Raw genomic sequence first — 57,671 nt, 5'->3', positions numbered from 1 at the left:
TAGTCAAGGCAACAGGATCATCACCCTTAACAACGCGAAGTGTGTTACGAACTTTAACCAACAAGATGATGAGAAGCAAGAAGAATCCTCCTAGCACCAACATCCACACTGGCGACGGACCTTCGTCTGCCACAGGTTGGCCAGGGCCTGGAGTTTCCGTAGTCGTAGCAACCGCTACCGGTGGATTCTCAACATAAGTGAGGATGTTGACGATCTCCTCGTCGGATAGATAGGCGAACGAGTTCATCGCTGCTCCGCCATATTCCTCGTAAATGGCAATGGCATCTGCATCGCCAGAGGCTCTCAGAGCTGCATTATCGCGGATCCACAGCTTTAGCCAATCTAACGAGCGACGCTCGGTTACACCGGATAATGCAGGACCCACAAGCTTGCTGTCTAGCTTGTGACAGGATGCACAATTCGTTTTGAACAATTTCTCGCCCGCTGCGGCATCTCCTTCGAGTGCTTGGGCATTCGCAACGAATCCCATAGCGAAAACGCTAATGATCAAAGGGATAAGGCGAATGTGAAATCGGTATAAATTTTTCATAAGGGACCTCAAATGATACGATTCCGTACTTCGAGGGGCAAATTTAACACATAGAAGCCCTCGGAAATGCGGTTACCGCCTACAAAGTCTAATTTATAACCGTTCTAAATAAATGTTAAAGCCGCATATCTTCAACATCTATTCGTTCCGTATCTTTGTGGAAATTTACATTCAATGAAAGCCATTCGCCTCACAATCTGCATACTGTCCCTTTTACTCCCCACTTTGACAAGTGCGCAAAACACAACTAGCGTAAAAATGAATGCAGATCCGGCATTTCACCGAACTTTTTCCAATTACTTGAACGCCAATAAGAACAGAAAAATCGAAGGTTATCGGGTTCAAGTGTACAATGGAAACCGAAATGAGTCGAACCAATGGAGATCAAGATTTATTTCAAAATTTCCAGACCTAGAGAGCATGGTGATTTTTGAAACGCCCGACTACAAACTTCAAGTTGGCAACTACAAAACCATTTATGACGCAGAGGCCGCACTACTTATCATTCGAGAAGAATTCCCAGGTGCTTTTATAGTGGAGACATCCATTCAACCTCCAACCTTGTCCCGACCTATTAAAGAGGAGGCCACACTAGAAGTGGAACCTCAGTTAGAAGTCCAAGAAGAACCTGAATCTACAGGAAAAATAGAATAGCAAAAACCCCGAGGATCAGCTCGGGGTTTTTCATTTTCAAGGGCACGCCTATGAACGAATAGCGTGCTCTATTTCAGCCTTTATTTGATGTTTGGGAAGAACGCCCGACTTCCGCCAAACGGACTTTCCATTCACGTAGAGTACCATGGTAGGAACTCCTCTTACATCGAGCTTTTGAGCGAGCTCAGGATTTCGGTCTACATCAATCTTAATGACTTTCACCTGATCTCCCCACTCACCGGCCAGCTCTTGAAGTATAGGACCGAGCATTTTACACGGCTGACACCACGTTGCGTGAAAATCAACCAGCACATTACCCGTTCCAATTATTTCTCCAAATGTGCTCATTTCGATTCTTGTTTTGTCGCGAATTCCACGACCCAAGCACCTCTGAAATCTCCCACCTCATAACCTACCGCCTCATCATCTGGATATTCATCCAATATAAGAGCGTGTAAATCCGCTGTGAGACTCTCTCCTGGCATACCGTGACAATTGGTGCACAACGGCATTACCATAATGGGCTGATAGTAACGAATGGCTTCGCTGTCGGTTTTTACAACCGGAGTCAGATCTTCCCCACTCTCGCTTTTCTCCTCAAAGATGGAAAGCACATCTCGATCCAACTCATCCGGTTCATTATTCGGATTTCTATGTCGGAAAGAGGTCCTTCGGATCTTTACATCATGTGCAGCTTCCAGGCTATCCACAATGGGAGATGCGTTCACGTGACAGAAACTCACTGCCCCCTCAAAGCCGCTTTTCTCGATTTGAGCCACCAGTGTAGAAGCCAGTGCAGACTGACTTTTACCGGCGATCTCGCTTCCCCTTTCTATGATTTGCTCAGTGGTTAACTCGGCCGGATCAGTCGAATCATCACAAGCAACAAGAAAGGTGAAGGCTACTAATATGGACAGTCGAAAGCTCTTCATAAAATAGGATTACATCTCTGCAACGAAAGTATCTATAGCAGCGTCAATTGCCGTCAAACACCTGTCGAAAACAGGTTTAAAGTCTTCCGGATGCCCCACAAACAATTCACATGCAATCCACACGTTGTCGTTCTGGGTATACGCCTTAGCAACTTTAGCTTGCCTATTCACCTCATCAACCGCAAAAGCCACTTGAACGGCTTCGCTTTGAGATTCAATTGGCCAGATGTTGAAAAGAACGACACGGAAAAACTCGTTGTCATCTTCATTCACTTCAACGAAATAGTTTCGGTCGTTGTAGGTGAATTGAACGTCTCCATCGGAATCTATCCAGCCTTCAATTCCTTGATCTTCTAAGTATCCCAAGTACATTTCTTGAAGTCGCGATTCGCTCCAGTTCTGAGCATTCGCATCATAACTCGAAATGCCTAAGACAACGGCAATTAGCGTGGATAACAGTCGTAATGATTTCATAGTAGGTAGTGGTTAATTGAAAAGTAGTTTCACATTAAAGCTACTACTTTCCTCTTACTCAGCCGTATTCTGACTGGAAGATTTATCCTTTCGATAGAAGGAATCAAAAAGAAAAACCCCCATCAAACTACCATACAATGTACTGTTGGTTGGATCTGAAGTTATGGCACACGACCCCGACTCACAGCCGATCTGGCTATAGTACAGATATCCTCCAATTGCTCCAACTCCAATACCGACAACCCAGAGGAGCCAGCGTCTTTGAAATAACGCGTTCATTGTTATTGTACTGTTGGATGTCCCTTAGCCTTCCAAGAGGTTATGCCACCACTCAAGTCAACTACATTCTGAAAGCCGAGCTCTTCCATCACACGAGATGCATTGCCACTTCTCCCTCCAGAGCGACAGTAAACATAAACGGTTTCACTCTTGTCTAATTCACTAATGCGATCCTTAAAATCAGAATCGTAGAAGTTGATCAAATTGGCTCCCTCAATGTGGCCCTCTGCAAATTCTGCTGGAGTGCGCACATCGAGTAAGTAACCCGGCGTTTCTTCCATTCGCTTCTCAAACTCTTCTGCGCCTACAGAAACAATCGACGGTTGCTGAGCGACCTCTTCAGTGGTTTCATTGGAAGGAGAAGTTGAACTTGACGATGTCGTTTGTCCGCAAGCAGTCAATCCCACTACTAGTGCAGACATCATCCAAATAGACTTATTCATATGAGTATTTTATTAATAAACCCAAGAAGACAGAAAGCTGCCTAGCTCGGGTTTGAAAGTTACGGTTCTTAACCTAGTTTTCTTTGCAAGTTGGTCCAGCCGCCACCGTTGTGTGCGCGTTCAAAACCATTTTGCTTTAGGATGCCCAGCGCTTGAGCACTTCGCATTCCACTTCTACAGCATACAATCACCGGTTTCTTTTTATCCAGTTTATGCAAGCTGCGTTGGAACTGATCCAAAGGAATGTTCTTTGAACCTTTGATGTGACCCGACTTAAATTCAGCCGGTGTTCTCACATCTACAATTACTCCGCCTTCCGACAACCATTGTCCGTAGTCTGGAGTAGAGTTTTTAAACAATTTCCCGAATAATCCCATGCTTACATTTTGTGGATTGCAACCTGTGACCAGCCGCCACCGTTGTAAATATTGTCAACACCATTCGCCTTCAAAAACTCTACAGCTTGACCAGAACGACCGCCTGACAAACAGCAAACCACCAAAGGTTTACTCATGCTTTTGAATTCATCTAGACGATGAGGAACTTCATTCAATGGAATGTTAATAGATCCAGTAACATTTCCTCCTGCAAATTCACCCGGAGTTCTAACGTCTACAATCGTTGCGTTTGGATCGTTGATGATCTCATTCATAGTATTCACGTTTATGTGTGGTTATCAATTTGAGAGTACAAAGATAGAGGCAGCCTTACGTGCGAAAGGTGATATACGTTACAAAGTGCACCTTTTCCAAAGTTCGGCATTTCTTCCACAAAAAAAGGGACACCTATTGGCGTCCCTTCTGTATGTGCTATCCTTGGCAACTTACCAAATCACAGCATGCGCTGAATCTGACAAGTGCATAGGAGTTCCGTTTCCACATCCATAAGCTTCCCAGAATTCTGGCATATTGCTCATTGGACCAATCACGCGAAACTCACCTGGAGAGTGATAATCGTTATTCAAACGGAAGCGCAAAGCTTCTTCGGTGTAATGAACTTGCCAAACTTGAGCCCAGCCCAAGAATACGCGTTGATCATCCGTGAAGCCGCCAATTGGCGCTGGTTCTTCCTTGCCTTCCATGTGCTTCAAGTAAGCGTGATATGCAAGCGTCAAACCACCCAAGTCGGCAATGTTCTCACCTAGGGTTTGTTCGCCATTCACAAACTCACCTGGCAATGCTTCGTAAGAACTGTAGAGATTAACCACAGAAGACGTCAATTCTTCAAAACGAGCGCGATCTTCAGGCGTCCACCAATCCACGAGGTTTCCGTCTTTGTCGTACTTGCTCCCTTGATCGTCAAAGCCATGAGTGAATTCATGACCAATCACTCCGCCAATTGCGCCGTAGTTCAATGCGGCATCTGCTTCTGGCATATAGAACGGTGGCTGAAGAATACCCGCAGGGAATACCACTTCATTGTTACTTGGGTTGTAGTACGCGTTTACAATGTGCGCTCCCATGTGCCACTCAGATTTATCTACGGGCTTACCCAATTTTGCAAGGTTCTCCGCAGTGAGGTATTCGCTCATTCGAATAGAATTCCCTACATAATCATCGGCACGAATATCCAAGTCGCTGTAGTCTTTCCACGTATCTGGATACCCAATCTTATAGGTGAAGGCCTCTAGCTTCTCGATGGCTTTACCTTTAGTTTCGGCACTCATCCAAGTAGAGTTCTCAATGCGAACGCGGAAAGCAGAACGCAGGTCTTCTACCATCGCCTCGATCTTCGCTTTGTGTTCAGCCGGGAAGTATTCATCCACATAAAGATGACCGATTTGCTCGCTCAAACCACTCATTCCTCCCTGAACTCTTCTCCAACGCGGTTGCATTTCAGTAACGCCAGAAAGCACGGTTGAGAAAAAGTCAAAGTTCGCCTGAACGGCCTCGTGATGCAATTGATTCGCAAAACCGTCAATCACTTTCCAAATGGAGTAGTGACTCAATGTGCTTGGGTTCCAGTTGGCGATATCTTCACCCACAAACTCAATGTAGTCTGGAGAAGTAACAATGAGCTCTTCTGTAGAAATGCCTTGAGCGGCTAAGTAATTGGCAAATGACAGATTCGGCGTCATTTCATCCAATTCTGCTACGGTCATTTTGTTATAGGTGTTCGCTGGATCACGACGTGCTACACGGTCCATCATGTGTTCAGCCAACCTTTTCTCGAATGCATACACCTCAGCTGCAATGTCTTCTGAATTGTCCATTCCGTACATCTTGAGCATTCGCGCAATGTGCGCTACGTATTTCTCTTGGATGTATTGAGAGGTTGAATCTTCGCGAACGTAATAGGCTTGATCTGGCAATCCTAGACCTGATTGATAAACGTGCAAAGCGTTCATACTTGCATTTTTATCATCTGGCCCAACATATACACCAAAAGGCATAGACACACCTTTTGATTCATTGCGAACAGCAGCATCCAACCATTCCTGAACGGATTGGACACCTGCAAAATCATTTACCAATGCTTCAATAGGCGTGAATGCAGCTTTCTCGATTCGAAGTGAATCCATACCTGAACGGTACAAGTCACCCACGAGCTGAGCGTCTGAACCCTTTGCCGCTGTCTCTGTAGAACTGAGAAGTCCATCAAACAATTCGCGAACGCGAATTTGATTGTTCTTAGAAAGTGCGCTGAACTTACCCCAAGAAGATTCCGCTTCTGGAATAGGATTCTTATCTAACCAGCCTTGGGCTGAAAAGTGAAAGAAATCGTCACATGGAGCATAGCTGCTATCCAACGACGAAAGCTCAAACCCCACATTAGGGTCCACCTCAACCACTTCGGGTTTTTGGTTACAAGCTACAGCTGAAGCACAAAGGCCAGCTAGTACAAGTTTATTCATTTTCATATTCTAGTTGTTAATCAAAGATTTAACCAAGCAGCTTTCAACGCCAACTGCTCTGGGGTAGCACTATCCGACTTCTCAAGGATGTGTCGTTCTGACTCCGTAGCGAAGGTAGTGATGCTGGTGAGTTCAATTTCATCTTCATCGCCATTTGCATCCGTGCGGATAACTTCAATCACTACTTCACTGCCAACACAGGCGGTTTCATGCCATTCATCTAGCACGTTTTGAAGCTCTCCGCCCTTGATTTTTTCACCATTCCATCGAATGAGTTGGTCGCCCTTCTTCAATCCAAACCCTCGTGTGAATTCACTCTCAGAATCTATGTCGGTGATGTAGTAATACTTGCCTCTACTGCTCAAGTATGTCGCGCCCCATGATGGCATTTCCACCACGTACTTCAACTTCTCTTCATCATAGGCATAGCCCATCTCAGGGAAGAGCTCTTCAAAAGGAAGTGGAGCCGTACCTGAGATGTATTCATACAAGAATTCCTCTGTTCCTTCTGGTGCATTAGCGGTGAGGATATCGAAGAACTGGTCATCTACAAAGAAGGTATCAGGACCATACATGTCCTTCAGTTTAATCATCAGATCAACCAATCCCTCTTCGCCATCGGTCTGTTTGCGAATCTGCATGTCCAACGCCATTCCAATCAATGCACCTTTCTGGTAAACATCCAAGTACTGATCTGCGAAAAGATCGAGTGCGTGCTTACTTCGAACAGTCATTGGAATGTGTTCATTGAAATTATCGGCACCGTGCATCTTTTCTACCATTTCCGACATAAAATGCTCTTCGGTGATCACACCCCCACGCACTTGACTAATCAAGCTGTTGTATTCGGTCAACCCTTCGTAGAACCAAAGGTGCTTACTCATTTGTGGGTTGATGAAGTCATAATCGTGAATCTGCTCACTGTGGATGTTAAGCGGTGTTACAATATGAAAGAATTCATGAGCCACAATACCGCGCAAGAATTGCATCTTGGGATTGGGACCGGTTTGGAACATCGCATACGTTCTGTCGTCTACATCTGGCATGGTTACCGTGGTGCTCGTGAAGTGCTCCAAGGCACCTACTCCACCAGCACTAAAGGTTTCCTCGCGAGTGAGTCCCCACACCAAGACCACATAGCGATCTGTGGGGAGAGAACCACCTAAGTAGTTCGAAGCGGCATCAAATACAGGCTTCAATCCCTCAAGAAGCACATCGGCATCTAGCGTCCCTTCTGGAGAATACACTCCAATGGTCACTTCGGCACCCGCCACCATCGTTCCAGCAACATTGTCAGCGGCATAGAGGATGGGCCTATCGTGTAGTTCAAAGTAGTCTCGTGCAAAGAAGACATCGCGCTTTGGTGAAACGGACTCAATGTCTAATGCGGTTGTAGCCACCAGACTTTCATCGTGAACCACTTCATAATGGTATTGAACCGCGTCAAAGCCCTCCATAAAGCCAACAAAGCCGAAGTTGTTCATCAGCACCCCGTCTTCTGCAATAGCCGTTCCTCCCGGAAGGAAGATGTCTGCTTTTCGGTCGCCATCGGTTTCAACCGCTTCATACGTGATCTTGTAGAGCGCCTTTCCGTTTGATATAGACCAGCGGTTTTCGTCGAGGCGCTTGGTTTTAAGCTCATTCCCTCTGCTGTCAAAGGCTTTCAAACCTCGAACAAACTGACCAAAATCGGAAATATCATACGTACCAGGGACGATTTTCGGCATCGCGTAGATCACCTCATCGGTGTTCATAATGGGTGGAACCACAGTCACATCTATCTTCGAATCCAATCGGCCTATAATATTGACCTCCACTTGGTATCTATCTGCTCTCTGTACTGGGGCAAAGTCTTGCGCCATCGTAGCGAAGGAGCTGCTCACTCCAATTGCTACCAACCCAATCTTCAATAGGATCTTATTCATTTTCATTGTATTCATTTATTGCTGAGTTGAAGTCTTTCTCGTTGTAAGGGCGCCCCTTCACCATCCATTCTGGAGCCGGTGCACCTTTTAAATAATGGTCAAAGAATTGAGCCATTCGAACACTCAAATCCTTTCTGTTGTGACGCTGCATGAGGTTGTGTTCTTCCCCATTGTATACCAGCATCCAAACAGGTTTCTGTAATCTTCGCAATGCCATGAAGTATTCAATTCCTTGGTACCAAGGTACTGCACCATCGTTATCATTGTGCATAATGAGAAGAGGAGTTTCTACTTGATGCGCGTAGAACACCGGAGAATTCTCCAAGTAGAGATCGGTGCGCTCCCATAGGGTTCCCCCAATTCTACTCTGTGTTCTTTCATACTGGAACTCTCTACTCATACCCGATCCCCAGCGAATTCCGCCATAAGCCGAGGTCATGTTACTCACAGGAGCACCTGCCATGGCACATTTAAACATATCGGTTCTGGTGACGAGATGAGCCACTTGATACCCCCCCCAACTCTGACCTTGAATGGCCATGTTGGAAGCATCTGCCCACGGGTACTGTGCAATCATCTGAGCGCCTGAAAGGATGCAATCTTCGGCACTCTTTCCCGGTCTTCCCTCTTCGTAAACCACATCTGGAATGAAGATCACGTATTCATTGCTCAGGAAGTATGGGAAATTAATCACACTGGCACTTGGCGCTGGCAAGTAGTGTCGGTGCAATAAATCAGAATAAGTCTCATAGAAATACACCAGCACAGGATACTTCTTGGTAGGGTCAAAATCTTGTGGCTTGTACAACAGCCCCTGCAACTCTATCCCTGTTGGCGTGGTCCATTCAACCAACTCAGAAGTTCCCCATCGCACGTCCGACTGTTGAGGATTGGTCTCCGTTACCACCTCCGCATCCGCCAAATCATCCCCACGAACCACATAGAGTTCTGGGTAATCTACAAAGGTCTGTTTGCGGTAGACATACACCTCAGCGGAATCGGCCTTCATCAAGTCAGACAGCATGAAGTCACCCCCTACTAAGGTCTCCATTTTGCGATTCTCCAAAGAGAATTCCACGTAGGCATTCGACTTGTCTGATTCATTAAAAGATTCTAAAATCCAATCTCCACGAGTTGAAAGAAATCGCTGATCTCTATCCAATTGAATGTAGCGATAACGCGTATTGGCGTTTCTACCTTTTCCTCCTGTCATATTCGTTGCGCTGCCACCGGGGATCACACTCCAAATATCGTAGGCATCATAAATATAGAAGTTCTCATCTCCTTCGCTCCATCCGGCATATCCGTAACTGCCAGGCTCATTCGGGGTATCGTGTTCTTCATCGTACACTGGAGTAGAAATATTGGCCGATAGAATGAGATCCTGACCGTCTTCCACTCTATACCCCTTCCATTGCAAAGAAGCTCCATCCCACCAATAGACATATTTACCCGCTGGTGATAGGGAAGGCCAACTGCGAACTCCAGTAACTATTCGCTTCTTTTCTCCTGTGTTCAAATCGACGATGTAAAAATCCATAGGCGTTGGATAATTCCAGCTCATGGAAGCTCGTTCCGAATGTGGCACCATGTAACCAACGGTGTAATCCAATTCGCTTTCAAGATCTACACGGACGTGTTCCACTGTTTCATCTTCCAACTGAACCCACTTCTTCTCAGCAAGGATGAATCTACCTTCGTACGATCGGTGTTTGTCGTCTCTTGAATTGATCTTCTGCATAGGTTGAATATCCTCATCGGTCCATGACCAGATATCCAGACTAACCTTTTCACTCTCTAGAACTGTTGTGTCCTCTTCTGGAATGAATGGAACAGGTCGAGTTGCCATATAGAGACTTCTGCCATCTTCCGAAAAATTCAATGAGTTGAACTCCGACAACATCCAACCTTCTGGAAGTTGATCGGATTCTGCCTCTAATACCACCGAAGCCCAAGCTGAACCTTCCGACAATTTTAAGTCGTAGTAATGAATATCTGCATTCTCAGAATCATGGGTTACCAAGTAGGCTACGTGGACTCCCAGTTCATCCATCGACAACTTCTTCACGCCTTCAAAAGCGGTATCAATGGCCGTATAAGGTTGGTCGTTAAACCAACGGAGCACTGTGGCTGGCTGTGTGGAATCTCCAGCAGATTGTATAATAACAGCATTCGCCACTTTACTAGCCCACTTCAATTCTGAAGCGCGTTCAATGGTATCACGCACATTGGTTTCGAGGTTCCAAATTACCAATCGCTTGGCATCTTCATCGGTATATCCACTTCCTACTTTCTCTTCTCCATCCCAGAAATAATCTGTGGTAGTGGTTGTGCTATCGGCATCTTCCTCTTCCTCCACCTCTTTTTCGTCTTCCAAGAAGATGGAGATGTAGGCTCCCTGATTTTGATGAACATCAAAAGAAGAAACATTGAAGATTGTGTCCGTTTTACCCGAGCGAACATTTACTCGAACCAAATGATCTTCTGGCATTTCATCCTTGGGAGTGTCTTTTAGTTTAAGCCGACGAACTTCTGCATATGCCGGGGAAACCGTAAAGAAGAGCCATTTGCCATCTGCCGTAAAACTCGGACCCGAAGCGCGTTCATAGCGCGTACTTCGACCGTTTCGGGTTTTAATAAGATCAACATGACTATCCCCTTCTTGCGGACTGGTTTGAACGGCCATGTATTTGCCATCATTCGCAAGGGTATAGGTTGATATTCGATTCCATCCGTCGTAATCCGAATGATCTAAAGCCCTCAACTGCGCCCAAGAGTAAAAAGATGAAATAGCGAATAGTGTAAAGAGGAGTTTTCGCATGCTATAAATTTAAGGTCACAATTTCGTCATTCATATCGAAGTGCGGTAATCGGATTTAATCGGGAAGCCTTCCAAGCTTGAAAAACCACCGCTATTAGGGCAATACCACCTGCAACAATAGACACAACTAGGAAGCTAAACCAATCTAGTTCCACATGGTATGCAAACTTCGACAACCAATTTTGTAGGATGAGATAGGTAAGTGGCGCTGTAATCAAAACCCCGATAAAGGCCATCCGAACAAAATCGAGCGTAACCACTTTAAACAGCTCTCTATTAGACGCACCGATAATCTTTCGAATACTCAACTCCTTGGTTTTCTGCTCGGCTGTAAAGGCAGATAGAGCAAATAACCCGAGCAAGGCAATGGACACGGCAACAATGCTAAAAATGGCCATCAAGTCGCGCAGGGTGTTCTGTGAACGATAAGCCGATTGCAGCGCTTCACTCAAATAGTAGGCATCAAGAGGTTGTCCGGGATGATACTTATCCCAAGCCATCAACAAATCGAGATGGGCTTCTTCCTCCATTCCTGGAACCACACGTATACAGAAATATCGAGTAAAGAATACTTCGGAAGGCCCGGTTTTGACATCCAAAGCAAAGGGTTGGATTTGTTCTGAAAGAGAGACAAAGTGAAAGTCTTTCATTACACCCACAATCCGTTCATTGAAACCCGGTGTACTGAACTCTCTGCCCAAGGCCTCTTCTGGCGATCCCCACCCCATTTGACGAACCAGAGTTTCATTGACCACCACTCCCGTTGTGTCATCTCCAGGCTCTGTTAGGTTTCTCCCTGCCACAATTTGGAGTCCAATGGTCTCCACGAAATGCTCATCCACCACCAACGAGGCAAAGTACATATAGTCGTTGGCTTCCAACCGGGCGTGATGGTACTCGTGCATGTTGTGCTTCAAGCCCATCACGTCGTTCATCCTCGACATATTTACGATGGCATCCGAAGCAATCAATTCCTTTCGCATGGCCCGGTAAGTCATAGCGGCGTCCCACTTCACAGGAACGACCAACAAGTGCTCTTCATCGAACCCCATATCCTGACTCTGGAGATAGTCGAATTGACGATTCACCACTACCGTTCCTATAATTAACCCCAGGGCCACACAGAATTGAATCATGACCAAACCCTTTCGAACCGCCACTCCCAATCCCGCTTTTGATCGCTTTCTGAAAATGACGGATGGAGGAAGCTGACTCAACATCCACGCGGGATACAAGCCGGCTGCAATCCCCACTACTACGGCTAAGATGAAAATCGTCAACGTGTTCTCCCACTGGAATAAGGCCGTAGACATCAACATCTTCCCTGTCAGTAAATTAAAGAGGGGTAACATCAACTCTACCAAAACCAGGGAGGCAAATATGGAAATCACACTAGTTAATACCGATTCTCCCAAAAAGCGAAAGACGAGCTCTTTTCTACTGGCTCCTAATATTTTGCTCACTCCAACTTCCCTCCCACTTCGAGTGGCTCTAGAGGTTGCCAGGTTGGTGTAATTGATGCATGCGAGGATAAGAATGAACACTCCAATCAAACTGAAAAGGCGGACATTATCTACATTCCCATTCGCTACAATTTCATACTGCAGATGGGAATTGAGATGGATATCCTCCAAGGGCATCAAATTGGCGGTCATTCGAGTTCGCATGATGTCGGGATAGTGCGCATCTACAAACTCAGGCAAGAGCGATTCTAAGTCTTCCGGCTGAACTCCTTCCCTTAATAAGATATATGTCCAGCAGGGATTCCACACCCAATTTCTATTGGTCAAATCGACATTAAACATCCGATTGAGAACGCGCATAGAAATGAGTGCATCGATTGGAATATGCGTAGAGCTGGGTACATTCGCAATCACCCCTCGCACTTCCAATTGGATATTGCTTTCGGCCATGATCTCTCTTCCTACCACATCAGTAGTTCCGAAGTATTTGAGAGCCAATCTCTCTGTTAGCACCACCCCATTGGTGTCATACAAAGCGGTTGGGTTCCCCTTTAGAAATTCAAAAGTGAATACGTCAAATACTTCGGGATCGGTAAAATAAACATGTGCTTCATTGTATCGAACACTATCGTTTCCCAGTGTGATGAAAGGAGACTGCATGTTGAAGAAGCGAACACCATGTTCAACCAACTCGGGATAATCCTGCTCTAAGGTTTTGGCTGCTGGAAAGCACATGGAAGCGGAACGCTCACCCGGACCCTCCGCGCTGAGCTCAGTCCACATTCTATAAATCCGGTTGCTCTTCTCGTGGTGCACATCGTAACTCAACTCATCTTTGATGTACAATCCGATGAGAAGGAAGGAAGCCATGCCTATCACAAGGACAAAGATGTTCAATACCGTATAGGCCCTATCGCGCGTCAGATTTCGCCAAGCCATTTTTAGATAATGAACCCACATATCACTCGTACTTTAAAGACTTCACAGGATTGGTACGTGCGGCTTTAAGAGAGTGAAGGCTAACAACCACATAAGAGAAAATCACGGCAATTAAACCGATCACCACAAAGACGAACCACTGCACAGGAGTGACATAAGCGAAATTGCTTACCCAAGATTGGAACACAGCGTAGCTGATCGGTATACTGATCAATACAGCAAGGGCAACCATGGCCGCCACATCTCGAAACAAGAGATTGACAATCTGACGAACGGAAGCTCCCAACACTTTTCGAATTCCAATTTCCTTGTAGCGCTGTTGTATGGTGTAAGATGCCAAACCGAGTAGTCCTAAGGTCGAAATCAGAATAGTGACTAAGGTGAGCATGGAAATGAGGGTAGATTGGCGTTGATCTTCCCGATAAAGCATGTCCAAGTCTTCATCCAAAAAACTAAACTCGAATGGTCTGGAGATGGAATGTTGATTCCAAACTTTTTCGATAGAAGCAATAGCGGATTTCATATTCTCAGAATCCACTCGAAGGTGAAGAGTCCCCCTTTGCTCTTCGTCCAAAAACATCACTAGGGGATTGACTGGCGAGTGCAAACTGGAAGTATTAAAATCGTTCACTACGCCGATAATTCTCGCCGTGTAATACGCTCTGCCATTCTCTTGCAAACCCCACTCTAATTGCTCCCCTATGGGATCATCCCAGCCAAAGTATTCCACCAAGGATTCATTCACCACCACTTGGAATACGGAATCCTCATCCATTACGGCCGTGTAAGACGAACCTTGAAGAAACTCCAACTCCATGGTATGGAAGTAGCCTTCTCCTACGTGCATGATATCCATGGCCTCTCGTGTGGCCTGAACTTTTTGTGGATTGAGGGCATGCATTAACACTCTACCTATGATATCTCCCGGAACGTTTCTAGCCGAGGAAACGGAAAGCACATGAGGTTGTTCGCGCAGTTCTTCAATCATTTCTGGCACCACTTCTCGGAGGGCGGTATCTTGAACGGGAACCAAAACGATATCCTCTGAATTAAACCCCAAGTATCGATCGCTCATGTAACTCATTTGTCGTGTCATGAATACAGCCAGCACGACCACACTGATGCTAAATGTAAATTGGAGTCCTACTAAAAATCTTCGCATCTGAACACTGGATTTCCCCGCTTTAAATGCCGACTTCAACGATTCCGCTACTTCAATTCGGCTGAGATAGAGCGCGGGATAAATCCCCGACAGTATTCCCACCACCAAAGCGGTGATGACGCCCCACCAGAGAAACTTGGGTTGATCGATTACATTGATGGAAATATTCTTCTGCATCAATACGATCAAGACCTCACTTTGCAGAAGAAGTTCAACTAAGATGACGGCGAGAAATAGACCTACAAACGTGAGCGTGACGGATTCAATGAGGAGTTGCCAAATCAAATCTCGACGAGTACTACCAAGCACCTTTCGAACACCGATTTCCTTGGCGCGTTTTGAAGCTCTAGCGGTGGCCAAGTTCATGTAGTTAATCATGGCAAGAGCTAGAATGAGCAGTCCTACCCCTCCAAAAACAAAGAGGTAGCTCAACTTTCCCTTGGGCAAGTCGAACTCTGCTTTAGAACCGTAATGAACCTCTTCCAAAGGCTCTACTATAATGTCATAATCGCTGTTGATCACCGAAGCTACGTCCACCATATACTTTTGGTGAACCTCACGAAACGCCCTGTTAATTTCCGAAGGACCTACCCCTTCCTTCAATCTAATATAAGTGAAGGTTGAAGCAGCCCAGAGAGTCCTGACTAGATCTTCCTGCGAAAGTTGTTCGGTAAACGCCGGGAGTAGTGCTTTGAATTGGATATGCTCGTTCTGTGGAAGATCTTCAATCACCCCTGTTACCACAAATCGATTGCTATTGGTGCGAAGGACCTCTCCAACGGGATTTACATCTCCAAAAATGGAAGTGGCTAGCGACTGAGTGAGCACAAGTGAGTTCTCCCCCCTCAGTGCGTCGGATGCATCTCCATAAATAAAGGTGGAAGGAAAAAAATCAAAGTACGTAGAGTCTGCATAGAATACGGCATCCTCGTAAAAAGCATCTTGCCCGTGTTTGAGAAGCACGTTCTTCCCAGCGTTCCCTACACGAACGTAAGCTTCAATAGCATCGGATTCGCCTTGCATAAGTGGAGCCAATCCCAGCCCCGTAGGTGCATAGTGATGATTCTCGGTCTCAAAATAGAAGTAACTGGTAAGTCTGTAGATTCGATCACTTTCGGGATGACGCGTATCGTAGGTGAGTTCGTTTCTAAGAAAGAGGACAACCAACAATGTAACGGCCAACCCCACTGCAAGTCCGAGGACATTCAACAGGGTATACGATCGGTGCTGCATGACCGAGCGAATAAAAAACCGCCATGAGGTATTAAACATGCATCAGTTTATTTTCTGAAACGACCTCCCCATCTAGAAGCCTGACAATTCGCTTGGAATAACTAGCATCATGAGAGGAGTGGGTAACCATCACGATTGTTGTTCCTCGTTCGTTCAACTCGCTAAGCAACTCCATCACTTCGTTACCATGGACAGTATCCAAGTTACCCGTTGGCTCATCAGCCAAAATCACTTTAGGATCTGCAATAACAGCACGTGCAACGGCAACTCGCTGTTGTTGTCCACCAGAAAGTTCACCTGGGAAGTGTTGCGCTCTGTGCATCATTCCCATACGCTCGAGAATTTCAGCTACCCGCTTCTTCCTTTCAACCTTGGGACGCTTTAAATACACCAGAGGTAGTTCCACATTTTCGGCAACCGTGAGTTCGTCAATCAAGTTGAAACTTTGAAAAACAAAACCAATGTTCATCTTCCGGAGGGCTACGCGTTCCGATTCTTTTAGATCAAACACCAATTTGTCATCAAAGGAATAATGACCATTTGTTGGGGTGTCGAGCATGCCCAAAATATTCAGTAAGGTAGATTTACCACAACCGGAGGGTCCCATAATAGAGACAAACTCACCTCGTTCAATGGTGAGTGAAACTTTGTGTAAAGCCACTGTTTCTACGGCTTTAGAACGGTAAATCTTGGAGAGGTTCGAAATCTCAATCATAGGCTAAGAGCTGTTCTTCGAAAATAACAATTTGACAACGGCAACTGCCAAAGCCCTGTTCCTAGTTTGTTTCGTCTGGAAAGGTGATCGTTTTCAACGAGATCCCTGTTAATCACCTCTCCAAACGATAAACAAAAAAACTCCGGCACTGTGGAGTGAAGAGCGTCTGTAATTTTCATTGCCTGTGGGTTTTCGAAGCACGTTTAACACTCAATACCCTTTGACTACTTTGAAGGTGGACGCAACCACAAGTACCGAAGTTCTCTATATCGTGACCTATTCCAAAACTACCCGTTGAAACCAACGTCAAAACCCTAATGTTCTGCTACTTGAACTGACTGTTATACTTGGCTTGAAGAACGCTGACTTGTCAGTCTCAAGGGTTGTTTGGAAACTAAGTTTGCTCATTAGTGATCACGACTCCTAAACTCATTTCGCTCGAGTCGTAATAACGATTAGCTCACCTCTTAAAGGAGCGAAACCACTATTGGAAATGATCCGATCATACGTGGTATCTACTCGATTCGAACTTGGAGAACCTTCAGCAAGTTCTGCTAAAGATTCCGCCATAAACTGTCCGACATTTAGAAGGTGACGCGCTATTTTCACTTTCGAGAGAATTTTTCATTTTTGCCAAAGAGGCGATCTCATTGGCGGTTTTGTTTTGTTGTTGCCAGAGTATAGTCAACGCCCGTGCCGCAATGCCAAACTACGCGTGCCACAATCACAAACGCCTCTAAAACAATTGTTTACCTTTTTTACCTCATCCTCCCCAACGCAGAAAGTGTTCGAATGCGAACACTTGAGCGTTCGTTTCCGTACATTCGTAAAAAGCTCCAACCATGAATAAGACCCACGCGCATATCCTCATCGTAGATGATGATCCCGATGTATTGACAACCGCCCGCCTCTTTTTGAAGCATCACTATACCACGGTAGACACTTTAGATCATCCACGAGAACTGAATGGCGTGCTCTCCAAACACGATGTAGACATCATTCTTCTGGACATGAACTTCACGAAGGGAGATAACGACGGGAGAGAGGGGCTATATTGGTTAAATCACATTCGAGAGATTGCAGAAGATACATCCGTGGTACTCATGACCGCCTATGGCGATGTAGAATTGGCTGTGAACGCCATTAAGAAAGGAGCAACCGACTTTGTGCTTAAGCCATGGAAAAACGAGAAACTTCTGGCCACCTTAAATACCGCTCTGCAATTGAGACGATCGGTGAAAAAGGTGAACAAGCTGGAAGACACGCGCAAGAGCATGGAGCTAGATCGCGACTTGGCACTGGGTGAATTCATCGGCGAGAGTCCAGCCATGAAAGAGCTGATGAAGTCCATTCAAAAAGTGGGCAACACCGATGCAAATGTGCTCATTTTGGGCGAAAACGGAACGGGTAAAACACTGGTTGCCAGAGCACTTCATCGCGCTTCCACACGAGCTTTTGATTCGTTCATTCACGTAGACCTCGGTGCATTAAACGAGAATCTATTTGAATCTGAACTCTTTGGACACAAGAAAGGTGCGTTTACCGACGCCCACCAAGATAGAGCCGGACGATTTGAGTTAGCAGATACAGGTACACTGTTCTTGGATGAAATTGGAAACCTGCCCATTCACCTACAGGCCAAACTGCTCACCGTGCTTCAGAATAGAAGGTTAACCCGACTAGGTGATACCAAAGAACAGAGCTTTGATGTGCGACTGGTCTGTGCTACCAACATGCCGATCCACGAAATGGTCCACAAAGGCGATTTCCGTCAGGATTTATTGTACCGAATAAACACGGTTGAGCTTATCATCCCTCCACTTAGAGAAAGAGTGGAAGACATTCCTATTCTCATCCATCACTTCCTCACTCGATTTGGGAAGAAGTACAACAAACCCGAAATCACCCTTTCAAAAGAAGCTGAACATCAGCTAATGGATTACCATTGGCCAGGAAATATTCGAGAACTGGAACACGCTGTTGAGCGGATGGTCATCCTTTCCGATTCTTCTCACATCACCCTTGAAGACGTATCCTTCCGTCAGCAACACGCCGAAGACGAAGCCCTTCAAACTCTTAATCTCGATGAAATGGAGCGCCATTTGATAGACAAGGCCATACGGAAGCACAAAGGCAACATCAGCAAAGCTGCATCCGACCTTGGATTAACTCGTGCTGCACTTTACCGTCGAATTGAAAAACATGGAATTTAACCGCTTCAACCTATACTTAATCTTCCGTCTCCTTCTCTTATTGGCCAGCTTAGTTTTACTCGCTTGGCTAATTGATGAGGGGGATCTGTGGTTCACTTCAGTGAGCATCCTACTCCTCCTTCTCATCCAGGGGTATGAACTCATACACTTTGTCAATCGCACCAATCGAGAGCTCACCAAGTTTCTATACGCCGTTAAATACGAAGATTACAGCGTGAGTTTCAGCGACCCAAAACTGGGAAAGAGCTTCTCCAACTTGAACGAGACCTTCAACGAAATCATCGAAAAATTCAAGAGCGCACGGATTGAGAAGGAAAGCCAGTTTCAACTCTTCAAACTCATTCTAGAAAAGATCAATGTAGGGATCATCACTGTCAATCATCAAGGTGAAATTGGCATCATTAACGATGCGGCCTCTACCCTACTCGACATCCCGCAATTACACCAGTGGGAACGCCTAAAAGCAAGATATCCCGATTTCTGCGCAACGGTTGATGAACTCAGTTTTGGAGGAAGGAAGTTAGTTCAGATCGATACTTTAAGCGGACTAAAAGAACTCTCTATTGATGTAAACCCCGTTCGACTGACGGGTTCTTCTCATTACATCATCGCCTTCCAAGACATCAAGGATGAAATCGAACAAAAAGAAATTGAAGCCTGGCACAAACTCATCCGAATTCTCACGCATGAAATCATGAATTCCATCACTCCTATCACTTCTCTTACGGAGACGATGAGGAGCCTTTTGAAAAACGAGGAAGGAGAAGCCAAACACGCCACCGAACTAGATGATGAAACGGTTCAAGACATCATCCTTGCCTTGAACACCATTCACCGCCGCTCTGTAGGTATGCTCGAGTTTGTGAACGATTACCGAAAGCTTACCAAAATTCCAGCTCCAACTTTTGAAATCGTAAAAGTTTGCGAGATGTTCGAAGACATCAACAACTTGATGAAATCTGAGTTGACCAAGAGAAAGATTGAATTTGAACTTCTCTGCAGCAATAAGAACTTAGTGATTCGTTGCGACCGAAAGCTGATTGAACAGGTAGTGATTAACCTAATGACAAACAGTTTTGCAGCCCTGAGTGAAGTCAGCCATCCGAAGATTACCGTTTCTGCTGAAGTCAATGAAAAGCGGATTACCATTTTTGTAAAGGACAATGGAAGCGGAATAGAAAAGGACAAACTCGAACGCATTTTCATACCTTTCTATTCCACAAAAAGAGATGGCACTGGAATTGGATTGAGCTTGAGCAAGAACATTATGAAAATTCACAACGGAAGCATTACCGTTTCCAGTGTGCCTCATGAAGCTACTCGATTTGCTCTGGCCTTCCCGAACCACGCCTCGCACATTGGAATTCGATAAATGAAAGCTTCCTACCTACTTGTTCTACCTCTGTTCATCGTTGGTGCTTGCAAAAAGGACCGTGTGGAAGAGAAGCCCATTGTCACACCCGTAGAAGAAGAAATCTACTTTCCTGAAAATTTTACGGGTGGATGGGAATCTCAAGATCCTGATGAGCTAGAATGGAATACGGCGGAGATTAGTCCCCTCTATTCATATCTGGACAGTATTGGAAGCAGGGCCTTTATCGTTCTGTACAATGGTCGAATTGTACTCGAACACTACCACGGTAAACAATTGAATGGTCAACCGTTTACCTCTAGCTCCAATTGGTACTGGGCTTCTGCCGGCAAATCGCTCACCTCATTTGCGGTGGGCATGGCTGTAGAAGATGGCTATATCGATTTATATGCTCCTACCTCTACTTATTTGGGAACCGGATGGACCAACACCAGTAGTGATCGCGAAACGGCCATTACCATTCGCCATCACCTTGAAATGACCACGGGTTTGGATGATGGCGGAAATGTAAACTGCACAGACCCCGCTTGCCTCACCTACCTCGCCGCCCCCGGAACGCGATGGGCCTATCACAATGCTCCATACACACTCTTACATCGAATCATTGAGATCGCTACTCCAGTTACTTTTGAAGAATATCTACAAGATGAAATATTTGCCAAAATAGGCATTGGGGGAAATTGGTTTTGGTTGGATGACAACCACGTGTTCTTTTCAAGTGCGCGTTCTATGGCCCGATTTGGCTTGCTCAATTTATCCGGGGGAATCTGGAATGGCGATACGCTATTGAGCAGATCATACTTTGAAACCATGACCCAGCCAACGCAGACGCTGAATCCCTCTTACGGATATCTCTATTGGCTAAACGGTCAATCGAGCTACATGCTTCCAAGCACGCAAACTCAATTCTCGGGAAGCTTGTGTCCTAATGCTCCGTCCGACATGTATGCTGCCCTGGGCAAAAACGGACAAATACTCAACATGGTCCCGTCTCAGAAACTAGTTGTAGTAAGAATGGGAGAATCTACCGACAACGCCTTTGTTTCCGCCGCTCTACAAAATGAAATATGGAAACGACTGAATCGGGTTATTCAGCCTTGATGGAAATGTCGTAGGTAAGTTCCGAAGCGGCCTTCAACATGTGACTCACACCGCAGTATTTATCTTGGCTCATATCTACCGCCTTTTGCACTTTCGCAGGATCCAAATCACTTCCCACGAATTGATAGTCAACGTGAATCTTGTGGTAGTACTTCGGATGAGTTTCGGTCTGTTCTCCCGTAACAGCAATCTTAAAGGACGTGTATTCTTGTCGCATTTTCTCGAGAAGACTCACCACATCCATTCCCGTACAGCCAGCAAGCGCAACGAGCAGTAAGGGTTTTGGCGATGGACCTTTTCCAACTCCTCCAAACTCCTCCTTAGCATCCACGATAACGTGGTAGTTTTCCACGTTGGCATCGAAAGACATTCCGGTGGTATGATCGGCTACAACTTGTACGGTACTCATGAGAAAGTGACTTTGATAAATGAAAACATCCGCTCGATGGCGGATGTTTAATTTCGTCAAAAAGAGTGGTGTAAACAAGCCTTACGCCATATTCGTATATACGGCTTGAACATCATCGTCTTCCTCAATTCTCTCAATGAGTTTATCCACGTCTTCCTGCTGCTCAGGAGTGAGTGTTTTTGTATCCATAGGAATTCTTTCAAAACCTGATGAAAGAACTTCAATCCCCTTTTCGTCCAACCCCTTCGCTATGTTACCGTATTCGGCAAAAGGGCCGTAAAGCATCACGATATCGAGATCTTTTTCTTCATCGTGATCGGCAAAAATCTCCTCAACGCCGTAGTCGATCATTTCCAATTCGAACTCTTCAACATCAATGCCTTCTGCTGCAATCTTGAAGTGGCACTTGCGCTCAAACATAAAGTCAACAGAACCTGAAGTACCCAAGCTACCGTTGCATTTGTTGAAGTAAGAACGAACATTGGCAACCGTACGCGTATTGTTATCAGTAGCCGTCTCAACAAGAACAGCAATTCCGTGGGGTGCATACCCTTCGTATACCACCTCTTTGTAATCTGCTTGATCTTTAGACGAAGCCTTTTTGATAGCGCGTTCCACGTTATCCTTCGGCATGTTCGCGTCTTTGGCGTTCTGGATGAGAGCCTTTAGTCTATAATTCGCATCTGGACTATCACCACCTTCTTTTACGGCCATGATAATATCCTTAGTGATACGAGTAAACGTCTTGGACATCGATGCCCAACGCTTCATTTTTCTTGCCTTGCGATATTCAAACGCGCGTCCCATAGTCTTTATAGATTTTGACAAAGATAATGTGAGTTGTTCATCTGACGAAACACCAACTCACACTTCCATGATCAGTTAGGTAGTTGAATGATATAACGAGTAATTTCTTCTTCAGACTCCTCCACATCAATACAGTTGTATACACGCAAAGCATGCAAGGCGGAATCTAACCCCTCCATAGGAAGCAGAATATTTCTGGATTCTTCTGAAAGTTCTCCCGGTCGGAATTTGACTTCGTATTCATTTTCCAAACTTCTTGCAATTGTGGAAGGATGAGTAAGACTTGGATAAAGTCCAAGCTGGTTCATTACCATTGCCGACTCACCCGGTACGGATGTTGGTTCACAATCCACCATGGGAATGAGGGTATACACTTTCTCCGCAGTAGAAGATTCCGACACCTCAACACTGAATTGTTCTTTCCAATCCTCCATCAGAATTGACATGACTTCTTGTAGAGGACCTTTAGCCTTTATATTCACTCGAATAAGAGATGCCCCTTCCAGCTCAACTACCGCATCGGGATTGTCGCGCTGAATCAAATTGCGAAGGACTTTCTCCAAGGATACATTTTCAATATAAAGGGAATCTGTGCCATAGTACGCTTTCGATGAATTCCTCCACATACTGCCCGTTTCCCAAGAGACATAGGTCGTTTCACTTTCGTGTACCACGGGTTTATTTCCAATGTATGGAGCGAGCAACATCAAGCCAATGAGTCCATTCCACCCTGCATGAAACAACACTCCAGAGAAAAAGCCATAGTGTAGTCGCACAAAGCCAATTGCTACCCCTATCACTACTTGAGGCATGGTAAACAAAATCGCTCCCAACTCCAACTGGTGATTCATGATGTGCGATAAGCCGAAAATCACCGAAGATCCATAAAACCACCACTGGAAGTGAATGTCCATACTGTGGCGAATGGAGTTGATAAATGTGAGAGTTAATATCAAAACGATAATTCCCAAGACTAACGCTAAGGACAAACTGATATCCAAGAACAACACAACAGCAGCAACAGTCGTGAAAATCGGAATCGTCCACACCTTCAAGTTCATCCACAATCGATAGACCGTCTCTTCCCACAGTGGAGCAAGAACGGCCAATAGCAAAAAGGCGTAGCCCGCTGGAATCGACGTCAATTCTTCAATCATGGAACTGTTAGAAGAATCATAGATGTTCTCACGAACGAAATCTGAATCCAAGAAAACCATTAACGGAATCAAAAACAGGAGATGCGCGGCTACCACGCCAAAAATGATTTTGGCAGGCTGACTTCTTCTCGGTTCGCGGTAAAGAATTTTTACTCTATTCAAGTGTCTTGTGTTTTGGTACGACTAAGGTGATAAAGAAAAATCAATTGAAGGTAGACTATCCAGATCTCATCGAGAAATTTCGTCACCATCTGTACAGATGGCCTTGCAAACGCTTTACTTCAAAACCAATCGTCCTGAAGAACGGTGGAATGGCACGTTAATAAATTCAAGCGAACCACCAATGCTTGGCTCGTATGTGTACCAAATCAAGTATGTAATGCTGATCGAGAGGAGAAAGGGTTCTGTGAATGGCTATGTGATGATTGCCCTTTGAGTTTCCTCAGCGAACTTCCCACGTATTCTTGCCAGCCAGAAGCGAATCTAGATCACCTTCTCCTTTAATGGATCGTGCATGCTCGATTTGCCCTACCAGCAAATCCTCGTATCGCGGTCGATCTACAGAATACAACACCCCAAATGGACGTGGGAAACCCGCAGTTGGATCATCGAACATTCGCGTGAGCATATAGGCCTTAAACGGATCGTGCTCATCGTGAATCCACAAGTCGCTCTGGTTGATTCCATCCTTCAGGTCTACCACTCTAGGAGTATGTCCATCGAGTACAATTCCCTTTTCACCATTGGCAAATATGAGCGGCTGGCCGTGTTCAACGTATAGGGTGTGGAAAGGCTTTCCATCTTTGCCCGTAAACATCTCAAATGCACCGTCGTTGAAGACATTGCAGTTCTGATAAATCTCTAAGAAGCTTGAGCCTTTATGCTGATTGGATCGCAACAACATTTCACGTTGATGCTTTACATCTCTATCTGCTGTTCTAGCTACAAAAGTCGCATCTGCGCCCATTGCTAAGGCTAGTGGATTAAAGGGGTGATCAATAGCGCCCATAGGGCTAGATTTGGTCACTTGACCTTCGTGAGATGTTGGTGAATACTGACCTTTGGTGAGTCCGTAAATCTCGTTATTGAACAGGAGAACGTTCACATCTGGATTTCTGCGGAAAAGGTGAATCAAGTGATTTCCACCAATGGATAATCCATCACCATCTCCGGTCACAATCCACACACTCAATTCCGGTCGAGCTGATTTCAAACCAGTAGCTATGCTTGTTGCTCTACCATGAATACTGTGCATTCCATACGTGTTCATATAGTACGGAAAACGAGAAGAGCACCCAATACCACTGATAAACACAATATCTTCTCTTGGGATATTCAATTCAGGCATGATGGTTTGGACTTGCTTCAAAATTGCATAGTCACCACATCCTGGACACCAACGAACATCTTGATCCGTTGCGAAGTCTTTTGCAGTTAGTGTCTCGCTCATGCTTTCTCGTTTTTAACGATTGAACGAATGGTATTCATCAGGGCTTCATGCACCTCATCTGCTTTGAGAGGTTGCCCTTGAATCTTATTGTAAGGAATCGCATCTACGAGATACTTCTCACGTAGAATCTTTACCAATTGACCGTTATTGAGTTCCGGAACCACCACTTTCTTAAAACGGCTAATTACATGGCCTAGCTCGGGGTGTAATGGATATAGGTGTCGAAGGTGGAGATGACTCACTGCAAATCCGTCTCGGTTCAAATCTCGTGCTGCCACTTTTACAGCACCGTAGGTAGATCCCCAACCGATCACCAGCACATCTCCTTCGGCTTCGCCTTCTTCCATCTCTAATGGTGGATAGCTTTCGGCTAGTTTTTCAATTCGCTCCGCTCTGATTTTCACCATAGCTTCATGGTTCCGAGCATCGTAGGAAACATTCCCTGTATCGATCTCTTTCTCCAATCCGCCAATTCGATGCTCGCCATCCTTTTGACCCGGAATGGCCCATGAACGGACTCCGCGCTCATTGCGCTTGTACGGCAAATAAGGCTGTTCGCTCAAGTTGGCTTTCACCGGGTGAATCGCGGAGAGTTCTCCTGAGGTAGGGAACATCCATGGCTCGGATCCATTGGCAATGTATCCATCACTCAATAGCATCACAGGGGTCATGTATTCGATGGCGTATTTGGCCGCCTCGAAAGCCGCGTCAAAAGCATCACTTGGACTCTTAGCTGCAAAAACAGGAAGAGGTGCTTCACCATTTCTCCCATACATCGCTTGGAATAAGTCGGCTTGTTCCGTTTTGGTAGGAAGTCCCGTAGAAGGTCCTCCTCGTTGAACGTTTACAATAACTAAAGGAAGTTCAAGCATAACCGCCAATCCGATAGCCTCGCCTTTGAGGGCAATGCCGGGGCCAGATGATGCCGTTACTCCCATCGCACCACCAAAGCTCGCTCCAATGGCAGCAGTAATAGCAGCGATTTCATCTTCTGCTTGGAAGGTCTTTACTCCAAAGTTTTTGTGCTTAGCCAACTCGTGAAGAATATCACTGGCAGGCGTAATAGGGTAGGAACCGTAAAATAGATCCAACCCTGATTTTTGAGAAGCGGCCACCAATCCCAATGCGGTGGCTTGGTTTCCCGAAATATTTCTATAAACCCCTGGCTTTTGAGGAGCGGGTTTCACAACATAGCGCGGCAAACTCGCCTCAGTGGTTTCACCATAGTGGTACCCCGCTTTGAGAACGGCAATATTAGCTTGCGCGATTTCAGGTCGCTTGGCAAATTTTTCCGTCAGGAATTGCGTAGTTCTTTCGAGTGATCTACCGTAAATCCAATACAAGAAACCGAGGACAAACATGTTCTTAGAGCGATCGCGCTCCTTGGTCCCCAAACTGCTCTCTTTAAGGGATTCTCTTGTCAGTTTGGTAACGTCCAACTCCAAGATTCGGTGAGAATCACGAAGATCATCGAGAGGAGTTGCACTTTCATCATACCCCGCCAATTTCAAGTTTCTCTTATCGAAGCCCGAAGAATTGGCGATGATCAAACCATTGGGACGCAAATCCTCTATGTTCTTCTTGAGCGCCGCAGCATTCATAACAACCAACACATCCACATGCCCGCCTGGAGTGTGGATTTCGATACTACCAAAATTCAGTCGGAATCCCGAGACTCCCGCTACCGTTCCGATGGGAGCACGAATTTCTGCCGGAAAATCCGGAAACGTACTCAAATCGTTGCCATACAATGCCGCGGTATGTGAAAACTCAGATCCGGTTAACTGAATACCATCACCGGAGTCACCTGAAAATAGTATGGTGACCTTGGATAGTTCTTGTGGAGTCATTATTTAGGTTTGGCGCTCTCTGATTTAGTTTAGAGCTTGTTCTACTCTAGTGATTTCTGGGACATGTTTTTTGATGGTCATTTCAACCCCCGATTTAAGAGTCATCTGATTCACCGAACATCCCATGCAGGCACCGTGCAATTGAACGCGAACAACGGCTTCATCCGTCAATTCAACAAAAGATATATCTCCGCCATCGGATTTTAGAAAGGGACGAATCTCTTCTAAAGCCACTAAAATCTTCTCAACGGTTTCTTGTTTTGTACTCATGATGTCTTCTCTTTTTTAGGAGAACAACCTGCCATAGTAGTAATGCGCGTCGCTTCGGTTGGAGGAAGATTGTCATTTCTATCTACCACTTCTTCTACCACGCGTCTTGCCATTTCAACAAAGGCCTGTGCAACTGGAGTAGTCTCTTGCAAAACGGCTGGTCTACCTACATCAGCCGCTTCACGAACACTTTGCACCAGTGGAATTTCTCCGAGGAAAGGTACATTAAGTTCCGCAGTTAGACGCTTCGCACCTGCCTCACCAAAAATGTAGTATTTGTTGTCTGGCAACTCATCGGGGGTGAAGTAGGACATGTTCTCAACAATGCCCAGTACAGGCACATTGATGGCATCCATCTTAAACATAGCCACCCCTTTACGCGCGTCGGCTAGCGCAATTTGCTGCGGCGTACTTACCACCACTGCTCCCGTAACTGGAACGGCTTGAACCAAACTCAAGTGGATATCGCCCGTTCCCGGAGGAAGGTCGATCAACATAAAGTCGAGGTCGCCCCAGTGCGCATCGCGAATGAGCTGAGTGAGTGCTTTGGTAGCCATAGGACCTCTCCAAACTACTGCCTGATCCACGCCTGCAAAAAAGCCAATAGACAGCATTTTTACACCGTAATTCTCAACAGGATCCATCATTTGCTTACCATCTACTTCAATGTTACCCGGTTTTTCGTTGGTCACATCAAACATGATCGGCATAGAAGGTCCGTGGATATCCGCATCCACCAAACCCACTTTGAAACCCATTTTAGCGAGGGCTACAGCGAGGTTGGCCGTTACAGTGCTCTTGCCCACTCCCCCTTTACCAGAGGCAACGGCAATGATGTTCTTTACACCGGGAATCGCTTCCCCGCGAATTTGCTGTTGAGCAGAAGCCAATTGCTTTGCTTCTTCTGGAACAATCACATTCACCTTCACTTTCACCTTTGGATATGCGTGATCGTGAATTGCCTTTAGAATGCTCACTTCCAATTTTTTCTTCGCTTGAAGCGTTGGATTCATGCTGATGACATCCAACTCAATTTCGTCACCGAAGATTTGAATATTTCTTACGTGGCCAGCTTCAATTAGATTTTCCTTTCCAACTGTTGCTTGAACCTCTTGTAATGCGCTGTATATCTGTGATTTCTCGTACTTCATTCTATCGATTCGTCGATTGGTCAACAAAGGTACAAAGCAAATGAACATCACATGTCACAATATAGATGTAACCAATGTCTCATAAGTTTTGCATCTTAACGTTTCGTTGGTGTAAGCAAACGTATCTCTTTCCTTACCTTAGCCCCTGTCTATGGCAAACTCAGAAGATAAATTTTACAAACGCCGTCTCCGTACGTCGTATATCTCCGTAGTAGTGAGTATCGCTTTGGTGCTCTTCATGCTCGGCACTTTTGCAACGATGTTATTGCAAGCTGAAGACATGGCGCGTCAAATTCGCGAGAACTTCACTTTTACCGTTCTCTTAAAGAACACCTCATCAGAAGGAGATGTTCGCCAGTTCCAGAAAGAGCTTGAACTATCGGACAAAGTTGTGGGAACTGATTTCATCACGAAAGACCAAGCCGCTGAAGAATTGGAAGCGGAATTGGGAGAGGAATTTGTTGAATACTTGGGATACAACCCACTGAGTGACGTCATTGAAGTTCACATGACTTCAGAATTCGTCAGTTCGGGAGATGTAGAAGCTTTTGAAGCAGAATTGCGCGAAAGTGGATTGGTAAGTGATGTTTCGTACGATCCGAACTTGCTGAATCTCGTCAACGACAATATCAAACGCATCGGCTCTTACTTGTTGGGCGGTGCCATTCTCTTGATTTTTATCTCCATCGCCATGATTAACTCGAGCATTCGTCTCTCGATTTACTCGAAGCGATTCACCATCAAAACCATGCAGTTGGTAGGTGCAACGAAGCCATTTATCCAACGTCCTTTCATGGCACAAAGTGTCAAACTCGGACTCATTGGAGGGCTCATTGCATCTGCATTGCTCATGTTAATTCTCGAATTCGGAAAGTCGAATTTCTCTACTTGGGGAATGGAAGCCACTCCGAAAATGATGGCCATCACTGTTGGCGGAATGATACTCTTTGGAGCTTTCTTAGCTTGGAGCTGTACCTTCTTTGCCGTGAAGCGCTATCTCAATTTGAAAACAGACGACTTATATCGCTGATTATGAAAACAGAAAAGTACTTATTCAGTAAGGTGAACTACATCCTCATGGTAGCGGGCCTATTACTTATCGGAATTGGATACCTACTGATGATGGGTGGTGGATCAGAAGATCCCAACGTATTCAACCCAGAAATTTTCAATAGCACGCGAATCAAACTAGCTCCTTCTCTTTTAGTATTGGGCTTTGCCGTTGAAATCGTTGCCATCATGTGGAGGTCGAAGTCAAATACGTCTCAAGGAGAACTTGAATGAATCTGATTGAAGCGATTGTTCTTGGTATTGTACAAGGACTCACCGAATTTCTCCCCGTTAGCTCTAGTGGTCACCTTGAAATTGTAAAGGTGCTTTTTAATGGCAAGACGGTCCCAGAAGAAAGCATGTTTATGACGGTTGTACTCCATGCGGCTACCGCATTGGCTACCGTGGTTATTTATCGCAAAGACATCGTCGACATCTTCAAAGGACTTCTAAAGTTCAAGTGGAACGACGAAACCAAATTCGCTTCATTTATTGTTATCTCTATGATTCCAGCTGCTCTGGTTGGAATCCTTTTAGAAGATCAAATTGAAAGTCTGTTCAGTAAGCAGCTCACGCTGGTTGGAGCCATGCTCATCGTAACGAGCTTGCTGCTGGTCTTGGCCGATCGTGCCAAAAAGACGCATAAAAAAGTGAGTGCTTTTGAAGCAGCCGTTATTGGCGTTTCACAGGCTATTGCCATCCTTCCAGGTATTTCTAGATCAGGCGCAACCATCTCAACTTCTGTCCTATTGGGAATTGATAGAGATAAAGCCGCTCGTTTCTCTTTCCTAATGGTGATTCCATTGATCCTAGGAAAGATGATACTCGATTTGAAGGATATCTTCAGTGGTGAAGTTGCTACTCAACCTCAAACCGCACCTCTTCTAGCAGGATTTATTGCTGCTTTTGTAGTAGGCCTCTTCGCTTGTAGGTTGATGATCCGCTTAGTGAAAAAAGCAAAGCTGACTTCTTTCGCTATCTATTGCTTTATCGTTGGTCTAATTGCCGTTGGATCTACGTTCTATAACGCCATGTAATGGAAGATTGGTCGATTGACGCCCTAAGAGAAGGGAAAGTACTGGCGGTGAATAAACCGCTAGACTGGACTTCTTTTGACGTTGTAAACAAGATCAAATTTGCCATTCGGAAGACCCACAAGATGAAGAAATTCAAAGTGGGTCATGCGGGTACTTTGGACCCCAAAGCCACGGGGTTATTAATTGTATGTATTGGCAGAGCTACCAAGACCATTCCCGAGTTAATGGGATCCAGCAAGCGATACACTGCTACGATTAAACTTGGAGCCACTACTCCCAGCTACGACACCGAAACCGAAGAAGACAAGCAGTTCCCAATCGAACACATAACTCGGGAAGCGATTGAGGCGATTCTCCCTCAGTTTACAGGTGATATCATGCAGGTTCCTCCGGTGTTTTCAGCTCTGAAAAAAGACGGGAAACGCTTGTATGAGATGGCTCGAAAAGGTCAGGAGGTGGAAATCTCCGCTCGCCCCGTTACCATCCATTCCATCGAAGTGGTTCGCTTTGAAAAGGACGAATTGGTGATAGATGTCCACTGTGGCAAAGGAACCTACATTCGTTCATTGGCAAACGATATTGGCGCAGCCCTACAGTCGGGCGGATACCTTACGGGACTTATTCGAACCGCCATTGGTGAACGCACTTTAGAAGGTGCATTCGAAGTTGAACCCATTTGCGCATCCATTCGAGCAGCAGGCCCTCCACTCCCAGAAGAGTAGACTTTTAACCACACTCTCCTCTCTTTCAAGCATCTACCGTTTTGTCAAATCTCTTCGGTTGAGGTTGTGGAATTTCGTATCTTTGCCGTCTTTCTTTTTGTATCACTTTCAAAGCCCGTAAGCTTATGAAAATGAAGTTATCCAACTTCAATTATGAACTCCCTAAGGAGCTCATCGCCCAAGAGCCAGCAACCCATCGCGACGATTCTCGCTTGATGGTACTTCACAAGGACTCTGGGAAAATCGAACACAAGCAATTCAACGAAATCATCGACTACTTTGACGATGGTGACGCTATGGTGTTGAACAACACCCGTGTTTTCCCTGCTCGACTCTGGGGTAACAAAGAAAAAACAGGAGCACGCATTGAAGTTTTCCTTCTTCGTGAATTGAATTCTGAAAGTCGTCTTTGGGATGTGTTGGTTGACCCTGCACGTAAGATCCGTATTGGCAATAAGCTTTACTTTGGTGAAGATGACAGCTTGGTTGCTGAAGTAATTGACAACACAACCAGCCGCGGTAGAACGCTGCGCTTCCTCTACGATGGCAGTTATGAAGAATTCCGCAACAAGCTAACGGAACTAGGTGAAACTCCTCTTCCAAAATATATTGATCGCGAGCCTAAACCAGAGGATGCCGATCGCTTCCAAACCATCTATGCAAGTGTAGAAGGCGCTGTTTCTGCTCCTGTAGCCGGACTTCACTTCTCTAAGCAATTGATGAAGCGTTTGGAGATTAAGGGCATTGAATTCCCTGAACTCACACTTCACGTTGGTCTTGGAACTTTCCGTCCTGTTGAGGTAGAAGACCTCAGCAAGCACAAAATGGACAGCGAGCAATTCTGGATTTACGATCACACGGTTGAAAAAGTAAACAAGGCGATTGACGCCAAGAAACGCATCTGTGCTGTAGGTACTACAGTGATGCGCGCCATGGAATCAAGCGTTACAACTGAAGGCAAATTGAAGGAATACGAAGGTTGGACCAACCGTTTCATCTTCCCTCCTTATGACTTCCAAGTATCGAACTGCTTGATCACCAACTTCCACCCACCTCAGAGCACTTTGCTCATGATGACTTCTGCGTTTGCAGGTCACGAATTGACCATGCATGCCTACAACGAGGCCATTAAAGAAGGGTACAAGTTCTTGTGCTATGGCGACGCGCTTTTGGTGATCTAATTCATCACAAGTCCACACATAAAAACCCCCGGCAAACGTCGGGGGTTTCTTTTTGTGCTCTATTCAACAATAAGCCGACGAACAATGCTCTCACCTTCTACATTGAGCCGAAGTATATAAACACCACTTGGCAGTTGGCGAACCTCCATTCCATCTGCAAAACCTTCTCGCACCTCTCTACCCGTCATGTCGAACAGCGAGAAATGGACAAACTTTTCAAACTTCACTACCGTGGAGGCTGGATTTGGATATATGCGAAAATCCTCTGCCCGCATCTCTCCCATTCCTATGCTGTTGGCAACTTTTGCAGATCTGCCCGCTTGCAGAAGGTCATCTGTTGAACTATCCTGAAGAAGGGCGTAAGCATAGAGTGCATTTCCGTTCCATGCATTTCTTCGGGCTAAACTCCACTCATAAACCGTAGAATCTCCCACTGTTGCCGCTGCATACATCTGATCGTGAACGGCAAACTCTCTAAAAACATCGTAATGAGTTCCTTCGCCGTTCGGTGCATTGTAATAAACCGTGTCTTCTGCCACTCCAACGGTCAGTTGAAATTGAGAACTTCCTTGAGCGACAACTTTCACCACCAATCGAATATGCACGCTATCCACAGTGAGTCGATGAGTCAATCGAACATCAAATTCAGACATGGCATTCTTATAGGGATCAAACAAGTCTGAACTCGTAAAGCTCTTGTTGGTAACATCTCCATTAATCACAATTCGTGGAGTCGCCCCATAAACACCGTAAAAATTAGTACGAAGGTCGTTCTCAGATGGGTTGTGTTGACTAAAGATGCAATTCGAATACGGAGAACTCGGGTGATATGCGATATGCATCACCTCAGGGTTGGCGTCTAGGTTGGTGTAAAGCCCTGGATTTCTACTGGCGCAAATGCTGCACCTCGAATTTGTAAAATGTTCTACCACGATGGCCTTAGGGACTTGAGCGGTAGCGTGTAAAGTGAAGAACGATGCGAGGGTAAGTAAGATTGCTTTCATATGTTTTTGGCTTATTCCCTTCAGTCGTTCTACTACCCTCCTCCTTACAGATTACACAGAAATTTGTTACTTTCATTCCACGTTAACAAGCATAAATCCTCTCTCATGAAAAGCGCATTCTTCAGCTTCTTAGCCTTAGTCACCATTCTCGTCGCTTGTCGGAAAACAGAAGACGTAACAGAGGATTATCGTGACAACTTCACTGGAAGTTATACCGGTGACTACTATTATCACATCACCTACCCGCAATGGGTCGATTCAACGACCGGTTGGACAACCTTCAGTCAAACCACATATGACGAAGGAGTGATACATGTATCTAAAGGAGAGTGCGACAGTTGCATGCTTCTAGAGCTTGAACTCAAACTCGACCCAAGCGAGAACTGGTCAAAAGAGTTCACGCTTCATTCAGACAGCACCATTTTCACGGCTAGCGGAGGCGGCAGCACTCTTCAGTACACAGACATCAAACTATTTGGAGATTCGCTGTACATGTATGATTTCGCAAAGTGTGGTATGGCATGCGACTCATGGAGAGTTTTGACATCAACAAAGTGAACCGATTGCAAAAGGGCTTTGTACCTTTGTCGCGATGAGCAAGCAAGATATCCGCGCACTTTCACGAGAAGAACTCAAGCAATGGTTCACCGATAATGGCCACCCTGCATTCCGAGCCAATCAGGTCTACGACTGGCTTTGGAATAAGTCGCACGTGAGTTTTGACGAAATGTCGAACTTGTCGAAAGCCCTCCGCGAAGTGCTGGATGAAAACTTTGTGATTAACAATGTAGAGGTGGATCAAATGCAACGATCTACCGACGGCACGATCAAGAATGCCGTTAAACTACATGATGGTTTGGTGGTAGAGAGTGTTCTCATCCCAACCGAAAAGCGAATCACCGCGTGCGTTTCCTCTCAAGTTGGATGCAGTTTAGACTGTGATTTCTGTGCCACGGCAGGTTTAAAGCGAATGCGCAACTTGAATCCAGATGAGATTTACGATCAAGTGGTGGCCATCAAGAAACAAGGGGAAGAATACTTTAATCGACCACTTACCAATATTGTAATGATGGGAATGGGGGAACCCCTCCTGAATTACAAAAATGTATTGGAAGCCTTGGATAAAGTCACCTCACCAGAGGGCCTTGGAATGGCAGCTCGACGTATTACTCTCAGCACCGTAGGTATACCAAAGCTGATTGAGCGATTAGCCGATGATGGAGTTCGTTTCAATCTAGCTGTTTCCCTTCATTCAGCAGTTCAATCCACCCGGGAGCGCATCATGCCCTTGGCTTCCAAAAATCACTTGGACGATTTGCTAGCCTCGCTTCAACATTGGTATAAAGTGACAGGCAGAAAGGTGACTTTTGAATTTGTGGTTTGGACCGGTGTAAATGACAGTGATGAGGAAATTGCCGCCTTGGTGAACTTTGTGAAGAAAGTTCCTTGTAAGGTGAATATCATCCAATACAACCCTATTGACAACGGCGATTACAACCAAGCTCCCCAAGATCGTGTTGATGCTTACCTAAAGGCACTCGCTGCAGTAGACGTGATTGCAAAAGTTCGTCAGAGTAGAGGTCAAGACATCGATGCAGCTTGTGGTCAACTTGCAAATAAGACCGAACTCGAAGCCTAAGGTCTTCGAATTTCTTTACGCTGTAAAAGTCGATTGGAATAGTGCGGGGTGAACTCTACTGAAGCGTTTCCTGTAGTATCTTCGTTGTATCATCAACAGAAATTCTGCTAAAGACATTCAGAATGAAGCGCATCCTCCTTTCAGCTGTAGTACTGGCCAGCGTATTGGCAAGCTGCACGTCCAATGAATCTTCGGAAGCTTCGGAGAACTCTGTTTCTATTGTTGGCACTTGGGTTGGAACGTCGGTAGACTTTGTTGAATCTTCTAATGGTAATCACCGTCAACAGGTGATTGATAGCAAGAACCTACACCAAAACTCTGTGTTGATCTTAAATGAAGACCGAACGTTGGCGGTAACGAATGCCCGCAGAAGCTACACGGCAGACGGAAACTATGTGTTCGATGGAAATCAACTCTCCGTTATTCTCAACATGGACACTACTGTGTACATCGTTTCGGAACTCACTGATTCTGAAATGATCGCAGTGCAACCTTATCGAAACACTATATCGAATGAGGTGGTAGAAGGAGACCTCTTCTTGCACTATTCCAAATCCGAATAAGCGGCACAGAAATCAACCTCGTTTCTTAAAAGACCAACGAAACTGAAAATTGGAAACCACTGTACCATCAGAAGTGGTCCCCACGGTTTTCAATTCAACCACTTGTGCCTCTTCCCCTTCAGCTGCGCGTTGGATGGCCTCTCGAACCTTTTCCCCATCCACGCAAGTGAAAGTAACATCAGAAATCGCTTTGGTGGGGAAGTCGGCCTTGAAATCAATCACAATCCACGCGATAGAAGCATGGTGAGCCTCTAGGTGAAACATGGCAAGAAGGGCCGTTGACATTTCAGCCCCCATGCTTTGAACCGCGAAATACATACTTCTGAATGGATTCCGGTTTCGCTTCAAATTGGGAACCAGAATCGTGCACTTCTCGCCGTCCATTTCCACAAACCTGACTCCTGCCCTTGCTGCTGCGGGAACCATCTTCCGTGTAAAGAGTCGGAAAACCCACTTGTTTCGAAGACGTCTTAAAAGCTTATCTTGCTTGCTGTTCATTTCCATCGCGAGAAGATAAGAAATGAATGATGTACTCGTTACACATTTTGCTACCTGACTCTAATTCGGAAAACTACACCGCATATGATTTCCCCTTCGAGAATCATTCGGCTCCTTCCATTCCTCTTTCTTTTTACAGCATGTGGCCCTTCCTATCCTGATGGGCTTGTAGAGGAATTGCATGAAGAAGGCATGCCGAGCAACGCTTTCAGCTACTACAGTCCAAGTATCGTAAGCGCATTCACATCCATGGACTCCTCCGGAACAGCAGCTTCCATAGCCTATGGAATTTATGATGTAAAGCAATTCTCTCCAGTTCGAGGTATTCGAGACACGGCCGTTTGCATTTCAGCCATTGCACTGCAAGAACGAGTGGATGCACTAGAAGGATATGAAACTATTCTCCCTCCACTTTATGAGGGCGAAGGCTCTGTCCGAGTATTGGGAAAAAGCATTGACAACAAGCTCAAACTCATACTCATTGTCCGCCAGAGCGATGCAGAAACCATTGAACTCACAGAAATTCGCGGAGACAACTTGCGCTCCAACATCACCCGTGCTATGATGCTCGGAATGATGAACGGAAACCTCAACATCCCCTTTCTAAAATGACCGTACTCGAAACTGCATCTCTAACCAAGAGATACGGCCGAATTACGGCCGTAAACGAACTCAACCTTTCCATTCCATCCGGTGAAGTCTTCGGACTTCTCGGCCCAAACGGTAGTGGAAAAACGACCACATTGGGAATGGTACTTGGCGTGATTCGTCCAACACTGGGCAACTTCACCTGGTTTGATGGGATCAGCGGGAGTTCTGCCCGTAAAAAAGTAGGCGCAATTCTGGAACAACCCATCTTTTATCCTCATTTGTCAGGTGCGCAAAACTTAAAAATTGCGGCAAAGATCAAGGAAAAAGGACTGGATCGAATTGACGAAGTCCTGCAATTTGTAGGTTTAGGCGAAAGAGGTCGAGATCCATTTAAGAACTATAGTTTAGGGATGAAGCAACGCTTGGCCATTGCATCTGCTTTAGTAGCGGATCCCGATGTATTGATCTTGGATGAACCCACCAATGGATTGGACCCAGAAGGGATACACGATATACGCCGACTGATCACAGAGATTGCGGCGAGTGGCAAGACCATCATACTAGCCTCTCACTTGCTAGACGAAGTTCAAAAGGTATGCAGCGAATATGCTGTTCTACAAAGCGGTAAGTGTATCCACAAGGGAAATGTTGCTGCTGATCTCGCTGGAAACGGCGGATGGGAATTGGCTTCAGAGGATCTAGATGCCCTACAAGCCGCCCTTTCAGAAACCTCTTTTGTGAAGGGCATTAAACCGACCGATAACGCCTTTCTCGTTCAAATTGACCCATCTATTTCAGGCAGTGAGATCAACAAAAGCATGATGGACAAAGGGTTAATCCTCTCCCAATTGGCCGAAAGAAGAAATACATTGGAGGAGAAGTTCCTCGAACTCTTGAAATCACAATCATGATGCGATTATTCTCTATAGAATGGCTCAAACTGAGCAAGTCTCGCTATTTCAAGTGGATGATGGGACTTTGGTTGATCGCCTTTATAGCCGTTCCGTTTGGCTTTAACGAGGCCATCTCCTGGATTGCTGAACAAGGAGCAGAACTGTACACCAATTTGGGGTTTGATGCGAGCATGCTACCCATCTTTAGCTTCACCGATTTATGGCACAATTTGACGTATGTCTACAAACTCATGACGCTCTTGCTCTCCATCATAGTCATTGTGAACGTGGGACAAGAATGGGAGGAGAAAACCATTCGTCAAAACATCATAGATGGGATGAGTAGAACGGAATACTTCATTTCCAAGGAAATTCTGTTGCTCACATTAACGCTATTGAGCACTGCACTCCTCATTGCTATGGGATTGACAGTGGGATACATGTTGTCGAGCGACACCTCTTGGTCCAGTGTAACTGGACATATGGATTTCGTGTATGGTTATGCATTACACGTTTTTCTCCAGCTCAATTTGGCGATGCTCTTCATCAACGTGTTTCGGAAAGTGGGTCTGACTATCTTATTATTCCTTGTCTATCTCTACGTTTTGGTTCCAACATTTTGGGGAATCAACCTTTGGAATGAATCAGAGGTGCACACATATTTACCTGTCACCATTTCGTGGGATGTTGTCCCTGTACCGTTTGGGAAATACATCTTCCAACTCACTCCAGATCACGTTGACCCGCAGACCTTGGCTCTCGGTGCTGTTTGGGCAGTCATCTTGCTCTTTGTGAACAATCTGTTGACTACCAAGAGAGATTTGCGATAAGCGCCTGAAAGCTTGAGACTCCGTGCGGAATGCGTTATTTTCGCGGGCACAAATTGAGCTCATGGAAAACCATCGCGATATAGATGCCAAATGGCAACAGTATTGGGCCGCTAACAACACGTATGCGGCAGAAGAGAATTCGGATAAACCGAAGTTCTACGTACTTGACATGTTCCCGTATCCATCTGGAGCAGGGTTACACGTTGGCCACCCACTGGGATACATCGCCAGTGACATCTATGCGCGTTTCAAACGTCACAAGGGATTCAATGTGTTGCATCCTATGGGATACGATTCCTTTGGACTCCCGGCAGAGCAATACGCCATTCAAACAGGTCAGCATCCTGCCATTACTACTGAAAACAACATTCAGCGTTATCGCAAGCAGCTTGACCGCATTGGTTTTTCATTCGACTGGAACCGTGAAGTACGAACCAGCAATCCGAAATTCTACAAGTGGACACAGTGGATCTTCATCCAACTGTTCCATTCATGGTACGATGTGGACGCCGATAAAGCACGCGATATCGCGGAATTAGTTTCTGCATTTGAAAGCAAGGGTACAGCGGGAATCAACGCTCATTGCTCTGAACCTCTTTCGTTTACTGCGGAAGAATGGAAAGCAATGGACGAAGTTCAGCAGAGCGAAACCCTACTCAACTATCGTTTGGCATACCGTTCAGAATCTATGGTAAACTGGTGTCCAGAGCTCGGCACTGTGCTTGCTAACGACGAAGTAAAAGACGGTGTTTCAGAGCGTGGTGGATTCCCTGTTGTTCAAAAGAAAATGATGCAGTGGAGCATGCGTATCTCGGCTTACGCTGAACGCCTTCTCCAAGGACTAGACACCATTGATTGGAGCGAAGCCTTGAAAGAAACACAGCGCAACTGGATTGGAAAATCCAAAGGAGCGAGTGTTCACTTTGCCATTGATGGCCACGATGAAACCATCGAAGTATTTACCACACGTCCCGACACCATTTTTGGCGTGACTTTTATGGTGATGGCACCAGAGCACGAGTTGGTAGATGTAATTACAACCGATGCTCAAAAAGCAGAGGTTGAAGCGTATAAAGAAAAAGCGGCTCGTCGTTCTGAACGCGACCGTATGATGGATACCAAAAGCGTGACCGGCGCCTTTACAGGTGCGTTTGTTGTTCACCCGTTCTCTGGCGAAAAAGTGCCTGTATGGATTGGGGATTACGTCCTAGCGGGTTACGGTACAGGTGCGGTTATGGCCGTTCCAGGACACGACTCCCGCGACCACGCCTTCGCACGTGAATTCGGACTTCCAATTGTTCAGGTTGTAGAAGGCGGTGATGTGCAAGAAGCAGCGGTAGACGCTAAGGAAGGTGCGTTGATGAACAGCGACTTCCTGAATGGACTTCAAGTAAAAGAAGCCATTGCCAAAGCCATTGCTGAAATTGAAGGCAAAGGCATTGGCAAAGGCCAAACGAATTACCGTTTACGCGATGCCATTTTTGGTAGACAGCGCTATTGGGGGGAACCCATTCCGGTGTATTACGAAAATGGCATTCCAAAGACCTTGAGTGATGATCAACTTCCGCTCACCCTTCCAGAAGTAGACAAATATCTTCCAACGGAAGACGGCGAACCACCATTGGCGCGAGCTAACAATTGGAAAACACCGGAAGGCCACCCACTTGAAACCACCACCATGCCGGGTTGGGCGGGCTCTAGCTGGTACTACCTGCGCTATATGGATGCAGGGAACCACACCGAGTTCGCTTCTAAAGAAAACGTGGACTACTGGGAGAACGTCGATTTATACGTTGGCGGTTCCGAACATGCCACAGGTCACCTCCTCTACGCTCGTTTCTGGCATAAGTTCTTGGCCGACCGTGGCTATGTGAACACACAAGAGCCATTCAAAAAGTTGGTGAATCAAGGGATGATCCAGGGTGTGAGTGCCTTTGTTTATCGCTTGAAAGGAAGCAACACATTTGTTTCAAAAGGATTGGTTGGAAATCGCGAAGTAAGCCGATTACACGCCGATATTTCTATGTTGAACGACAAGGATGAATTGGACATCGATGCGTTCAAATCTTGGAATGCTGAATATGCGAATGCTGAATTCGAGTTGGAAGACGGCGTTTACAAAGTAGGTCGCGAGGTTGAAAAAATGTCGAAGTCGAAGTACAACGTTGTGAACCCTGACCTCATCGTCGAGGAACACGGTGCCGATGTCCTTCGCATGTACGAAATGTTCTTGGGCCCGATTGAGCAAAGTAAGCCGTGGGACACCAAGGGTATTACGGGTGTAAGCAACTTCTTGAAGAAGGTAGAGCGCTTGTTCAACAATATCAGTGATGAACAACCGACTGCTGAAGAGTTGAAAGCCCTTCACACTTGTATCAAGAAAGTGAACGAAGACATTGAGAACTTCTCTTTCAACACTTCAGTTAGTGCGTTTATGATTTGCGTAAACGAACTCACGAGCTTGAAGTGCAACAAGCGCAGCATCTTGAAAGAGCTGACCATTCTCCTCTCTCCTTTCGCGCCGCATACCGCAGAAGAATTGTGGAGTGTATTGGGCAACGACCCAAGTGTTACCCAACAGCCCTACCCAGTGCACAACGAAGAGTACTTGGTAGAAAGTTCCATTGAGTACCCTGTACAGTTCAACGGCAAGACTCGTTACAACATCTCCGTTCCAGCAGATCTTGACCGTAAAGGCATTGAAGAAGCTGTCATGGCCGACGAGCGTTCTGAGAAATGGCTCGAAGGCGTTCAGGTTCGCAAGGTGATTGTAGTACCGGGACGAATTGTGAATATTGTTGTGGGGTAGTAGAGTTGGTTTGAGAGGTTGAGAAGTTGTAGGAGTTTAAGGGGTTTTAGGGGTTTAAGTGGTTTTAGGAGTTTTAGGGGTTGGTGACGGGTGACAGGTGACTGATGTCTGAGGTCCGCCAACAACCTTAGAACAGCAATACCGCACGCAACTGGAGCCAAGAAGAACACACTGAAGGTTAGCTTCATGAACATCGTTTCACGAGGTGCGTGCTTGCGATCGTAGCGCAGCAATAAATAAGCGAAGGCTAATGCCAAGAGGGCAAAGCCTGCTAAGAAGGCCGCAGGAGCCCCTCCCAATAGTCAGGTTATTTGGATAATAACCGACGCTATTGAAAAGAACATACTGACCAAAGTTAAAAACAGACTTAACCCGGTTCTCCAGTGGCTGTAATCCTCATCTGCTTCGGAAGCCTTCTCCGCTGTTCTCTCCTCTGCCGCTCTCTCCCCTTACTATTTACTGTTTTCGAAGTACTTCGTTCCTCTGAAATGGGAGTTGATCTTTTCTGAGATGATCTTTCCATCTGAAATGTCGACTCTTTGGCAAGATCCTCCACCTTATGAAGTGGAGCCTCCTCTATCGCATCGATGGGAACCTCATCATCCTCTATAGTGATAGATCATTAGTCTCAATAACTCCTCTTGCCCCTTAGGTAACCGTATACCCAGACGGTCGCGCAACGCGATGGGAAACAGAATGTGACGAAATGGAACAAAATGAGAAATCCAAACACATCACTCATGAGCAGTTCACCTAAAACACCACTCATCATGTGAGTCTTTATCCGTAGGTCTGCAATCAGCAAAAAAAAAGCCGCTCCCCTTTCGAGGAACGGCTCTGCAGTTATAAGAACGTATTCTTACTGGACAACGATACGCTGCACATCAGCAACGCCATTATCTCCTTGCCAGTTCAAAATATAAACTCCTTTCTGAAGGTCTTGAACTTGAACCTCATGAGTACCAGCTACAGAAACTGTTCCTTCCATAACAACTCTTCCATCAACAGATGAAATAGTATAGCTACCTGATGTGGCAGATGTTAGGTTCACCAACCCATTAGTTGTCGGGTTCGGATACAATTCTACGCTTGCCAAATTAAGGTCATGGTCTTTGTAAGTATGTCCAATTGGACGCTGTGCATTCCCGTCTGTTTTACAACCTGTGTTGTTCCACTTGAAAGCATCCAAGGCACGATCGTGATCATTGACAAATATCATCAATCCGCTACCTAAGCTAAGGTCAGTCCCAACACGACCTTGAACACAGTAATCTGGAGTAGCATATGACCATGAACTTCCGTTCCAATCTAGACCAAAGCTCTTGCGATCAGAAGTAAAGTATTGTACTCGACCATTGAAATACTCCATCCCCATTCTACCAGATACATATGCGTTAGGAGCACTAGAATTCATAACACCTTGATCCGTACTATTTGGACCATCGATATAATGCATTTTGTTATCAGTACCGATATAGAACAAATAACCATCACCATAAGCCATTTCTGTATTTGCCTTTGGAGCAATTGCATACGTATTTGCGATGTATGACAACCACTCATTAATGGTGTGATTGTAGGTTAAGTAATGGATATAGTTATCTGTTCCAACATAGAACAGTTTGCCATCACCAAAAACAAGGTCTGATCCAGAACGAGCATCAATAGCTTGCTGCAATACCGGAGCATGCTGCCAACCGGCCGGTCCCGTAATTACACGCACCTTGTTGTCTGTACCAATGTAAAAGATGTTGCCAACAGGACTTACTTGAATATCAGAACCTGCTCTAACTTCTAGTTCATTGCCATTGGCAAAACTATACGTATACGTTCCATTCGCCGCATCAATATCTGCCTTGTAGATTTTGTTGTTGTTACCAATCATGTAAATGGTAGAACCGTTGATTTGGAAGTTTGTACCTGTTGAAGACAAGGTGAAATAGCTCCCACTAGAAGACACACACTTACCGAATGATGAAGAGCTAGCATAATGAAGTGCCACGCTTGACCCATCTTGAGCCGCATAATACGTACGGTCACTTCCATCATACAATACACCGAAGTTTACAAGCGGTTTTGGAACGGCATAATTAGAATTAATCTCCTCATTAAACCATGCACAATCTCGCTTCAATGTCACTACAACATTGATATTCTTTGACACAACCAGAGTTCCCAAATAATTGCGAATTTCAATCGTGATCGTAGAATTAATGCAATTCCAAGATGGAAGATCGTAGTCAAATCGGATACCAATGGACTTGTTTCCCGAAATAAACATTTGTCCATCTTGACCATAGATATACTGGCTATCAGTAATTCTAGCATTACTCATGTACGGCCCAGACTCAACAGCCTTTACGGTATACCAACCAGATGCAAGACCTGAGAGTTGATACCTCGTTAGAGAACTTATGCTACCTGTAGTAGAAGTAGTAGTTCTTACTACGGCAAAGTTATCTCCGTAAGTGTCCGTAATAGCAGAATAGCCCTGCATCCCCAATACTAAGGCTAACGCTGTTAATAATCTTGATAATTTTTTCATAAGAGAGATTTTAAAAATTTAAATAAAGCTATACATCCATTTTTCTTTAACCTATAATATTCCTGTTTTACGACAATAAATCTCATCCATTTAAAACGCAAATAGTTATACGTTTTCTGTAGGATTAATCCCATAGACAACATGTAAATACAGTGTTATTTCCTATAGTTTTATGAATAATATTCAACTTTATGTGAAATAAATATTCCCAGTCAGGACAAATATCTGCACAACCCCAATTCATAAACACAAGGAGCGATATCACAACTCCGTATCAGTCTTGCATCCGAAAATCAATTGAGAAAAACCACGTAACCCTTCACTTCATGCCAATTGCGAAAGTCCACGAGTTGGCCGCAAAGAGCATCAACAGCCGCTAAGCACCTAAGTAGAAACCGTTCTGAAGCGTAACTACACATAGATACTCGCTGCCACTAGCCAACAGTTGCAATACACCGGCTAACAGTTAACAGCAAAAAAAAAGCCGCTCCCCTTTCGAGGAACGGCTTTCTATATAAAGTATGTCTACTTATTGAAGAATCACGCGAACTACGCGGTGAGCGTCTCCTGTAGAAATCTGAAGCATGTAAACACCTGCATCAAACTGTGTAAGGTCAAGCTGAAGTCTAGACTCGCGAGTAGACTCAACTGAAAGGACAGCACCGCGGATATCCATCACACGGATGTCTTTCGCTCCTTCGAACGGCAACTCAATGTTTACCAAACCTGCAGTTGGGTTAGGGAATACACGAACGTTTGCCAAGTTAGCCTCACTCAAGCCGATGCCTGGAGCAACATTACCCGGAGAACCGATATCACCACCGTTTGCTGTATGGGCACCGTTCACTCCGTCCACTGCGAAGGCAGAGAAGGCACAAGCAGTGTCAAACTCAAGTGCGAAACCTGCAATGGTACTGGTGTATTCTACTTTACAAATCTCGATTACATTCGAGCTACTATCGTACAATACAACCGCATCACTAGATGAGCTCAAGCCTGGGAATGAACCGTTGGTCAATTCATCTACAGAGATGATTTGTGGAGCACCGTTTACGATGTTCCAGTTGGCGATGAAGCTAGCCTCATCTGCAGCATTACCTTCCCAAACTACGATTGCCTCACCTGGTGCGATAGTCACACTTGGGAATACATTCAAACCATCAATCTCGCTGTTATCATCAAATGAGAAGTTCGCAAGGTTGTACGTCTCTGTAGTAGAGTAGTTCGTGATTTCAAACCAATCTTGATTCAAACCATTAGCGTCATTACTGTTCGCCATCACTTCAGAAATGTGAAGATCGTAAGTTGGTGGCTCTGGAAGGATGATGTCTGCCATGTAACGTGGCAACAACTGGTAACCTTCACAACGTGGAGCGCTGTTGTCAAACTGACCACCAATACCAATCACATCAAACGTACCGATTGGAGCAGGCATAGCATAAACGTCAGCTACGTCAGCATCTACACGCATGGTGATAGTATCTGTACCGTTGGTGATATCAACGTTGAAACCAGATGAACCGCTACCCCATTGGGTTGGGTCAACTAAGGTTGCATTGTTGAAGCGAACCAATTCAGATTCTGTTGTCTCGTCAAGTGAAGTAATCACCATTGGAGTAGGAAGAGTTGAACCTGACTTGATCACAACGATTGAGTCGGCATAAATCTGAGCCAAACCATTGTACTCGTCTAGTTCACCAATCACACGAATTGAATCACCTTCTGTAACTGTGAAGTTCAAACCTCCAGCAAATACACCGAAACCTTCACCGTCCCAAATGGTAAATGCACTGTTGCTTGACGTTGCACCTTGAAGGTCAACACCCATTACAACTGCATTCAGTTTCACATAAAGCAAAGATGAGTCGATCGCACAGTTTGCATCACGACCATCAATCTGATCAATAGTGTAAGTAGGAATCACAACATCGTTGTCGATTACAGTAAATCGCATGCTGTCGATAGCACCAACCGTCAAGCCACTAGATGCGCCTGAAATTACAACGTCAAACCACTCATCGTTCTCTGTCAATGCATCATCAACAATAGATACTGCGAATGAAATGGTATCACCGTTAGCAGGAACAGTCATCGTCAATGCACCTGTAGTCAAGTTTGGAGTTGGAGTAATCATTCCATCACCTGGAAGTGTTACGCCTGGCCCGATTGTGAACACAAGGTCAACTGTTTCTGAAGTAGATGCTGTTGGAGCAATGTAAAGTTTCACATCAATTGTACCTGCACTTTCAAGGGCAGAAACACTGTTGCTTACAAAGTTTACTGTTGGTGTAGTTGCAACCGCTGGAATGATGTCGTTTGTATCACGTGGAAACAACTGGTAACCTGAAAGGTATGGGGAGCTATTGTCGTACTGACCAACAGCACCAATTGCGTCGAACATACCGGTTGGCGCAGGGAATGAACCAAAGTTTGCATCACTGTCAACACGAAGTTGGAAAGTATTTGTACCGTCCGTTACATCCACGTTGAATGAACCTGAGGACGCCCATTGTGAAGGTGTAACCAAAGTCAATCCATTTACGCGAACAAAGTCACCTTCGTTGTACTCTCCAAGGTTTGTGTGAACTGTTGGAGCTGCCACTGCTGCACCTGTTCCCAATACGATGATTGTGTCTGGAGCAACTTCAATCAAACCATTGAAGAAATCAACCGTACCTACAATCTCAAGGCTATCACCTTTCATTGGAGAAGTGTAGTTAGGAAGATCGGAACTTCTGTAGACGTTTATACCGCCTGTTGCATCTTGCATGTAGAAGCTGTAACCTGCGTTACCGTCAAAATCGATAGAGTAAACAACCCCACGGATAGCAACGGTATCTCCGTCACGAGTCGGGAATCCTGTTGCATCAGAAACATCAACACTAGCAATTGGCTCAATAGCACGAACAGCACCAGAAGCGATGATGTCTTGCGTGAAGCGCGGTAAGATTTGGTATCCTGAAGTGTATGGTGAGCTGTTATCAAACTGGCTACCTACACCAATAACGTCAAATGATCCAACTGGAGCAGCAGTACCTGCGATATTCACATCGCTATCAATACGCATTGTGTATGTATTGGTACCGTCTGTTACATCTACGTTGAAAGATGAACCCGAAGTAACCCACTGAGAAGGCGTTACAAGAGTAAGGTTGTTGATGCGGATGAATTCACTTTCTTCTGTTTCACCAAGAGAAGTAACCGTCATTGGTGCACCAAAGTCAACACCCGTTTTCATCAATTGAATGCTATCTGGGACAAATTCAGTTAAGCCATTGTATTGATCAACTACACCCCAAACTCGGATAGAGTCACCCAAAGCAACTTGATAACCAGAAACATCTGAAGAACGGTAAATATTGATTCCGCTTGTTGCGTCTTTAATGTAGAAAGAGTAACCCGCGTTGCCGTCGTAATCAACAGTGAACACAACACCAGAAATAAGTGCAGAATCACCATCGTGAACAGCCACTCCATTTGCATCTACTGCAGACAAAGTGTCCAATGTAGCTGTTACATAAGCGATATCTTCAATAATACGAGGGAATACTTGGTATCCTGAAGTATACGGCGAGCTGTTGTCATATTGACTACCAACACCAATTACATCGAATGTACCCACTGGAGCAGGAGTTCCGCTCAAGTCACAATCGCTATCAATACGCATAGTGAATGTGTTGGTACCGTCTGTGATATCAACGTTGAATGAACCTGAACCCCATTGAGAAGGGCTAACCAAGGTCATTCCGTTCATACGAATCAATTCACTTTCAGTAGTCTCATCAAGAGTTGTAACTACGGTCGGAGCTTGAATAGCGTTTCCACCACTCACAAGGTAGATGGAGTCAACGAGAATTTCAGTCAGACCATTGTAAAAATCAACACGACCCAATACTTCAACTTGGTCACCCATCATTGGGTTCGTGTACGTTCCATAGTCTGAAGAACGGTAAACGTTAATTCCGTCTGTACCGTCATGGATGTAGAAGCTGTAACCAGCGTTTCCGTCGTAATCAATAGTAAATACAGTACCTTGAATGTATACCGTATCACCATCACGAGTTGGAACGTTGTTCGCATCTAGTGGAGTAAGCGCTGAAATATCTTCAAGTGGATAAGCAGGGCCTTGTACCAATTGTACGTTGTCAATTCCTGCGTAGTCGCCACCTCCATCTTGAGCTGCAAGAATACGAAGGCGAACATACTGAGTACCGGCAGGCAATTTGTGAGAAACAGTAGACCAAGAGCCTCCAGTATTCTTATCAAGTTGTGATAGCGGCCCCCAAGTGGTTCCATTATTGGTTTCAATTACGTAGCCAATTGAATCTGGCCCATCAAACCCAATGGTACTGTAATCAAATTCAAGATATACGTTTGAAATACCTGAAATGTCTACAACGTCAAAATCCATCGTGTGAACAAATGCTCCACCACCATTTGGGTTGTTCAAATCTTGAATACCCCAGAAGCTAGATCCCGCAGAAGGAGAGATAGAGCTCAATGAAGAAACTGTTGCCCAAACGTCTCCACTAGTGTTATAAGTAGCTGGAGAAATCGAATAGGTCCAAGAATCTGAACCTTCAAAACTCTGACTAACTAATCCAGTTAGAGGGTTTGAATTAACAGTAATTGTTCCGGTCATACCACCTCCTGCATGAGGAGTACATTCGTAGCTATACGTACCAGCCGTATTGAAAACGAACCAGTAACTCCAAGGAGATGAAGCAGCAGCCCCATTTCCAAATCCTACCGGATTGTTAGGATAAGTTGCCAATGTTCCGTCAACATTATGCGTTCCTCCTGTACAATCCCAATAGACAGTATCACCTGCATTGATCACAAGTGAAGATGGAGCAAAACTTGCTCCGCTACCGCCCACGTTGACGGTGTGTGAGGTTTGTCCTACAGCCGTTAAGCCAAGGCAAACCGTGAAAAGAGTAATTAACTTCCTCATCAGTTGGTTTTTATGATGCCCCACAAATGTACAAAAGTTATATACTGAACGGACGTTGGCATTGTTACCTCAATCTTAAACATGCAAAAAAAGAAATCGCCCCGGATTTCTCCGAGGCGATTGCTGATTATCAATAGAAATGGACCTCTACTGTATCTATTAGAAGGTGTATGAATATTTCACAGTAACACCAACCCCTGGCTTGTAACGCGAATACGTTTCGTCTTGCGCACCAAATGAGCGATAAACATTATGTCTCTCGCCGTCCAATGCGTTCTGAACACCCAAAGTGATGCGGTGCTGTCTTTCAGAACCAAAGTCTTTGTAGGCATTCACATTCAAACTGTTGAATGGCACTGTGTATACATCTGGCACGCGGCCTGAACCTACAATCGCAAGGAAAGTACCTTGAACGTTGTAAGCAACACTCACGTTGGTTCCCGTTTCAGGATCGCCGTAGTTCAAGTTGAAGTTAAATGTGTAAGGAGCCTGACCTGCCATTGAGCGGTAGTCCTTCAATTCTTCACCATCTCTCAAGTATTGCTGACGCAATTCGTACTCAGTAGTACCATTGTCGTCTACAATTACACTGTGAAGATCTACGCGAGATTCAACGTATGAGAAGTTACCTCCAACTTTCAATTTCTCAAAGAAACCACCAAGAGATGCAAGCGACTTGCTCAATTCTATTTCTGCACCAAATACAGTTGAACTTCCAGCATTGCGTGGACTCAAGTTGTCTGGAGCTGTTTGATAAGACACCATCTCAATGTGGTTGGTGAAGTTCTTGTAGAAACCTGAAACTGCAAATACGTCTGCACCTTCAAAGAACCATTCGTAACGAAGGTCGAAGTTGTTCACTGTTGTTTGCTCCAAATCCAAGTTACCGATGAATGTACGCTTAGAAATTGGGTCGAAGATCTGTGCAGCTGATTTCTCCTTAAAGGATGGACGGGCCAATGTGCGACCATAAGAAGCACGCAATTTCATGCTTTCGTTCAAGTCGTAGATAGCAGCAAAGCTTGGAAGGAAGTTGAGTTCATTCAAGGTTTCTGCTTTATCGTATACTTCGTAAGATGGACCTGGCTGTGTTTCCCCAGTGTAGGTCATCATTGCTTGCTCAACACGTAATCCATAGATCAACTTCAAGCGAAGAAGAACATTGTGCTCATTCTGGATGTAACCAGCGTACACTTGCTGACCCGAAGTAAATGAGTTCGATGCCTCGTAGTTGTAACGTACATATGTACCATCAGGGTTAGAAGCAGAGTAAATGTTCTCGTCCTCAAAGAACCAATCCGGATTCACGTCAATGTCCGAAGTATTTCCTCTTCGGAAGTTGGTGTTCAAGATCTCAAAATCACGACTCTTCAACACAACTACTCCACCGAAGCTCAACTTGCCTGTTTCTCCCCAGTTCTTGGAAAGATCAAGACGAGCACTTTCGTTCCATTCGTTCAAATCTCTCCAGAAGCGGTTGATCCCCGCTCCGTTACCTACGCTCAAGCTGGTATCACCTCCAGTAATAGAAATGGAAGTTGTACGGAAATCTGGATCGTACACGCGCGACTTTGTGAATGCATTGTTCCACTCCAAGTTCCAATCACCCACCTTGTGCTTGCCAATAACCATGGCGGTGGTGAGAGAACGCTGACTGTAGGTAAGAATGTCCTCAAGAAGTGTTGCTCCTGTTTGATTGTAGTTCTGTGCCGTACGACGAGCCGCAGAAGATTCACCGCTTTGAGAGTGAAGAACAAGCAACTCAAGAGAGTTTGTGTTCCACTTCATAGCACCTGACCCCAAAGCACTCCATTGTGCTGTACGCTGACCCAAAGCACCTACACGGCGCTCATCGCGGAACAGCTCCGTATCGGTATTCCCGATCGGCTTCAGGTATGTATTGCTTTCATAATCCTCGTAGAAAGTATTCTGAAGCTGGTAATTCACAACAAAGTTATAGCCGTAAGTACGACCACTTTCCGAATTGATCTGATCCCCAGTATTGAAGCTGATGCTCATATTTGGAATCGCCGTAGCTGATTGAGCGGCCATTTGCTTTCCAAACCCACGTGTTAGTTCGGTAGATGTCGCGTTCGGAGCAGCCGGAACACGCTCAAACTTGCTCATAGGAAAAGATCGACCACCATCATCAAAACCAGCCCAATCGAATGAACCTCCATCGTAAAGAATGAAGTCATTGTTGAAGTGCATGGTTGGGATATACGTAGCACCAACACTAAGTTGGGTTGTAGCGTGCTCTGGGAACGATTTGGTTTCCACGTTTACCAGACCACCGGTAAAATCACCGTATAAATTAGAAGAGAACGTTTTGTAGATCATTACGTTCTCGAGTGTTTTCGTAGGGAAGATGTCGATTTGAACCGCGTTCTTGTCAGGGTCAAGACCTGGAATAGTCATTCCATTTAGCGTTGTTTTCGTGTAGCGATCACCTAGACCACGAACGTAAACATACTTGCCATCTTGAACCGAAACTCCGGTTACACGACCAATAGCAGCACTCAAGTTACCGTCACCCACGCGACGGAATGATTGAGAAGAAAGACCATCCATTACGTTAGACGCGTTCTTTCTTTGAATCATAATCCCCGCTTCGCTGTTGCGAGAAGCTTGAGCCGTAATGGTGATTTCACCGATGACTTCGCTGGCGGGTTCTAGAACACCATCTTGAATGGTCACTTTTCCTTCGGTAATGGTCACTCCGCTTACAACGAAATCAGAATAACCAAAAGAAGAAACACGAACAGTGTAGGTTCCAACAGGAACCGTTACGGAGTAATTTCCGTCAAAATCAGTGAGTCCTTGGATGCTTGTACCTTCAACCTTAATCAAGGCGTTGATAGCTGGCTCTCCATATTGCTTATCGATAATAGTACCGCGTAATAGACCCGTTTGGGCAAAGGCAGCAAGTCCGATAAGAACAAAAAGTGAAGTGAAAATTGTCTTCTTCATTCCGCACATTTTATAAAAAGACCTATCGCGGTTTCTGTGGACCGCGATAGGTTATTTTGAGTTCTTCTAGATCCGTTTTGGATTAAAGCTCACCTCTTTCAGAAGCACAAGTCCAAGACCATACTGACATATCAGCACCTGTTGCAGTAGTTGAAACCACTACAGCTTCAGCAGCAGTTTGGTCAACAGCAGGAACTGTACAGTCTACGTCGTTGTTATCAGTAGAACCTGTGTATACAGATACTCCACCGTCAAACTCAGAACCAGCAATTACCAAAGTTGGAGTTGCGTCAGTCAAGTGAGTGAATGCGTCAGTCTTAGAATCTGCACAATCGTTTTGGTAAGAAGCGCGTACTTTCAAAGTAGCACCGTCAGGGTAAGAGAACTTCACGTTTGTGATTGTACCTTGAGCTTTAGACTTAAGGTCAGCAGGTGATCCGTCGTTACCAAGTGCTGTAACTGTACCGTTTACCAAAGAGAACATACCGTTAGTATACGTTGAGTTCTCAGGACCGTCAATTTCCAAACCTTCATCCGTACCGATTCCATCACCATGAATTACAGCGAAGTTTGTGAAAGTACCAGAGTAGTTCATATCCAAGTCAACACCATCATCACCTTGGAAGTAGATAAGAGCATTGTTGATGTTTACAGAACCACCGAAACATTCGATACCATCGTCAAGTGTAGCGTAAACTTCAACCTGATCAACTACAGTACCTGCACCAACACCACCGAAAGTGATACCGTTGATTTCGTTTCCTTCACCGATAGTAGTACCACCGTGACGAACAGATACATACTTAAGAGTACCTGAGTTGTCATTTACGTCTGTACCACCGTAAAGACCGTAAGGTTCGTTAGCTGGAAGACCTTCGATGTTAGTTTCAGTGTCACCGTTCTCAGCAGAGATCGGAGCTTTACCCAAGATGATCAAACCACCCCAAAGCTCGTTTTGAGTGCGAGAAAGGTTTGTACCCACTCTCTGACCTTTTTCGATGTTGTCATCCAAAGAAGTGAAGATGATTGGATTAGCTGCAGTACCTTCCGCATCAATCTTACCACCACGTGAGATGATCAATACAGATGCAAGTGATCCAGTTTCAGTTTGACCTTTAATGATTGTACCTGGCTCGATAGTTAGAGTAACATTCTCGTCAACTACAACGCGACCAGCCAATTGGTAGATGTTATCAGAAGACCAAGTCGTGTTAGAGCTGATCAAACCAGAAACGATTACGTTAGAGGTTGGTTTTGATCCGCCATCACCACCTTTTTCTTCAGTACAAGAAGCCATACCAACAGCTACAACAGCTGCAAGGGCGATTTTGCTAAATTTTTTAAGAGTGTCCATTTCTTAGAATTGTTTGTGTGTTTCGAACGGTGCAAAGGTTGAGCGGCAAGGTTAAGCCCCTGTTAAGTCAGGTTGAAGGTTATGTAGCGATAAACAGCTTAATTGTGAAGAACTGTGCGTATTTTTGAAGTTATTGTAACCTTTGGTTATGTAATTGTTAAGCCGAGGGGGCGGGCCGATTTATGAGTATTTTTGACCCGTCTAATAGAGCATTTTGCTCGTATGATTACCGATACCATAGACACTATGGAGACAAGTGAAATGAAGATCCTTTTAGTGGATGACGAACCGGATATCCTAGAGTTCGTAGGCTACAACCTTGAAAAAGAAGGATTCAAAGTAAAGACGGCTAACAACGGTGAAGAAGCTGTTGAAAAAGCCAAAAAACATCGTCCACACCTCATCTTATTAGATGTAATGATGCCAGGAATGGACGGCATTGAAACCTGTGACGTTATCCGCAAGATTCCTGAACTCGAGAACACATTGATTGCTTTCCTTACCGCCCGCGGAGAAGACTACAGTCAGGTTGCAGGTTTTGAGGCTGGAGCAGACGATTACATCACTAAGCCGATCAAGCCAAAGGTTCTCATCAGTCGTATGAAAGCGCTTATGCGCCGCATCAACAACGGAACAGAAGAAACCGAAACGAAAGTGGAATTTGGCGATCTCGTGATCGATCAAGAGAAGTATCAAGTTCGCTTGAAAGGTGAGCGACTTGACCTTCCTCGTAAGGAATTCGAACTTCTTTCCCTACTCGCTTCTCGTCCGGGTAAGGTTTTCTCTCGCGAGGAAATTATGGACAAGATTTGGGGTACCGATGTGATTGTAGGAGGACGTACCATCGACGTTCACATTCGCAAACTCCGCGAGAAAATTGGAGATGAAAAGATCCGCACCATTAAAGGAGTAGGATACAAATTCGAAGATTGATCTTCCATGCGAGTAGAACGTCCTGAACTTCTTGCCGCCGTAGTAGCCATCCTACTGGGGATTCTATCCTCATTGGGATATTGGCTCGGTTCGCTCTTGCTCAGCTTGCCCGTGAGTTACGGCATGATGCTCGGCATGTTTATCGGCGTTACCAGCGTGTGCTTCCTCGCCGTTCGATTCGTGATTCTTCAATTCATCTATGCCAAGGTGAAGTTGATTTACAAGAACATCCACGAATTAAAGCTAGGCTCTGACGAAGAAGAGGATTTAATCGCCCAATCATCCGACCTAAAAACAGTGGAGCGCGAAGTGAGTGAATGGGCGGAAGAGCGATTCACAGAAATTCGAGAATTGAAGGAACGCGAATCATTCCGAAGAGAATTCATCGGAAACGTATCACATGAGTTGAAAACGCCCATCTTCAATATTCAAGGGTATATTCTAACTCTGTTGGACGGCGCAATCGACGATCCAAAAATCAACATGAAATACCTGAACCGCGCCAACAAGAGCGTTGAAAGAATGATCAATCTTGTTCAAGATATGGACGTCTTGAATAAGTTGGAATCAGGTGTGATGGATGTCCGCAAGCAGTCGTTCGACATTCTTAAAGTATGTAAGGAAGTATTCGAAATGGTGGAAGAAAAAGCCGCTGAGAAGAATATCAAACTGAAATACAAGAAGGAATACGACAAGCCCATCAAAGTGGAAGGCGACCCAAATCGCATTGAGCAAGTACTCTCTAACTTGGTGATGAATGCGGTGAAATACAGCAAGACCAATGGCTACGTTGAGATTGGCATTTTTGATATGGCCGACAAATACCTCATCGAAGTGTCTGACGACGGACTGGGTATTCCCGAAAATGATGTACCACGAATCTTTGAGCGTTTTTACCGTGTGGACAAGAGCCGTTCAAGAGACATCGCGGGTTCTGGACTCGGTCTTGCCATTGTAAAGCACATCATCGACGCACACAAGCAAACCATTAATGTTCGCAGTACTGAAGGCGTTGGATCAACTTTCTCCTTTACCCTGAAAAAGGCGAAATAAATCTGTGGGCAGGGATGCTATCGCTTCCTTATCCTCGGTTTGAATCGACATCACTTCGTTCAACATTGTCTGGTAATCCACCACGCCTTGCTCCCCTACTCTCCAATTGTTCCTCGTTGAATGCACGGCTAAGTACTCTTGCTCCAATTGACCTGGCGTAGGCACCAAAAGAGCCTTCTTATTCAATGCCAGTAAATCCATAAGAGACGAATACCCCGATCTACACACAACGACTTCCGCATTGGCGTACAATTGAGATAGACCTTCTCGATCTAGATAGTTTATCACGCCTTCCTCTTGCAAATGCTCCTCGGGCTTTCCTCGAACAATGACCCCTCCTTCCGGCAATTGCACACGCACTTCTAACAGCTCTTTCTCCCATTCCGATCGCAGGGGCTCTGGCCCGCTAAGCACCGCCGCCCACGGGATTCTTTCAGTGGGCTCCACTTTGTCCAGTCTCGAAAGTGGGCCAATGTAACGTACCTTCATCCGCTTGGAAATCGGCTTGCTCAAAGCTCCAGACAAAACTCTATCTTTCAAATCAGGCACCCACACCTCATCGAATTTTCGGTACATCATTCGATGTCCATGGGTGAGTATAGAGCTCAACCACCTTGCTCGAATTCGCAACTGATGCGTCATGTAAACGGAGGGCACTTTAACCAACAATCCCGAGGGTCTATTGTCTGATATCACCCCGTCATATTGATAGCGCAAATGCAATTCTCGAATGGTTCGAACATCTCTAAAATGCATTCGCATCACACGGGGAATCGACAAAATCAAGCTAGGAAGATTTCTAAATCCAGATCGATACCGAATCTTGTAATCGGAAAGAACATGGAAGATCTGCTTTGGAAAACTCTGCATGAGAACGGCCAATGCATCGCCATCAGATGCAATGTGAACTTCGGCTCCACGAGCCAAAGCCTCACGTATCAGCACCTCTGTACGCGTAGCATGCCCGAGCCCCCAGTTGAGGACAACGAATAAGATTTTCTTTCGTTTTAAACTTTGAGCTTGCTCTGGCACGCGTTTTGGATTCCAGTTAGAGAACACAAATATCACGAACATGAAACAATTAAGCGTCATAGCCGTCCTCCTCGCATCACATTGTGTGGCGTATTCTTTCCAAGCGAGTCAAATGGCGGCCAAGAGAACCGACTTCAAACCCGTATCTAACGCCGACTTACCGTTCAAAGCTGGCGAGAAACTTCAATACAATATTCAATACGGTTTTGTAAAAGCTGGGGAAGCAGAACTCCAAGTAAAAAGCATCACCGAAAGAAACAAGAAGCCTGTGTTTCACATGGTAGGAACCGGCAGAACCACAGGGATGACCGATTGGTTTTTCCATACCGAAGATCGTTATGAGACCTATATGGACACTTCCGAGTTGCACCCACTTGAGTTTATTCGAGATGTAGACGAGGGCGGTTACACCATCAATCGACACATCTACTTCAACCAGGATGATCTCACTGCAACCGACACGTATAAGCGAGACACCGTGTTTCAATTGGATCAACAAATGCAAGATATCTTCTCTGCGTTTTACTACGCGAGAAGCATGGATGTTAAAGGAATTGCCATAGGTGATGAAATTCACATCCCTGTATTCCTAGATCACGAAACCTTTCCTTTCATCTTGCGATATGGCGGAGTGGAACGCGTTGAGCTAGATGACTTCTCCGTAAACTGTATGAAATTCACTCCCGTGGTTCAAGAAGGTAGAGTGTTTAAGGAAGAAGAGTCCATGACGATTTGGGTGAGCAACGACAAAAACCGTATTCCCATCAAACTGAAATCAGAGCTAGCTGTGGGTAGCATTACGGTTGAGCTAACCAAGTACGCCAACCTAGCACACCCGATGAGAATTTACAGATAAGTCCTGTTCAAAACCTATGTTAACGCCCTTCTATCCACGTGGTAGAAGGGCGTAAAAGTTCGTACATTCGCCGAAATCACTTGTACAGAACTATGGAATTCAGCGCAGATCTGAAGGATCGTATCGAAAAACTTTCTGAGAAGTATCAAGCTTCTGGTCAGGAGCTCATCGCCTTTTTGGACGGTCTACTATACGCCGATTATATCACGTATTGGGATTACATTCACCTCGATACGTTATTGAGCTTGCAAACTCCTCGCACGCCCATTCCTGACGAGGAAATCTTCATCATGTATCATCAAATCACTGAGCTTTACTTCAAGCTGAGTTTGCATGAATTGAAGCAAGTAAAGGGAAATGATAACCCTACCGTGGAATTCTTGACGGAGAAGGTTCGCCGCATCAACCGTTACTTTGAAGTGCTCACGCACAGTTTTAATGTAATGGTTGAAGGAATGGACCGAGCGCAATTCCTCAAGTTCCGAATGGCATTGATTCCAGCAAGTGGTTTCCAAAGCGTTCAATACCGCATGATTGAGATTGCGAGTACTGATTTTATCCGCTTGGTAAAATCTGGCAAACGCGAAAAATACAACGCCGACTCTTCCACAGAAGAGATGTACAAAGACATCTACTGGCAAGACGGTGCTACTATTGCTGAGAGCGGAGAAAAAACGCTTACACTTCGTCAATTTGAAGAGAAATACAGCGATGAACTCATTCGAATGGGTAGACGTTGGAAAGGTCAAACGCTTTGGCAACGCTACCTCTCCCTAAGTGAAGAAGATCGCCAAAATGAGACCCTTCTTAAAGAGTTGAAGCAGTTGGACGTGAACGTGAACATCAACTGGCCCTTGGAGCACTACCGCTCTGCCGTTCGTTACCTCGCCAAACAAGACGGCGATGTAAGAGCTACAGGTGGAACCAACTGGC

The 57,671-nt window shown here is 45.3% G+C and carries 49 protein-coding genes (2 of these 49 cut by a window edge); 21 read left to right on the top strand and 28 right to left on the bottom strand.

Features of this window, described 5'->3' with window-relative positions; genetic code table 11:
* A protein-coding gene (locus tag F8C82_RS00510; protein WP_151691484.1) for a c-type cytochrome crosses the window boundary here: on the bottom strand, positions 1-550 show its beginning. 722 nt of this gene lie to the left of the window's left edge; 550 of the gene's 1,272 nt are visible here — the first part of the coding sequence; the start codon lies at positions 548-550; its stop codon lies off the left edge, out of view.
* A 174-nt stretch (positions 551-724) separates the two neighbouring features.
* Here F8C82_RS00510 and F8C82_RS00505 point away from each other — a divergent pair, with 174 nt between their 5' ends.
* Complete coding sequence (locus tag F8C82_RS00505; RefSeq protein ID WP_151691483.1) at positions 725-1,204, top strand: SPOR domain-containing protein; 480 nt, start codon at positions 725-727, stop codon at positions 1,202-1,204.
* Between the two features lie 48 nt (positions 1,205-1,252).
* Here F8C82_RS00505 and trxA read toward each other — a convergent pair whose 3' ends face one another.
* The 13 genes from trxA to F8C82_RS00440 form a co-directional block, all read right to left on the bottom strand.
* Positions 1,253-1,552 carry a thioredoxin gene (gene trxA, locus F8C82_RS00500; RefSeq protein WP_151691482.1) on the bottom strand — a complete coding sequence of 100 codons (300 nt, stop codon included), beginning with the start codon at positions 1,550-1,552 and terminating at the stop codon, positions 1,253-1,255.
* Complete coding sequence (locus tag F8C82_RS00495; RefSeq protein WP_151691481.1) at positions 1,549-2,136, bottom strand: Tll0287-like domain-containing protein; 588 nt, start codon at positions 2,134-2,136, stop codon at positions 1,549-1,551. Before F8C82_RS00495 ends, trxA begins: the two co-directional genes overlap by 4 nt.
* 9 nt (positions 2,137-2,145) lie before the next feature.
* Positions 2,146-2,610, bottom strand: a complete 465-nt coding sequence (locus F8C82_RS00490) for a hypothetical protein (protein WP_151691480.1) — start codon at positions 2,608-2,610, stop codon at positions 2,146-2,148.
* Between the two features lie 54 nt (positions 2,611-2,664).
* Complete coding sequence (locus tag F8C82_RS00485) at positions 2,665-2,889, bottom strand: DUF6132 family protein (RefSeq protein ID WP_151691479.1); 225 nt, start codon at positions 2,887-2,889, stop codon at positions 2,665-2,667.
* Positions 2,890-2,891: 2 nt separating this feature from the next.
* A complete protein-coding gene (locus tag F8C82_RS00480) occupies positions 2,892-3,332 on the bottom strand; it encodes a rhodanese-like domain-containing protein (RefSeq protein WP_223279401.1) in 441 nt (146 codons plus the stop codon).
* A gap of 68 nt (positions 3,333-3,400) precedes the next feature.
* The gene (locus F8C82_RS00475) at positions 3,401-3,709 is read right to left on the bottom strand and encodes a rhodanese-like domain-containing protein (protein WP_151691478.1); all 309 of its coding nucleotides are present in this window, start codon (positions 3,707-3,709) and stop codon (positions 3,401-3,403) included.
* Positions 3,710-3,711: 2 nt separating this feature from the next.
* A complete protein-coding gene (locus tag F8C82_RS00470; RefSeq protein ID WP_151691477.1) occupies positions 3,712-3,984 on the bottom strand; it encodes a rhodanese-like domain-containing protein in 273 nt (90 codons plus the stop codon).
* A gap of 171 nt (positions 3,985-4,155) precedes the next feature.
* Positions 4,156-6,192, bottom strand: coding sequence for a M13 family metallopeptidase (locus tag F8C82_RS00465; protein WP_151691476.1), 2,037 nt, complete (start codon positions 6,190-6,192; stop codon positions 4,156-4,158).
* 14 nt (positions 6,193-6,206) lie between these two features.
* A complete protein-coding gene (locus F8C82_RS00460; protein WP_170266098.1) occupies positions 6,207-8,111 on the bottom strand; it encodes a M61 family metallopeptidase in 1,905 nt (634 codons plus the stop codon).
* Entirely contained in the window at positions 8,104-10,932 is a 2,829-nt protein-coding gene (locus tag F8C82_RS00455) for an alpha/beta hydrolase family protein (protein ID WP_151691474.1), read from the bottom strand. The genes F8C82_RS00460 and F8C82_RS00455 overlap by 8 nt, the downstream gene beginning before the upstream one ends.
* 26 nt (positions 10,933-10,958) lie before the next feature.
* Entirely contained in the window at positions 10,959-13,334 is a 2,376-nt protein-coding gene (locus F8C82_RS00450) for an ABC transporter permease (RefSeq protein WP_170266097.1), read from the bottom strand.
* 22 nt (positions 13,335-13,356) lie between these two features.
* Positions 13,357-15,729, bottom strand: a complete 2,373-nt coding sequence (locus tag F8C82_RS00445) for an ABC transporter permease (protein WP_170266096.1) — start codon at positions 15,727-15,729, stop codon at positions 13,357-13,359.
* Between the two features lie 31 nt (positions 15,730-15,760).
* Entirely contained in the window at positions 15,761-16,444 is a 684-nt protein-coding gene (locus tag F8C82_RS00440) for an ABC transporter ATP-binding protein (RefSeq protein ID WP_151691471.1), read from the bottom strand.
* Between the two features lie 842 nt (positions 16,445-17,286).
* Between F8C82_RS00440 and F8C82_RS00435 the strand changes: the two genes are divergently transcribed.
* The 3 genes from F8C82_RS00435 to F8C82_RS00425 are packed head-to-tail and all read left to right on the top strand — an operon-like array spanning position 17,287 to position 21,130.
* Entirely contained in the window at positions 17,287-18,657 is a 1,371-nt protein-coding gene (locus tag F8C82_RS00435; RefSeq protein ID WP_151691470.1) for a sigma-54-dependent transcriptional regulator, read from the top strand.
* Positions 18,647-20,029, top strand: coding sequence for a sensor histidine kinase (locus F8C82_RS00430; protein WP_151691469.1), 1,383 nt, complete (start codon positions 18,647-18,649; stop codon positions 20,027-20,029). The genes F8C82_RS00435 and F8C82_RS00430 overlap by 11 nt, the downstream gene beginning before the upstream one ends.
* On the top strand, positions 20,030-21,130 hold the full coding sequence (locus tag F8C82_RS00425; protein ID WP_151691468.1) for a serine hydrolase domain-containing protein: 1,101 nt from the start codon (positions 20,030-20,032) through the stop codon (positions 21,128-21,130).
* Here F8C82_RS00425 and F8C82_RS00420 read toward each other — a convergent pair.
* The 3 genes from F8C82_RS00420 to F8C82_RS00410 all read right to left on the bottom strand — a co-directional run bounded on the left by F8C82_RS00420 (position 21,117) and on the right by F8C82_RS00410 (position 23,665).
* On the bottom strand, positions 21,117-21,539 hold the full coding sequence (locus tag F8C82_RS00420; protein WP_151691467.1) for an OsmC family protein: 423 nt from the start codon (positions 21,537-21,539) through the stop codon (positions 21,117-21,119). The genes F8C82_RS00425 and F8C82_RS00420 overlap by 14 nt on opposite strands.
* A gap of 81 nt (positions 21,540-21,620) precedes the next feature.
* On the bottom strand, positions 21,621-22,346 hold the full coding sequence (locus F8C82_RS00415) for a YebC/PmpR family DNA-binding transcriptional regulator (RefSeq protein ID WP_151691466.1): 726 nt from the start codon (positions 22,344-22,346) through the stop codon (positions 21,621-21,623).
* 71 nt (positions 22,347-22,417) lie between these two features.
* Positions 22,418-23,665 carry a CPBP family intramembrane glutamic endopeptidase gene (locus F8C82_RS00410; protein WP_151691465.1) on the bottom strand — a complete coding sequence of 416 codons (1,248 nt, stop codon included), beginning with the start codon at positions 23,663-23,665 and terminating at the stop codon, positions 22,418-22,420.
* 97 nt (positions 23,666-23,762) lie between these two features.
* Between F8C82_RS00410 and F8C82_RS14695 the strand changes: the two genes are divergently transcribed.
* The gene (locus F8C82_RS14695) at positions 23,763-23,939 is read left to right on the top strand and encodes a hypothetical protein (protein WP_170266095.1); all 177 of its coding nucleotides are present in this window, start codon (positions 23,763-23,765) and stop codon (positions 23,937-23,939) included.
* 6 nt (positions 23,940-23,945) lie between these two features.
* Here the strand turns inward: F8C82_RS14695 and F8C82_RS00405 are convergent, their stop codons facing one another.
* From F8C82_RS00405 to F8C82_RS00390, 4 genes are read right to left on the bottom strand one after another with little or no spacing between them, the layout of a single operon-like run.
* Positions 23,946-24,953, bottom strand: coding sequence for a 2-oxoacid:ferredoxin oxidoreductase subunit beta (locus F8C82_RS00405; protein ID WP_151691464.1), 1,008 nt, complete (start codon positions 24,951-24,953; stop codon positions 23,946-23,948).
* Positions 24,950-26,803 (bottom strand): 2-oxoacid:acceptor oxidoreductase subunit alpha, encoded by a 1,854-nt coding sequence (locus tag F8C82_RS00400; protein WP_151691463.1) that lies wholly within the window; start codon positions 26,801-26,803, stop codon positions 24,950-24,952. The genes F8C82_RS00405 and F8C82_RS00400 overlap by 4 nt, the downstream gene beginning before the upstream one ends.
* A gap of 24 nt (positions 26,804-26,827) precedes the next feature.
* On the bottom strand, positions 26,828-27,073 hold the full coding sequence (locus F8C82_RS00395; protein WP_151691462.1) for a NifU family protein: 246 nt from the start codon (positions 27,071-27,073) through the stop codon (positions 26,828-26,830).
* Complete coding sequence (locus F8C82_RS00390) at positions 27,070-28,224, bottom strand: Mrp/NBP35 family ATP-binding protein (RefSeq protein ID WP_151691461.1); 1,155 nt, start codon at positions 28,222-28,224, stop codon at positions 27,070-27,072. Before F8C82_RS00390 ends, F8C82_RS00395 begins: the two co-directional genes overlap by 4 nt.
* A gap of 151 nt (positions 28,225-28,375) precedes the next feature.
* On the opposite strand from F8C82_RS00390, the gene F8C82_RS00385 reads away from it, so the two are divergent.
* From F8C82_RS00385 to queA, 5 genes are all read left to right on the top strand, one after another.
* Positions 28,376-29,254 (top strand): cell division protein FtsX, encoded by an 879-nt coding sequence (locus tag F8C82_RS00385; protein ID WP_151691460.1) that lies wholly within the window; start codon positions 28,376-28,378, stop codon positions 29,252-29,254.
* A 2-nt stretch (positions 29,255-29,256) separates the two neighbouring features.
* Positions 29,257-29,508: a DUF3098 domain-containing protein gene (locus F8C82_RS00380; RefSeq protein WP_151691459.1), complete on the top strand. Its 252-nt coding sequence runs from the start codon at positions 29,257-29,259 to the stop codon at positions 29,506-29,508.
* Positions 29,505-30,311 (top strand): undecaprenyl-diphosphatase UppP, encoded by an 807-nt coding sequence (uppP, locus tag F8C82_RS00375; RefSeq protein ID WP_151691458.1) that lies wholly within the window; start codon positions 29,505-29,507, stop codon positions 30,309-30,311. The genes F8C82_RS00380 and uppP overlap by 4 nt, the downstream gene beginning before the upstream one ends.
* The gene (truB, locus tag F8C82_RS00370; RefSeq protein ID WP_151691457.1) at positions 30,311-31,033 is read left to right on the top strand and encodes a tRNA pseudouridine(55) synthase TruB; all 723 of its coding nucleotides are present in this window, start codon (positions 30,311-30,313) and stop codon (positions 31,031-31,033) included. The genes uppP and truB overlap by 1 nt, the downstream gene beginning before the upstream one ends.
* A 131-nt stretch (positions 31,034-31,164) precedes the next feature.
* A complete protein-coding gene (queA, locus tag F8C82_RS00365) occupies positions 31,165-32,214 on the top strand; it encodes a tRNA preQ1(34) S-adenosylmethionine ribosyltransferase-isomerase QueA (RefSeq protein ID WP_151692890.1) in 1,050 nt (349 codons plus the stop codon).
* A gap of 59 nt (positions 32,215-32,273) precedes the next feature.
* On the opposite strand, the gene F8C82_RS00360 is transcribed toward queA, so the two are convergent.
* On the bottom strand, positions 32,274-33,218 hold the full coding sequence (locus tag F8C82_RS00360; RefSeq protein ID WP_151691456.1) for a T9SS type A sorting domain-containing protein: 945 nt from the start codon (positions 33,216-33,218) through the stop codon (positions 32,274-32,276).
* A gap of 105 nt (positions 33,219-33,323) precedes the next feature.
* Between F8C82_RS00360 and F8C82_RS00355 the strand changes: the two genes are divergently transcribed.
* From F8C82_RS00355 to F8C82_RS00345, 3 genes are all read left to right on the top strand, one after another.
* Entirely contained in the window at positions 33,324-33,776 is a 453-nt protein-coding gene (locus tag F8C82_RS00355) for a hypothetical protein (RefSeq protein WP_151691455.1), read from the top strand.
* A gap of 34 nt (positions 33,777-33,810) precedes the next feature.
* The gene (rlmN, locus tag F8C82_RS00350) at positions 33,811-34,857 is read left to right on the top strand and encodes a 23S rRNA (adenine(2503)-C(2))-methyltransferase RlmN (RefSeq protein WP_151691454.1); all 1,047 of its coding nucleotides are present in this window, start codon (positions 33,811-33,813) and stop codon (positions 34,855-34,857) included.
* Positions 34,858-34,979: 122 nt separating this feature from the next.
* Entirely contained in the window at positions 34,980-35,420 is a 441-nt protein-coding gene (locus tag F8C82_RS00345) for a lipocalin family protein (protein ID WP_151691453.1), read from the top strand.
* Positions 35,421-35,432: 12 nt separating this feature from the next.
* Here the strand turns inward: F8C82_RS00345 and F8C82_RS00340 are convergent, their stop codons facing one another.
* Positions 35,433-35,924, bottom strand: coding sequence for a DUF4442 domain-containing protein (locus F8C82_RS00340; protein WP_151691452.1), 492 nt, complete (start codon positions 35,922-35,924; stop codon positions 35,433-35,435).
* 78 nt (positions 35,925-36,002) lie between these two features.
* Here F8C82_RS00340 and F8C82_RS00335 point away from each other — a divergent pair, with 78 nt between their 5' ends.
* The 4 genes from F8C82_RS00335 (at position 36,003) to leuS (ending at position 41,041) form a co-directional block, all read left to right on the top strand.
* Positions 36,003-36,530, top strand: a complete 528-nt coding sequence (locus tag F8C82_RS00335; RefSeq protein ID WP_151691451.1) for a hypothetical protein — start codon at positions 36,003-36,005, stop codon at positions 36,528-36,530.
* On the top strand, positions 36,527-37,420 hold the full coding sequence (locus tag F8C82_RS00330) for an ABC transporter ATP-binding protein (protein ID WP_151691450.1): 894 nt from the start codon (positions 36,527-36,529) through the stop codon (positions 37,418-37,420). Before F8C82_RS00335 ends, F8C82_RS00330 begins: the two co-directional genes overlap by 4 nt.
* Positions 37,417-38,232, top strand: a complete 816-nt coding sequence (locus F8C82_RS00325; RefSeq protein WP_151691449.1) for a hypothetical protein — start codon at positions 37,417-37,419, stop codon at positions 38,230-38,232. The genes F8C82_RS00330 and F8C82_RS00325 overlap by 4 nt, the downstream gene beginning before the upstream one ends.
* Positions 38,233-38,293: 61 nt before the next feature.
* On the top strand, positions 38,294-41,041 hold the full coding sequence (gene leuS, locus F8C82_RS00320; protein WP_151691448.1) for a leucine--tRNA ligase: 2,748 nt from the start codon (positions 38,294-38,296) through the stop codon (positions 41,039-41,041).
* An 859-nt stretch (positions 41,042-41,900) separates the two neighbouring features.
* On the opposite strand, the gene F8C82_RS00315 is transcribed toward leuS, so the two are convergent.
* The 4 genes from F8C82_RS00315 to F8C82_RS00300 form a co-directional block, all read right to left on the bottom strand.
* Positions 41,901-43,586 carry a T9SS type A sorting domain-containing protein gene (locus F8C82_RS00315; protein ID WP_151691447.1) on the bottom strand — a complete coding sequence of 562 codons (1,686 nt, stop codon included), beginning with the start codon at positions 43,584-43,586 and terminating at the stop codon, positions 41,901-41,903.
* Positions 43,587-44,115: 529 nt separating this feature from the next.
* Positions 44,116-48,540 (bottom strand): DUF5689 domain-containing protein, encoded by a 4,425-nt coding sequence (locus F8C82_RS00310; protein ID WP_151691446.1) that lies wholly within the window; start codon positions 48,538-48,540, stop codon positions 44,116-44,118.
* Positions 48,541-48,699: 159 nt separating this feature from the next.
* Entirely contained in the window at positions 48,700-51,510 is a 2,811-nt protein-coding gene (locus tag F8C82_RS00305; RefSeq protein WP_170266094.1) for a TonB-dependent receptor, read from the bottom strand.
* Positions 51,511-51,592: 82 nt separating this feature from the next.
* Positions 51,593-52,864, bottom strand: a complete 1,272-nt coding sequence (locus F8C82_RS00300; RefSeq protein ID WP_151691444.1) for a hypothetical protein — start codon at positions 52,862-52,864, stop codon at positions 51,593-51,595.
* Between the two features lie 246 nt (positions 52,865-53,110).
* On the opposite strand from F8C82_RS00300, the gene F8C82_RS00295 reads away from it, so the two are divergent.
* Together F8C82_RS00295 and F8C82_RS00290 are read left to right on the top strand one after the other, a co-directional pair.
* A complete protein-coding gene (locus tag F8C82_RS00295) occupies positions 53,111-53,797 on the top strand; it encodes a response regulator transcription factor (protein ID WP_151692889.1) in 687 nt (228 codons plus the stop codon).
* Between the two features lie 6 nt (positions 53,798-53,803).
* Positions 53,804-54,850, top strand: a complete 1,047-nt coding sequence (locus F8C82_RS00290) for a sensor histidine kinase (protein WP_151691443.1) — start codon at positions 53,804-53,806, stop codon at positions 54,848-54,850.
* Here the strand turns inward: F8C82_RS00290 and F8C82_RS00285 are convergent.
* Entirely contained in the window at positions 54,815-55,924 is a 1,110-nt protein-coding gene (locus F8C82_RS00285; RefSeq protein WP_170266093.1) for a glycosyltransferase family protein, read from the bottom strand. The two genes, F8C82_RS00290 and F8C82_RS00285, sit on opposite strands and share 36 nt — an antisense overlap.
* Here F8C82_RS00285 and F8C82_RS00280 point away from each other — a divergent pair.
* Both F8C82_RS00280 and F8C82_RS00275 read left to right on the top strand, forming a co-directional pair.
* Positions 55,923-56,738, top strand: a complete 816-nt coding sequence (locus tag F8C82_RS00280; RefSeq protein WP_151691441.1) for a DUF3108 domain-containing protein — start codon at positions 55,923-55,925, stop codon at positions 56,736-56,738. The genes F8C82_RS00285 and F8C82_RS00280 overlap by 2 nt on opposite strands.
* Before the next feature lie 92 nt (positions 56,739-56,830).
* Positions 56,831-57,671, top strand: partial view of a tryptophan 2,3-dioxygenase family protein gene (locus F8C82_RS00275; protein WP_151691440.1) — the 5' portion only. 125 nt of this gene lie beyond the right edge of the window; the window shows 841 of its 966 coding nt (coding positions 1-841); the start codon lies at positions 56,831-56,833; its stop codon lies off the right edge, out of view.

This window comes from Phaeocystidibacter marisrubri (genome assembly GCF_008933165.1).
Taxonomy (GTDB): Bacteria; Bacteroidota; Bacteroidia; order Flavobacteriales; family Schleiferiaceae; genus Phaeocystidibacter; species Phaeocystidibacter marisrubri.
Note: the sequence above shows the minus strand (reverse complement) of the source record. Positions and strands in the feature narration are given on the sequence as shown.

What these genes read in the sequence shown, in the direction of transcription:
- rlmN (WP_151691454.1), top strand. Translation starts at nt 33,811, where the DNA reads ATGAGCAAGCAAGATATCCGCGCACTTTCACGAGAAGAACTCAAGCAA.
- F8C82_RS00360 (WP_151691456.1), bottom strand. Translation starts at nt 33,218, where the DNA reads ATGAAAGCAATCTTACTTACCCTCGCATCGTTCTTCACTTTACACGCT.
- F8C82_RS00335 (WP_151691451.1), top strand. Translation starts at nt 36,003, where the DNA reads ATGATTTCCCCTTCGAGAATCATTCGGCTCCTTCCATTCCTCTTTCTT.
- leuS (WP_151691448.1), top strand. Translation starts at nt 38,294, where the DNA reads ATGGAAAACCATCGCGATATAGATGCCAAATGGCAACAGTATTGGGCC.
- F8C82_RS00325 (WP_151691449.1), top strand. Translation starts at nt 37,417, where the DNA reads ATGATGCGATTATTCTCTATAGAATGGCTCAAACTGAGCAAGTCTCGC.
- F8C82_RS00395 (WP_151691462.1), bottom strand. Translation starts at nt 27,073, where the DNA reads ATGAGTACAAAACAAGAAACCGTTGAGAAGATTTTAGTGGCTTTAGAA.
- F8C82_RS00435 (WP_151691470.1), top strand. Translation starts at nt 17,287, where the DNA reads ATGAATAAGACCCACGCGCATATCCTCATCGTAGATGATGATCCCGAT.
- F8C82_RS00355 (WP_151691455.1), top strand. Translation starts at nt 33,324, where the DNA reads ATGAAAAGCGCATTCTTCAGCTTCTTAGCCTTAGTCACCATTCTCGTC.
- F8C82_RS00290 (WP_151691443.1), top strand. Translation starts at nt 53,804, where the DNA reads ATGCGAGTAGAACGTCCTGAACTTCTTGCCGCCGTAGTAGCCATCCTA.
- F8C82_RS00405 (WP_151691464.1), bottom strand. Translation starts at nt 24,953, where the DNA reads ATGAGCGAGACACTAACTGCAAAAGACTTCGCAACGGATCAAGATGTT.
- F8C82_RS00295 (WP_151692889.1), top strand. Translation starts at nt 53,111, where the DNA reads ATGGAGACAAGTGAAATGAAGATCCTTTTAGTGGATGACGAACCGGAT.
- F8C82_RS00300 (WP_151691444.1), bottom strand. Translation starts at nt 52,864, where the DNA reads ATGGACACTCTTAAAAAATTTAGCAAAATCGCCCTTGCAGCTGTTGTA.
- F8C82_RS00285 (WP_170266093.1), bottom strand. Translation starts at nt 55,924, where the DNA reads ATGTTCGTGATATTTGTGTTCTCTAACTGGAATCCAAAACGCGTGCCA.
- F8C82_RS00430 (WP_151691469.1), top strand. Translation starts at nt 18,647, where the DNA reads ATGGAATTTAACCGCTTCAACCTATACTTAATCTTCCGTCTCCTTCTC.
- F8C82_RS00440 (WP_151691471.1), bottom strand. Translation starts at nt 16,444, where the DNA reads ATGATTGAGATTTCGAACCTCTCCAAGATTTACCGTTCTAAAGCCGTA.
- F8C82_RS00385 (WP_151691460.1), top strand. Translation starts at nt 28,376, where the DNA reads ATGGCAAACTCAGAAGATAAATTTTACAAACGCCGTCTCCGTACGTCG.
- F8C82_RS00485 (WP_151691479.1), bottom strand. Translation starts at nt 2,889, where the DNA reads ATGAACGCGTTATTTCAAAGACGCTGGCTCCTCTGGGTTGTCGGTATT.
- F8C82_RS00305 (WP_170266094.1), bottom strand. Translation starts at nt 51,510, where the DNA reads ATGAAGAAGACAATTTTCACTTCACTTTTTGTTCTTATCGGACTTGCT.
- F8C82_RS00340 (WP_151691452.1), bottom strand. Translation starts at nt 35,924, where the DNA reads ATGGAAATGAACAGCAAGCAAGATAAGCTTTTAAGACGTCTTCGAAAC.
- F8C82_RS00465 (WP_151691476.1), bottom strand. Translation starts at nt 6,192, where the DNA reads ATGAAAATGAATAAACTTGTACTAGCTGGCCTTTGTGCTTCAGCTGTA.
- F8C82_RS00475 (WP_151691478.1), bottom strand. Translation starts at nt 3,709, where the DNA reads ATGGGATTATTCGGGAAATTGTTTAAAAACTCTACTCCAGACTACGGA.
- F8C82_RS00450 (WP_170266097.1), bottom strand. Translation starts at nt 13,334, where the DNA reads ATGGCTTGGCGAAATCTGACGCGCGATAGGGCCTATACGGTATTGAAC.
- trxA (WP_151691482.1), bottom strand. Translation starts at nt 1,552, where the DNA reads ATGAGCACATTTGGAGAAATAATTGGAACGGGTAATGTGCTGGTTGAT.
- F8C82_RS00415 (WP_151691466.1), bottom strand. Translation starts at nt 22,346, where the DNA reads ATGGGACGCGCGTTTGAATATCGCAAGGCAAGAAAAATGAAGCGTTGG.
- F8C82_RS00420 (WP_151691467.1), bottom strand. Translation starts at nt 21,539, where the DNA reads ATGAGTACCGTACAAGTTGTAGCCGATCATACCACCGGAATGTCTTTC.
- F8C82_RS00315 (WP_151691447.1), bottom strand. Translation starts at nt 43,586, where the DNA reads ATGAAAAAATTATCAAGATTATTAACAGCGTTAGCCTTAGTATTGGGG.
- F8C82_RS00445 (WP_170266096.1), bottom strand. Translation starts at nt 15,729, where the DNA reads ATGCAGCACCGATCGTATACCCTGTTGAATGTCCTCGGACTTGCAGTG.
- F8C82_RS00400 (WP_151691463.1), bottom strand. Translation starts at nt 26,803, where the DNA reads ATGACTCCACAAGAACTATCCAAGGTCACCATACTATTTTCAGGTGAC.
- F8C82_RS00310 (WP_151691446.1), bottom strand. Translation starts at nt 48,540, where the DNA reads ATGAGGAAGTTAATTACTCTTTTCACGGTTTGCCTTGGCTTAACGGCT.
- F8C82_RS14695 (WP_170266095.1), top strand. Translation starts at nt 23,763, where the DNA reads ATGGCCTTGCAAACGCTTTACTTCAAAACCAATCGTCCTGAAGAACGG.
- F8C82_RS00480 (WP_223279401.1), bottom strand. Translation starts at nt 3,332, where the DNA reads ATGAATAAGTCTATTTGGATGATGTCTGCACTAGTAGTGGGATTGACT.
- queA (WP_151692890.1), top strand. Translation starts at nt 31,165, where the DNA reads ATGAAGTTATCCAACTTCAATTATGAACTCCCTAAGGAGCTCATCGCC.
- F8C82_RS00495 (WP_151691481.1), bottom strand. Translation starts at nt 2,136, where the DNA reads ATGAAGAGCTTTCGACTGTCCATATTAGTAGCCTTCACCTTTCTTGTT.
- F8C82_RS00280 (WP_151691441.1), top strand. Translation starts at nt 55,923, where the DNA reads ATGAAACAATTAAGCGTCATAGCCGTCCTCCTCGCATCACATTGTGTG.
- F8C82_RS00470 (WP_151691477.1), bottom strand. Translation starts at nt 3,984, where the DNA reads ATGAATGAGATCATCAACGATCCAAACGCAACGATTGTAGACGTTAGA.
- F8C82_RS00425 (WP_151691468.1), top strand. Translation starts at nt 20,030, where the DNA reads ATGAAAGCTTCCTACCTACTTGTTCTACCTCTGTTCATCGTTGGTGCT.
- F8C82_RS00330 (WP_151691450.1), top strand. Translation starts at nt 36,527, where the DNA reads ATGACCGTACTCGAAACTGCATCTCTAACCAAGAGATACGGCCGAATT.
- F8C82_RS00455 (WP_151691474.1), bottom strand. Translation starts at nt 10,932, where the DNA reads ATGCGAAAACTCCTCTTTACACTATTCGCTATTTCATCTTTTTACTCT.
- uppP (WP_151691458.1), top strand. Translation starts at nt 29,505, where the DNA reads ATGAATCTGATTGAAGCGATTGTTCTTGGTATTGTACAAGGACTCACC.
- F8C82_RS00390 (WP_151691461.1), bottom strand. Translation starts at nt 28,224, where the DNA reads ATGAAGTACGAGAAATCACAGATATACAGCGCATTACAAGAGGTTCAA.
- F8C82_RS00345 (WP_151691453.1), top strand. Translation starts at nt 34,980, where the DNA reads ATGAAGCGCATCCTCCTTTCAGCTGTAGTACTGGCCAGCGTATTGGCA.
- F8C82_RS00505 (WP_151691483.1), top strand. Translation starts at nt 725, where the DNA reads ATGAAAGCCATTCGCCTCACAATCTGCATACTGTCCCTTTTACTCCCC.
- F8C82_RS00380 (WP_151691459.1), top strand. Translation starts at nt 29,257, where the DNA reads ATGAAAACAGAAAAGTACTTATTCAGTAAGGTGAACTACATCCTCATG.
- truB (WP_151691457.1), top strand. Translation starts at nt 30,311, where the DNA reads ATGGAAGATTGGTCGATTGACGCCCTAAGAGAAGGGAAAGTACTGGCG.
- F8C82_RS00460 (WP_170266098.1), bottom strand. Translation starts at nt 8,111, where the DNA reads ATGAATAAGATCCTATTGAAGATTGGGTTGGTAGCAATTGGAGTGAGC.
- F8C82_RS00490 (WP_151691480.1), bottom strand. Translation starts at nt 2,610, where the DNA reads ATGAAATCATTACGACTGTTATCCACGCTAATTGCCGTTGTCTTAGGC.